The sequence below is a fragment of the Alteromonas lipotrueae genome, from assembly GCF_019249255.1.
GTDB classification, from domain to species: domain Bacteria; phylum Pseudomonadota; class Gammaproteobacteria; order Enterobacterales; family Alteromonadaceae; genus Alteromonas; species Alteromonas lipotrueae.
The window spans coordinates 57,672-112,753 of the sequence record NZ_JAESDJ010000013.1; the positions used below are offsets into that span (position 1 = coordinate 57,672).

The 55,082-nt window shown below is 44.1% G+C and carries 45 protein-coding genes and 1 tRNA gene (1 of these 46 only partly in view); 23 read left to right on the top strand and 23 right to left on the bottom strand.

Going from position 1 to position 55,082, the window contains the following annotated elements; genetic code table 11:
• Positions 1-686, top strand: partial view of an aldo/keto reductase gene (locus KYS23_RS16195; RefSeq protein WP_159531396.1) — the 3' portion only. Its footprint begins 301 nt before the window's first position; 686 of the gene's 987 nt are visible here — the last part of the coding sequence; its start codon lies off the left edge, out of view; its stop codon occupies positions 684-686.
• A 135-nt stretch (positions 687-821) separates the two neighbouring features.
• On the top strand, positions 822-2,456 hold the full coding sequence (gene pckA / locus KYS23_RS16200; protein ID WP_159531394.1) for a phosphoenolpyruvate carboxykinase (ATP): 1,635 nt from the start codon (positions 822-824) through the stop codon (positions 2,454-2,456).
• A 137-nt stretch (positions 2,457-2,593) separates the two neighbouring features.
• Here the strand turns inward: pckA and KYS23_RS16205 are convergent, their stop codons facing one another.
• Entirely contained in the window at positions 2,594-3,118 is a 525-nt protein-coding gene (locus KYS23_RS16205; protein WP_218397916.1) for a DUF3237 domain-containing protein, read from the bottom strand.
• 60 nt (positions 3,119-3,178) lie between these two features.
• A complete protein-coding gene (locus KYS23_RS16210; RefSeq protein WP_159531390.1) occupies positions 3,179-6,088 on the bottom strand; it encodes a TonB-dependent receptor domain-containing protein in 2,910 nt (969 codons plus the stop codon).
• Positions 6,089-6,794: 706 nt separating this feature from the next.
• Here KYS23_RS16210 and KYS23_RS16215 point away from each other — a divergent pair.
• The 6 genes from KYS23_RS16215 to KYS23_RS16240 all read left to right on the top strand — a co-directional run bounded on the left by KYS23_RS16215 (position 6,795) and on the right by KYS23_RS16240 (position 14,948).
• Complete coding sequence (locus KYS23_RS16215) at positions 6,795-8,420, top strand: tannase/feruloyl esterase family alpha/beta hydrolase (RefSeq protein WP_159531388.1); 1,626 nt, start codon at positions 6,795-6,797, stop codon at positions 8,418-8,420.
• 53 nt (positions 8,421-8,473) lie between these two features.
• Positions 8,474-9,508 carry an AraC family transcriptional regulator gene (locus KYS23_RS16220; protein ID WP_159531386.1) on the top strand — a complete coding sequence of 345 codons (1,035 nt, stop codon included), beginning with the start codon at positions 8,474-8,476 and terminating at the stop codon, positions 9,506-9,508.
• A gap of 266 nt (positions 9,509-9,774) precedes the next feature.
• Positions 9,775-11,121: an MFS transporter gene (locus KYS23_RS16225; protein WP_201299260.1), complete on the top strand. Its 1,347-nt coding sequence runs from the start codon at positions 9,775-9,777 to the stop codon at positions 11,119-11,121.
• 42 nt (positions 11,122-11,163) lie between these two features.
• The gene (locus tag KYS23_RS16230) at positions 11,164-12,561 is read left to right on the top strand and encodes an aldehyde dehydrogenase (RefSeq protein WP_159531384.1); all 1,398 of its coding nucleotides are present in this window, start codon (positions 11,164-11,166) and stop codon (positions 12,559-12,561) included.
• A 65-nt stretch (positions 12,562-12,626) separates the two neighbouring features.
• The gene (locus KYS23_RS16235; protein ID WP_159531382.1) at positions 12,627-13,466 is read left to right on the top strand and encodes a p-hydroxycinnamoyl CoA hydratase/lyase; all 840 of its coding nucleotides are present in this window, start codon (positions 12,627-12,629) and stop codon (positions 13,464-13,466) included.
• A gap of 6 nt (positions 13,467-13,472) precedes the next feature.
• Entirely contained in the window at positions 13,473-14,948 is a 1,476-nt protein-coding gene (locus tag KYS23_RS16240; protein WP_218397913.1) for an AMP-binding protein, read from the top strand.
• A 62-nt stretch (positions 14,949-15,010) separates the two neighbouring features.
• On the opposite strand, the gene KYS23_RS16245 is transcribed toward KYS23_RS16240, so the two are convergent.
• Together KYS23_RS16245 and KYS23_RS16250 are read right to left on the bottom strand one after the other, a co-directional pair.
• Positions 15,011-15,559: a GDSL-type esterase/lipase family protein gene (locus tag KYS23_RS16245; RefSeq protein ID WP_218419396.1), complete on the bottom strand. Its 549-nt coding sequence runs from the start codon at positions 15,557-15,559 to the stop codon at positions 15,011-15,013.
• Positions 15,544-16,029: a GNAT family N-acetyltransferase gene (locus KYS23_RS16250; RefSeq protein WP_159531376.1), complete on the bottom strand. Its 486-nt coding sequence runs from the start codon at positions 16,027-16,029 to the stop codon at positions 15,544-15,546. Before KYS23_RS16250 ends, KYS23_RS16245 begins: the two co-directional genes overlap by 16 nt.
• A gap of 174 nt (positions 16,030-16,203) precedes the next feature.
• Between KYS23_RS16250 and KYS23_RS16255 the strand changes: the two genes are divergently transcribed.
• Positions 16,204-18,138, top strand: a complete 1,935-nt coding sequence (locus KYS23_RS16255; RefSeq protein WP_246604452.1) for an extracellular catalytic domain type 1 short-chain-length polyhydroxyalkanoate depolymerase — start codon at positions 16,204-16,206, stop codon at positions 18,136-18,138.
• An 80-nt stretch (positions 18,139-18,218) separates the two neighbouring features.
• On the opposite strand, the gene KYS23_RS16260 is transcribed toward KYS23_RS16255, so the two are convergent.
• From KYS23_RS16260 to KYS23_RS16295, 8 genes are all read right to left on the bottom strand, one after another.
• Positions 18,219-18,980: a hypothetical protein gene (locus KYS23_RS16260; protein WP_218419398.1), complete on the bottom strand. Its 762-nt coding sequence runs from the start codon at positions 18,978-18,980 to the stop codon at positions 18,219-18,221.
• Positions 18,981-19,049: 69 nt separating this feature from the next.
• A complete protein-coding gene (locus KYS23_RS16265) occupies positions 19,050-19,430 on the bottom strand; it encodes a VOC family protein (protein ID WP_159531372.1) in 381 nt (126 codons plus the stop codon).
• A 113-nt stretch (positions 19,431-19,543) separates the two neighbouring features.
• On the bottom strand, positions 19,544-22,699 hold the full coding sequence (locus KYS23_RS16270; RefSeq protein WP_159531370.1) for an efflux RND transporter permease subunit: 3,156 nt from the start codon (positions 22,697-22,699) through the stop codon (positions 19,544-19,546).
• A 10-nt stretch (positions 22,700-22,709) separates the two neighbouring features.
• Positions 22,710-23,864 carry an efflux RND transporter periplasmic adaptor subunit gene (locus KYS23_RS16275; protein ID WP_159531368.1) on the bottom strand — a complete coding sequence of 385 codons (1,155 nt, stop codon included), beginning with the start codon at positions 23,862-23,864 and terminating at the stop codon, positions 22,710-22,712.
• Positions 23,865-24,032: 168 nt separating this feature from the next.
• On the bottom strand, positions 24,033-25,142 hold the full coding sequence (locus tag KYS23_RS16280; RefSeq protein ID WP_218397911.1) for a GGDEF domain-containing protein: 1,110 nt from the start codon (positions 25,140-25,142) through the stop codon (positions 24,033-24,035).
• Positions 25,143-25,152: 10 nt separating this feature from the next.
• Positions 25,153-25,767, bottom strand: a complete 615-nt coding sequence (locus tag KYS23_RS16285; RefSeq protein WP_159531364.1) for a PqiC family protein — start codon at positions 25,765-25,767, stop codon at positions 25,153-25,155.
• A 124-nt stretch (positions 25,768-25,891) separates the two neighbouring features.
• On the bottom strand, positions 25,892-27,526 hold the full coding sequence (gene pqiB / locus KYS23_RS16290) for an intermembrane transport protein PqiB (RefSeq protein ID WP_218397909.1): 1,635 nt from the start codon (positions 27,524-27,526) through the stop codon (positions 25,892-25,894).
• On the bottom strand, positions 27,523-28,518 hold the full coding sequence (locus tag KYS23_RS16295) for a paraquat-inducible protein A (protein WP_232370633.1): 996 nt from the start codon (positions 28,516-28,518) through the stop codon (positions 27,523-27,525). Before KYS23_RS16295 ends, pqiB begins: the two co-directional genes overlap by 4 nt.
• Positions 28,519-28,867: 349 nt before the next feature.
• Between KYS23_RS16295 and KYS23_RS16300 the strand changes: the two genes are divergently transcribed.
• Entirely contained in the window at positions 28,868-29,998 is a 1,131-nt protein-coding gene (locus KYS23_RS16300) for a hypothetical protein (RefSeq protein ID WP_218419399.1), read from the top strand.
• 98 nt (positions 29,999-30,096) lie between these two features.
• Here the strand turns inward: KYS23_RS16300 and asnS are convergent, their stop codons facing one another.
• Positions 30,097-31,494 carry an asparagine--tRNA ligase gene (gene asnS / locus KYS23_RS16305; RefSeq protein WP_013784826.1) on the bottom strand — a complete coding sequence of 466 codons (1,398 nt, stop codon included), beginning with the start codon at positions 31,492-31,494 and terminating at the stop codon, positions 30,097-30,099.
• A 292-nt stretch (positions 31,495-31,786) separates the two neighbouring features.
• Here asnS and KYS23_RS16310 point away from each other — a divergent pair, with 292 nt between their 5' ends.
• Entirely contained in the window at positions 31,787-32,182 is a 396-nt protein-coding gene (locus KYS23_RS16310; RefSeq protein WP_159531357.1) for a hypothetical protein, read from the top strand.
• Here the strand turns inward: KYS23_RS16310 and KYS23_RS16315 are convergent.
• A complete protein-coding gene (locus KYS23_RS16315) occupies positions 32,175-33,143 on the bottom strand; it encodes a calcium/sodium antiporter (RefSeq protein WP_159531355.1) in 969 nt (322 codons plus the stop codon). The genes KYS23_RS16310 and KYS23_RS16315 overlap by 8 nt on opposite strands.
• A gap of 340 nt (positions 33,144-33,483) precedes the next feature.
• On the opposite strand from KYS23_RS16315, the gene KYS23_RS16320 reads away from it, so the two are divergent.
• On the top strand, positions 33,484-34,983 hold the full coding sequence (locus KYS23_RS16320; RefSeq protein WP_218397904.1) for a RimK family protein: 1,500 nt from the start codon (positions 33,484-33,486) through the stop codon (positions 34,981-34,983).
• A gap of 2 nt (positions 34,984-34,985) precedes the next feature.
• Entirely contained in the window at positions 34,986-36,197 is a 1,212-nt protein-coding gene (locus KYS23_RS16325; protein ID WP_159531351.1) for a GNAT family N-acetyltransferase/peptidase C39 family protein, read from the top strand.
• Between the two features lie 167 nt (positions 36,198-36,364).
• Here KYS23_RS16325 and KYS23_RS16330 read toward each other — a convergent pair whose 3' ends face one another.
• From KYS23_RS16330 to bioA, 3 genes are all read right to left on the bottom strand, one after another.
• Positions 36,365-36,646: a hypothetical protein gene (locus tag KYS23_RS16330; protein ID WP_159531349.1), complete on the bottom strand. Its 282-nt coding sequence runs from the start codon at positions 36,644-36,646 to the stop codon at positions 36,365-36,367.
• 272 nt (positions 36,647-36,918) lie between these two features.
• A complete protein-coding gene (locus KYS23_RS16335) occupies positions 36,919-37,440 on the bottom strand; it encodes a DUF2937 family protein (RefSeq protein ID WP_218419401.1) in 522 nt (173 codons plus the stop codon).
• A gap of 82 nt (positions 37,441-37,522) precedes the next feature.
• Positions 37,523-38,800 carry an adenosylmethionine--8-amino-7-oxononanoate transaminase gene (bioA, locus tag KYS23_RS16340; protein ID WP_159531345.1) on the bottom strand — a complete coding sequence of 426 codons (1,278 nt, stop codon included), beginning with the start codon at positions 38,798-38,800 and terminating at the stop codon, positions 37,523-37,525.
• 98 nt (positions 38,801-38,898) lie between these two features.
• Between bioA and bioB the strand changes: the two genes are divergently transcribed.
• The 4 genes from bioB to bioD are packed head-to-tail and all read left to right on the top strand — an operon-like array spanning position 38,899 to position 42,969.
• A complete protein-coding gene (gene bioB / locus KYS23_RS16345; protein WP_013784818.1) occupies positions 38,899-40,017 on the top strand; it encodes a biotin synthase BioB in 1,119 nt (372 codons plus the stop codon).
• Positions 40,017-41,417 carry an aminotransferase class I/II-fold pyridoxal phosphate-dependent enzyme gene (locus KYS23_RS16350; RefSeq protein WP_218419403.1) on the top strand — a complete coding sequence of 467 codons (1,401 nt, stop codon included), beginning with the start codon at positions 40,017-40,019 and terminating at the stop codon, positions 41,415-41,417. The genes bioB and KYS23_RS16350 overlap by 1 nt, the downstream gene beginning before the upstream one ends.
• Positions 41,414-42,301: a methyltransferase domain-containing protein gene (locus KYS23_RS16355; RefSeq protein WP_218397898.1), complete on the top strand. Its 888-nt coding sequence runs from the start codon at positions 41,414-41,416 to the stop codon at positions 42,299-42,301. Before KYS23_RS16350 ends, KYS23_RS16355 begins: the two co-directional genes overlap by 4 nt.
• A complete protein-coding gene (bioD, locus tag KYS23_RS16360) occupies positions 42,298-42,969 on the top strand; it encodes a dethiobiotin synthase (protein ID WP_218397897.1) in 672 nt (223 codons plus the stop codon). Before KYS23_RS16355 ends, bioD begins: the two co-directional genes overlap by 4 nt.
• On the opposite strand, the gene pepE is transcribed toward bioD, so the two are convergent.
• On the bottom strand, positions 42,940-43,662 hold the full coding sequence (pepE, locus tag KYS23_RS16365) for a dipeptidase PepE (protein WP_218397895.1): 723 nt from the start codon (positions 43,660-43,662) through the stop codon (positions 42,940-42,942). The genes bioD and pepE overlap by 30 nt on opposite strands.
• A gap of 94 nt (positions 43,663-43,756) precedes the next feature.
• Here pepE and KYS23_RS16370 point away from each other — a divergent pair, with 94 nt between their 5' ends.
• The 4 genes from KYS23_RS16370 to KYS23_RS16385 all read left to right on the top strand — a co-directional run bounded on the left by KYS23_RS16370 (position 43,757) and on the right by KYS23_RS16385 (position 47,394).
• Positions 43,757-44,224 (top strand): low molecular weight protein-tyrosine-phosphatase, encoded by a 468-nt coding sequence (locus KYS23_RS16370; RefSeq protein ID WP_159531335.1) that lies wholly within the window; start codon positions 43,757-43,759, stop codon positions 44,222-44,224.
• Positions 44,225-44,226: 2 nt separating this feature from the next.
• The gene (locus tag KYS23_RS16375; protein WP_201299259.1) at positions 44,227-45,195 is read left to right on the top strand and encodes a FecCD family ABC transporter permease; all 969 of its coding nucleotides are present in this window, start codon (positions 44,227-44,229) and stop codon (positions 45,193-45,195) included.
• Positions 45,192-45,965, top strand: a complete 774-nt coding sequence (locus KYS23_RS16380; protein ID WP_159531333.1) for an ATP-binding cassette domain-containing protein — start codon at positions 45,192-45,194, stop codon at positions 45,963-45,965. The genes KYS23_RS16375 and KYS23_RS16380 overlap by 4 nt, the downstream gene beginning before the upstream one ends.
• Positions 45,966-46,050: 85 nt before the next feature.
• Positions 46,051-47,394, top strand: coding sequence for a class II 3-deoxy-7-phosphoheptulonate synthase (locus tag KYS23_RS16385; protein ID WP_159531331.1), 1,344 nt, complete (start codon positions 46,051-46,053; stop codon positions 47,392-47,394).
• A gap of 95 nt (positions 47,395-47,489) precedes the next feature.
• Here KYS23_RS16385 and KYS23_RS16390 read toward each other — a convergent pair whose 3' ends face one another.
• The 3 genes from KYS23_RS16390 to KYS23_RS16400 form a co-directional block, all read right to left on the bottom strand.
• Positions 47,490-48,692, bottom strand: a complete 1,203-nt coding sequence (locus KYS23_RS16390; RefSeq protein WP_246604453.1) for an MFS transporter — start codon at positions 48,690-48,692, stop codon at positions 47,490-47,492.
• 218 nt (positions 48,693-48,910) lie between these two features.
• Positions 48,911-49,126, bottom strand: a complete 216-nt coding sequence (locus KYS23_RS16395) for a DUF3820 family protein (RefSeq protein ID WP_013784808.1) — start codon at positions 49,124-49,126, stop codon at positions 48,911-48,913.
• Between the two features lie 174 nt (positions 49,127-49,300).
• Positions 49,301-51,103 (bottom strand): ABCB family ABC transporter ATP-binding protein/permease, encoded by a 1,803-nt coding sequence (locus KYS23_RS16400; RefSeq protein WP_218419405.1) that lies wholly within the window; start codon positions 51,101-51,103, stop codon positions 49,301-49,303.
• Positions 51,104-51,403: 300 nt separating this feature from the next.
• Between KYS23_RS16400 and moaA the strand changes: the two genes are divergently transcribed.
• Both moaA and KYS23_RS16410 read left to right on the top strand, forming a co-directional pair.
• Positions 51,404-52,372: a GTP 3',8-cyclase MoaA gene (gene moaA, locus KYS23_RS16405; protein WP_218397893.1), complete on the top strand. Its 969-nt coding sequence runs from the start codon at positions 51,404-51,406 to the stop codon at positions 52,370-52,372.
• Positions 52,373-52,453: 81 nt separating this feature from the next.
• Positions 52,454-52,981: a GNAT family N-acetyltransferase gene (locus tag KYS23_RS16410; RefSeq protein ID WP_218397891.1), complete on the top strand. Its 528-nt coding sequence runs from the start codon at positions 52,454-52,456 to the stop codon at positions 52,979-52,981.
• On the opposite strand, the gene KYS23_RS16415 is transcribed toward KYS23_RS16410, so the two are convergent.
• Together KYS23_RS16415 and KYS23_RS16420 are read right to left on the bottom strand one after the other, a co-directional pair.
• A complete protein-coding gene (locus KYS23_RS16415; protein WP_218397889.1) occupies positions 52,969-54,594 on the bottom strand; it encodes a response regulator in 1,626 nt (541 codons plus the stop codon). The genes KYS23_RS16410 and KYS23_RS16415 overlap by 13 nt on opposite strands.
• A 411-nt stretch (positions 54,595-55,005) precedes the next feature.
• A tRNA-Val gene (locus KYS23_RS16420) sits at positions 55,006-55,081 on the bottom strand.
• Position 55,082 lies beyond the last annotated feature (1 nt).

Below are 55,082 nucleotides of genomic sequence, written 5' to 3' on the forward strand. Positions count from 1 at the left end.
CCACCCTTGAAAAGACGCTAACCAGCTTACAAACCGACAGTATCGATTTATATTACCTTCATCGCTGGGACAAAAATGTACCAATTGAAGATAGCGTTGGTGAGTTATCACGAATGGTTGAGGAAGGGAAAATCCAAGGGATAGGACTAAGCGAAGTGTCGTCCCACACTTTGCGCAAAGCCCATGCCGTGCATCCCATCGCGGCACTTCAAACAGAATACTCGTTGTGGACGCGAAATGCAGAAATTTCAGTACTTGAAGCTTGTGCTGAACTAGGTACGGCCTTTGTGGCATTTTCGCCGTTAGCCCGTGGCTTTTTGAGCGGAAAAGTGACGGATAGTAGTGGCTTAATTGAAGGGGATATTCGCAAAGGTATGCCGCGTTTTCAAGCCGAACATATGCAAAAAAACCTACCTTTGTTGACCGCGCTAAATGGGATTAGTCAGGTACATCAGTGCTCAATGGCGCAAGTCAGTTTGGCGTGGTTACTACAGCAAGGCCGCCATATTCATTTAATTCCTGGTACTACTAAACTGCCACACCTTCGTGAAAACGTTAAGGCGTCAAATGTAACCTTGAGTGGCAGGGAAATTGAAACCTTGAACAGGGTATTCGACCATCAAAAAATTAGTGGAAAGCGATACCCCGCAGCTACGCAGTTGGAAATCGATACCGAAGAATTTTAACAGTGGTTTCGCTAATCTATTGCCTAGCCTAATCCATATGTTGCAGCGCGCCAATGTCTAATAAATAAAACGGCGCGCGTAAAATAACAATGAAAAACATCAATCTCTACTCTACACCCTTAAGGAAATAACCCTATGCGAGTGCTGCAAGAACCTCATTCCGACATTGGAAAAAGCGATATCAATTTATCGACGTTAGGCATTACCGATAACCCAGAAATAATCTATAACCCAAGCTATGAAACCTTGTTTACTGAGGAAACTAATCCATCTTTAATTGGGTTTGAGAAAGGTCATCAAACTGAGTCCGGCGCTATTTCAGTCGACACTGGGGTTTTTACCGGCCGCTCGCCAAGAGATAAGTACATTGTTAAAGATGACACTACACGAGAGACCATTTGGTGGTCTGATCAAGGTAAGAACGACAACAAAGCCATGACACCAGAAACTTGGTCTCACCTTAAAGGCCTGGTTACCGAGCAACTGTCGGGTAAACGTTTATTTGTTGTTGATGCCTTCTGTGGTGCTAACGACAATACCCGTTTAAGCGTGCGCTTTGTAACCGAAGTAGCGTGGCAAGCTCATTTCGTGAAAAACATGTTTATTCGCCCAAGCGACCAAGAGCTTGAAGACTTTGAGCCCGATTTTGTTGTGATGAATGGCGCTAAGGTGGTGAATAACAAATGGCAAGAACAAGGTTTACATTCTGAAAACTTTGTAGCATTTAACCTTACTGAGAAAATTCAAATTATTGGCGGTACATGGTATGGCGGTGAAATGAAAAAAGGGATGTTCTCAATGATGAACTACTTTTTGCCGCTTAAAGGTATTGCCTCTATGCACTGTAGTGCTAACGTGGGTGAAAAAGGGGATGTCGCCATATTCTTTGGATTGTCAGGCACAGGCAAAACTACGCTGTCTACTGATCCCAAAAGAGAGCTTATAGGCGATGATGAACATGGATGGGATGACAATGGCATCTTTAACTTTGAAGGTGGTTGTTACGCCAAAACGATTAACCTCAGTGAAGAGAACGAACCGGATATATACCAAGCCATAAGGCGAGATGCGTTATTAGAAAACGTGGTTGTAAATGCTGACGGTAAGATAGATTACGACGACAACGCAAAAACTGAAAATACACGGGTGTCATACCCAATAAATCATATCGACAATATAGTTAAACCTATATCTCGCGCAGGGCACGCCAATAAAGTCATTTTTCTTACTGCGGATGCATTTGGTGTACTCCCATCGGTATCTAAGTTAACTCCAGAACAAGCCGAATATTATTTTTTATCGGGCTTTACCGCTAAGTTAGCCGGTACCGAGCGAGGAATAACAGAGCCTGCTCCCACCTTTTCCAGTTGTTTTGGCGCAGCATTTTTAAGTCTGCACCCGACAAAATACGCAAATGTGTTACGTAAACGGATGTTAGCATCAGGGGCTCGCGCCTATTTAGTCAATACGGGCTGGAATGGGAGCGGCAAGCGTATATCAATCAAAGACACCCGTGCCATTATAGACGCAATTTTAGATGATTCGATTGAGCAACATACTACCGAAAATTTACCCATTTTTAATTTAGAAATTCCATGTTCGATAGATGGGGTTAGCCCTGAAGTGCTCGACCCTCGACACACTTATTCAAAGGCCGAGGAATGGCAAACCAAAGCAAAAAGTTTAGCGACGCAATTTGTCGAGAACTTCGAAAAGTTTACCGATGTGGAAAATGGTGCTGCGCTCGTGTCTTCAGGCCCACAATTGTAGATATTGTAGAAGGTTGACTGGCTACGATTTAATAAGCATATTATTGTTTAAATCTTCATGTATAAGAAAGGGCGATGTTGATCATCGCCCTTTTTTATATGTGTAGCGTGTTGAGGTACATTTAGGTTGGTGTGGAATTAGCGTACTTCATAAACGCTAATTACTACTGACCGTGGATTATGTCGCGACTGTATGGTTCCCACAAAAAAAGACGTATTTAGCCAGTCGTATTGACCCTTTGGGGCGTGAAACACAGGGCGCGTAAACGCATAACGACTTCCGGTAAGGTGGTGCACTATCCCCTTGTTGTGAATAATAATAGTTGTGCCATCATGGGTTTTAATCGTATACAGCGCCTCAATGTTTTTCACCTTGTCGGGCCGGTCAACTTGCCAATCAGCCCCCCCCGGCACAACATGGCCGCGGATATCGTTCCCTTGAAAGCTGCCTCCGGTTATGGGCACTATGTAGCGATGGCCGTCATCGGTATTGCCCACATCGACTTTGTCACCCAATAATACGTTTATTTCCAAAACCGGTTCGGCGGCGATCTGCGGTAAAGGGGAGGGTGATTTAATGAGGGGAAGGTCGTTGTCAGTGTGTGGGGAAGAATGAGCTATTAATGAAAATAGTAAGGATAAAAATAATGCAAAGGTTCTCATGCACTTTCTCCGATAAAAAAGGGCGCTGCATGCGCCCTGTACTGTTACTAACACAGCGACCTAAATTTTGAGTGAAGCCTGTAAATACATAGTGCGACCAATTGCGTCAAATACGCCCTGGTTGGTCACACCTACAGAGCCGCCAATGACAGGTGGTTCTTTGTCTGTGAGGTTGTTCACCCCGCCTCTAAGAGACAAGTTTTCTGTTATTTGGTAGCTACCTGATAAATCAATATAGCTATAGCTATCGCTGCCTGCGGTATCAGATTCTGGGTTATTAACCACGCTTACATCATCCATACTTGATGTATAGCGCCATCTTGCTGTCAGAGAAAATACATCATGATTTAGGGTGATGCTGTTCATCACTTTCCAATCAGGGTAGCTTTCTGAATTAGATATTGTGCCTGCAAAATCCTGATATGGACTGTCTTCAAATACAGCGGTTTCGAACTTATTCAAATGGTTTGCAAAACTCATAATTTCAATGGTAGTTGAGTCGCTAATAAAACTGGCTGGCAACGACCAATTAAAAGAAATATCGAGACCACTCGTCTTATAGCCACCTAGATTCAAATAAGGTTGATTTACATACGAAAAGATACCACTGGACTGGCGCTCAAACTGCTGACAGAAAAAGTTTTCAGTGTCATATGAAGGGTTAGAGCCGTCTAAGTTGTAGCATTTGGCCAGCGATTGATCTGCTGGAATAGCAGCAATTGCTTTATCTATTTCAATACTGTAGAAGTCCACCGTTAAGGACATATCTTTCAAATACGCTTCGGTAAATGGTGACTCTATTACTGCACCGAGGGTAATAGAGTCAGCCTCTTCTGGAGACAATGTTCTATCGCCATAGGTAGTAGTTACTAACGCATCTGAAGGCTGACGAAAGCGCCCCAGTAGAGAAGGGTTAAGCCCGGTTGCTATGCACAAATTAGCAATTGCTTCGGCATTCTCCCCTGAAAGGCCGGGGTGACGATAGTCACAGGGATCGCCGCTACCACTGTTCGGCGAGCCAATTCCAGATACTTGTTGTGTTCCTGCATTGAAGAACTCTTCAGCGTTAGGAGCACGTAAAGCACTCTGGTAGCCTGTGCGTAATAACACATTACTGATTGGACGCCAATCTAACTCTGCCTTGTAAGTATTTGCGGTGCCAGCCAAATTGTATTCAGAGAAGCGATAACCTAGTGTTAAGTTAAGTGATTCCGCAAATTCATGTCCACTTAGTAAAGGAACATATACTTCAGCGGATATCTCCTTAATATCAATACTACCTTCCGTATACTGCGAAGCTGAAAGGCTTGCTAAACGGTTCGCGGCAATGTCATCATCAGGTTTAAATTCGTATGAATTTTTTCTATAGTGGGCGCCTAATGCGAAGCGCACTTCACCAGCATCTAACTCCATCAACATCCCTTCAAGCAAACCTTCTACAACGGTCTGTTCTAAAGTGGTGGTGTTAAGTGGTGTTCTGGAAATATAGGCTAAACACTCGTCAGAAACTTGGCTTAAGCCATTAAAAACCTGATACCCACCGCTACAAATACTATCGCCGCCATCTGGCGCATCAACAAGTTCTTGCATTGCGGTGTAACTAACTGAGCCTGAAGTCGTTTGGTCTTTATTAACTGTGCGACCTTGCGATACGTGAATATTCCAGGACATATCACGGCTATCGATATACCCGCTAAGTCCTACCAAACCTTGCCATACCTCAGACTCAGTATTGTAAGTTCTAGGGCCAGCCGCACCAAATCGCACTTGATATTCAACTGGGGCATCTGGCGTGTTGCGTGAAGCTAGCAACGTAGAGAGCGCTTCATTTTGCGCTAAGTAGGGGTTAGTAACAGGAACGAATACGCTCCAAGGTGCAGCAAGAACTGGTTCAGAGCCAATATTTTGGGCTTCACTGTTTGAATATTGAAAATGACCATAAGCCGTAATTTCATTATCTAAGGTATAGTCCGCTTTACCAAAAATGGCTGTGCGCTCTAACGGTACTTGAACATAGTTATTATACCCTGGGTGATAACCAAACGAACTATCGGTCTTAATGAAAGGCGCGTCTGTTGGTCCTCTATAGTTAGTCGCTCTGCCGCCACTAACGGCAAATATTGTATTGTCATCATTAACACCGAAAAAACTTCTATTGCTTACACCTGAAATACCATACGAGGCAAATAACGCATCAACGGCAGCTTGGCTAGGGGCTACATCCGGGAGTGTGCGGCTATAAGGGGTGAAGCCACTAGGGTTCTGTTCTAAGAAGAAGGGCCTTTCTTGAATAGATATCCCTTTGCGATCTACATATTCTGCGCTAATAAAAGCGTTACCACGGGAGTCGGCAAAATCACTGCCATAGGCTAACCCATACAGTGTGCTTAATCCGTCACCATCTTTAGGCTGCGTCAACTTGGCGGTAACTTCAATACCATCGAGATCTCGACGACTTTTAAAGTTCACCACGCCAGACATTGCATCAGAACCATAGGTCGCTGATGCACCTCCGCTGACAATTTCAACACCGCCAATTGCATTTGAAGGTAATGTGTTGATATCGATGGCGCTATTGGCGCTTGAAGACTGCAAGCGTCGACCATCGAGTAGCACTAGATTGCGCTGAGGTCCCAATCCCCTAAGGTTTAACGTAGATTGCCCAACCGTTCCGCCGGAGCTACTATTACTAAAGTTCCCCGTCCCTGGTTGAAACTGAGGAAGTTGGCGAAGGTAGTTATCTATAGTGGCATCACCAGACACAGCAAAATCTTCAGCAGAAGTTGAGATGGTTGGACTGGAGGAGACCAAGTCTTTGCGCTTTATGCGAGTGCCGGTAACCTCTATGGTTTCAACAACTGATTCGTCAGCCGCTGTTTGATCTGATGGGACTTGTGCCTGCACCATGGCAGGCGTTAACAAGATATTTAATAAGACCGCTAGTTTTGTTTTTGTGTGCTTTTTAGTCATTGCATTCCCCTTGTAATGCTTATGTTTCCTAATCGTTTCGTCTACATCTATAAAAAACTAAGAGCACTAACTTCACGGTGTATTCTCGTTTTATAGAATTGATGGCAAATATTTGAATGTTGCTTAAGTGTTTAATTTGTTGTGAAGATGTTAATGGCGTGCGGATTTAATGAAATGGCAAAAAATGACTAAATAATTGCCATTTAGTGACAATTAGTATTTTATGCAAAGTGTAAGGGGCTCTCGTTGACGAAAGTTAATCGGTCAATGCGGTGTATAGCGCTGCGTAGCTCGCCTTTTATACCAGCAACAGCGCTTACAATAGGAAGGTATAAATATTAGTAATTTCCTACTAAGTTACTGTAACTATAGGTAATTACGTAAATCCATACGTCAAATAATGTCACGCAGCGTTTTTAATCGTTTAATAATATTCAATGAGGTACTAATACCTTATAAAAGCACAACAGCATTTAGGTGAGAACGCTTTTTCAATTTATGTGCATAAAATTGGTTTTGGCGTGATATGTCACATTAATTGTCATTCTGTGCCATGTTAAATAATATACAAACAATTAACATATTTATTGCTTGGCCTCAGATACCGCGTGATTTGGTAAAAAAGAGGATGGAGCGGGTGGTCAACCGCCTTCAACAGATAGCTCAAATGCTATATCGACCTATAAATTATGATGAGAAGATTTTTGTGAATATACCTACGCTAGTTGCTTCTGCCTTATTGGGGACCGTGATAGTAAGTGCATGTGCACCAACGCAATCAATCGAACCGCAAGGCATTACAAATGATCCTACTATTCTAACTGGCGCAGAGCGTTGTGCAGCCTTAATCAATACGAAAAATAGTCGGGTTGCGTTAGAGATTACAGAGGCTACGTACGTAAAAAATGTCGATGGCATTCCTCCACAGCAACATAAGCTGCGACAATTACAACGGGAATCGTTTAAACCCTATTGCAAAATAAGTGGTTATTTTGAACAAAGAAAGGGTGTAAATAACGCGCCGTATGCCATTGGTTTCGGTTTATCGCTTCCAGATGATTGGAATGGAAAGTTTTTATTTCAAGGCGGCGGAGGTCTAAATGGCTTTATTCGAGAACCATTGGGTGCACTGGCAGCAGGAGATACACCAGCCGTATTTAGAGGCTATGCGGTAGCCACTACCGACAGTGGACATCAAAGCAAAAACCGATTCGATACTACCTTTTTCGAAGATCAACTTTCACTGTTAAATTTTTACTCGGGTGCGATTGAAAAATCGACGGCGTTGGCCCTACAGATTGTCGAGGATGTTTACCAAGCGCCGCCTGACAATAAATATTTTGTTGGCTGTTCTACAGGAGGACGTGAAGCGCTCACCATGGCGCAACGTCAGCCAGAGCTATTCAATGGTGTGATAGTGGGAGCGCCAGCTAGGCAAACCAATTACTCAGAGGTAGCAGACCTATGGTCGGCCAAGCGCCTGCATCAAGCCAGTAGTATACCCAATTCAACCCCTTTTTCGAAGGCGCAGCAACACGCAATTGTGACAGAGGTATTGGCGCAATGCGATTATAAAGACGGGCTTATAGATGGTTTAATTTTTAATGTGGAAGCGTGCGACTTCAAACCAGAAAAACTTATCTGTAGTAACAATTCAGACGCAAAAGCATGTATTGATGCATCGAGTGCCACCGCATTGAATGAAGCTTTCGCAGGGCCTAAATACGACAGTGGTAGACAAATTTACCCTGGTTTTTATTTTGATACCGGCATTAGCGCTAGTGGGGAAAAGTCGGTACCTGGGTTGTTGCAAGCGAAGGCTGGACCGTTAGGCCGTCAGTATGCAAAAGAAGATTTCAATCTCGAAAAGCAACTTGCATTGGCTGAGAATTTTCCTTTAGCAGGAGGCAATGCATTACTCACTAATTTATCGAGCTTTGCCCACAAAGGCCATAAAGTCATGTTTTTTCATGGTGTGAGTGACCCTTGGTTTTCTGCTAAAGACACATTGCAGTATTACCAACAGATGCGCAAAGATAGTGGCAATTCTGAATTAGCCTCCCAATGGTCACAGTTTTATTTTGTACCAGGCATGGGACATTGCCGAGGCGGCGAAAAGGCACTGGATAACTTCGATATGCTAACTCAATTAGAGCATTGGGTTGAACATAACCAAGCACCTGAATTCATTCTAGCCACTGGCGATTCCATGCCTGATATCAGTCGTCCGCTGTGTCCTTATCCGCAAATTCCTATTTATGATGGGCTCGGTGATACCTCAAAGGCAACGTCGTTTGTCTGTAAAGTATCGAAACCGGCAAGTGCAAAGTAATAGACGGGCAATATAGTGGTTCAATAGCGCGGTTAATAACCTTTGGAAGTGACATGCGAAATAAAAGCGAATATGGAACGGGTTGTAATCACTATATTAGTGCGCTTTATCATTTGTCTAAAAAAATTGGCTTAGATGCAGATGCGCTATTGGCGCAGGCAAACATATCTAAAGACATCATAGACAAACCAGAAATACGCGTAAAAACAGAGAGTTTGTCTATTTTTCAAAAAGCCTGCTGGGATGGCTCTAAAGAAGAAAGTATGGGGCTGCTGCCTCAACGTCTTGAGCTGGGTACCTACTACATGATGGGTAAGCTAACCGTTAATCAGCCTACGTTACAAAAGGCGTTAGAATTAGGCGCACGCTTTTATAATTTGGTCACTCGTTTCGAATTTATTTCAGTAGATGTCGGTGCTGAAGTGACTGTCATGTCATTTAACAATGTTTTTCCAGAAGACGATTTTGGCCACTTGTTTGCTGAAATGTGTTTGCTAGCTTGGCACCGTTATGCATCATGGTTAATCGCTGATGCACTTCCTTTGATTGAAACAAGATTCAATTATCCCAGTCCACAGCACGCAAGAGAATACAGTTATTTATTTCCAGGGATCCACCGGTTCGAATGTGCGTCGCTGAGTTTAGTTTTCCCTAGCCACTATTTGTCACTTGGGGTGAAACAGAACGAGTCTTCATTGAAGTCCTTTATGCATAATTGCCCGCTTGAATTATTCCGCCAGTATAAGGCTGATTATAGCGTGTCGACAGAAGTGAAACGTATTATAAATCGAACGATTACTGCTGGTAATACCTCGATTGACGACGTTGCAGCTAGTTTGTACATGACCACACGTACCATCATGCGTCGCCTGAAAGAAGAAGGCTCTTCATTTCAACAAATCAAAGATCTTGTTCGACGCGACAAAGCCATTACGCTGTTAACGCTTTATTCTTTGCCCATTAAAGAGGTGGCAGAAAAGGTGGGGTATTCAGACCCGGCCGTTTTCACTCGAGCGTTTAAAAGCTGGACGGGTGAATCTCCACGTCAGTATCGAGACAAATATAACCAAAGTACTGCACCATATTAAGTCTCATCTTTACCCTTATTTCTGCTAGGCCTTTTATGACAAGCGGAAAGGTTTGCAATATTAATTGATATAAATTTCACCATGTCATTTTATGCATGTTATTTAGTCGTAATCTGCCATTCAAGATTTGTACACATAACATTAACATCTTTATCATCTAATCCGACTGGATTTACAGATATGTAACACTTACTAAGGCAATCGCTTAGCCAATATCTGAAAAGTCCTTTTTATAAAATATAACGAAACTAAACGGATAACACTTGATGGGTCAAAGTCCAGCGAACATGCTTAATCATTCTCCTATGAGCCAACTGCAAATAGTCGCCGTGATAATTTGTATCGCGCTCAATGCTTTAGACGGTTTTGACGTGTTAGCAATAAGTTTTGCATCTCCAGGCATCGCAGCAGAGTGGGGTATTAACCGGGCAGAACTAGGTGTTGTCCTCGCCATGGAAATGTTTGGTATGGCATTAGGTTCAGTTATTCTAGGTAATGCGGCGGACAGATTCGGCCGCAAGCCTACCATCCAGTTTTGTTTAATACTGATGACGTCGGGTATGTTCTTGGCCGCAATGGTAGATACGGTTAATCACCTTTTAATGGTCCGTTTTCTTACCGGTTTAGGTATTGGGGGAATGCTAGCATCCACCAACGCTATGGTCGCTGAGTTTGCTAATCAAAAATTCAGACATTTGTGCGTCATTATTATGGCTACGGGTTATCCCCTCGGTGCCATTGCTGGCGGGTCAGTGGTGTCAGTGTTACTAGAGACCCATACTTGGCGTTCTATCTTTGTTTTTGGTGGCAGTGTTACGGCGATGTTTTTAGTGATAGTCGCTTGGCTTCTACCTGAGTCAGTTGAATATTTATCGAATAAACAGCCAGCTAATGCGCTGCAGCGTATTAACGCCACGCTGACCAGAATGGGGCATCAAGGGATTGTGCAACTGCCTGAAAAGGTGCTCACGGTTAAAAAATCAAGCTTCAAGATACTCCTCTCAAAAGATTTAAGGGTGCTGACATTATTATTGATGCTGGCCTATTTCGCCCAAATCATGACCTTTTACTTCATTTTAAAGTGGATCCCTAAATTTGTAGTCGATATGGGCTTTGCACCCGCGCAAGCTGGACAGGTGTTAGTTTGGGCCAACGTTGGTGGTGCGATAGGTGCCATATTACTCGGGTTACTAACCCACAAAATTAAGTTACATAAATTGTTAATTGGCGTGCTGCTTATCGCGTTCGTGATGGTGTCAGTGTTTGGTCGCGGTTATGAGTCATTAAGTAGCTTAGCGATGGTGTCAGCAGCAACGGGTTTTTTCACCAATGCAGGTGTAGTGGGGTTATATGCACTTATGGCTCAATCCTTCCCTTCTGATGTGCGTGCCAGTGGCACGGGCGTCGTGATTGGTTTTGGGCGAGGCGGAGCAGCAATAAGCCCTATCGTTGCAGGTTATCTATTTACTGCAGGTGTAAGCCTTCAAGGGGTGTCTATAGCAATGGGGACGGGAGCCCTCGTCGCTGCACTTTCCATATTTTGTATTGGTATTTTTCAACATCGAACTAGCAACAAGAAATCCTTATCAACTAATAAAAAATCAGTGATTTGACTTAAGTCTAGGCCAAATACGATAACAAATTGCGGAGAAAATATGAATTTTCAGCGAATTAACCCATTAACTGGCGAGCCTGCAAGCGAAGCCGTAGCGATGCAAAGTAGTGACATGGCAGCTATTGCACAAAAAGCACAGCAAGGCTTCAAGCTCTGGTCTGTAATGGGACCAAATGCCCGCAGGGCGGTATTGAATGAAGCGGCACTCGCATTAGAATCGCGCCAAGAATCATTTGTAAATGCCATGATGAATGAAACCGGCTCTACCGCAGGGTGGGCTATGTTTAATTTAAATTTGGCAGTGTCGATGTTGCGAGAAGCATCTTCACTTACCACACAAATAAGTGGGGAAGTTATTCCTTCAGATAAACCTGGGTGCCTAGCATTGGCACAACGGGTGCCTGTCGGCGTTATTTTAGGCATTGCGCCATGGAATGCACCAATCATTTTGGGTGTTCGTGCTATTTCTACCGCGCTGGCTTGTGGTAACGCCGTTATCTTAAAAGCATCTGAAATTTGTCCACTTACCCACTCGTTAATTATCGAAGCGCTAGAAGAAGCTGGGTTTCCAGATGGTACGGTAAATATTGTAACGAATTCACCTCAAGACGCAGGTGAAGTTGTCGGTACGCTTATTGATTGCCCAGAGATAAAGCGTATTAACTTTACCGGTTCTACCACTGTAGGTCGCATTATCGCTAAGCGAGCAGCAGAAAACCTCAAGCCCTGTCTACTTGAGCTAGGTGGTAAAGCGCCCATGCTTGTACTGGAGGACGCCGATTTAGAAGAAGCGGTTAAGGCCGCGGCGTTTGGTGCCTTTATGAATCAAGGACAAATTTGTATGTCGACAGAGCGCCTAGTGGTTGTCGATGCCGTTGCGGATGAATTTGCAGCTCAGTTCAAGCAAAAAGTTGAAACTATGCCTACCGGCGATCCTCGTGAAGGTAATACGCCTTTAGGGGCGGTGGTAGATAAGGCAACTGTGCTGAAGGTCAATAGTTTAATACAAGATGCTGTGTCGAAAGGCGCAACAATACTCGTTGGTGGCACCAGCGACACAGTCTTGATGAAAGCCACCGTTATTGATGGCGTAACCAAAGACATGGCGATTTACAGTGAAGAAAGTTTTGGTCCTGTTGTTGCCATTATACGGGCAACCGATGAGCAAGATGCCATCGAAATATCTAACGATTCAATTTACGGCTTAAGCGCTGCAGTATTCACTAAGGATACTGCAAAAGGACTGAAGGTAGCCGGTCAAATTAATTCAGGAATTTGCCATGTTAATGGCGCGACCGTTCACGATGAAGCTCAAATGCCTTTTGGCGGGGTGGGGGCGTCAGGGTACGGACGATTCGGTGGTAAAGCTGGGATTGATCAATTTAGCGAGTTGCGTTGGATCACGGTTGAAACCCAACCGAGCCATTACCCAATTTAATGCTAGCGGACCATTAAGCCCGCTAGCAATTTGATATTAGTTTATTTGCACAAGAGGAATATGTTGTGAGCATTGAAAGAACTGAACAAGAAACGGTTGCATACGTAGTTGAAAATAATATTGCTTGGGTGAAATTTAATCGTCCTGAGAAGCGAAACTGTATGAGTCCAAAGTTGAATCGTCAGATGCAGCGTGTACTGGATGAATTAGAGTTTCGTGATGATGTTGGTGTAGTCGTGCTAACCGGTGAAGGAACGTCGTGGTCTGCGGGTATGGATCTTAAAGAGTACTTTCGTGAAAATGAAGGTAAAGGCTTAGGCGCGACACGTCAGGCACAAAGAGAAGCTTATGGCTGGTGGCGCAGCTTGCGTTGGTATCAAAAACCTACCGTTGCTATGGTAAACGGCTGGTGTTTTGGTGGTGGATATGGTCCGTTGTTCGGCTGCGATCTAGCATTTGCTAGTGAAGATGCAACCTTCGGTTTAAGTGAAATCAACTGGGGCATTTTGCCTGGCGGCGGGGCTAGCAAAGTAGCGGCAGACTTAATGCCTTTACGTAAAGCTATGTATCACGCCATGATGGGTGAAAACATTGACGGAAAAACTGCGGTAGAGTGGGGCTTAGTTAATGAAGCATTGCCCGCTGATGAACTTAAAAGTCGTGTAGAAGCTGTTTGTAATGTATTACTCGCGAAAAACCCTGTTGCACTAAAAGCGACTAAAGATGCCATACGCCGCGTGAAAGAAATGACCTATGATAACGCTGAAGATTACCTAATTCGTGCACAAGAAGCGGCGAACAGTTTTGATAATGACGGGCGAAAAGAAGGAATTAAACAGTTTATCGACGACAAAACTTACAAGCCAGGTTTAGGTGCCTATGACAAAGAAAAGCAAGGCGCATAAGGGAGAATGACACAGATGGACTTTCTGACATTTCAGGCAAATTTTCGACCAGACAGCTTAGCGGTGCAAGACCTTACTTACGATCGTAGTTGGAGCTTCAGCGAATATAATCTGTTGGTCAGTAAGTTTTCTGCGTATTTGCTACAACGTGGCATAAAGCAAGGGGATAGAGTGGCCTGTGTGAGTAAAAACAGAGCCGAGGTGGTAGCCCTACATTTAGCGTGTGCACGGTGTAAGGCTATCTTTGTCCCCTTGAACTGGCGTCTTGCCTTGTTCGAAATTGAAAGCTTGCTTGATGACTGCGAACCTTCATTAGTCTTTGGCGACGAAAAAGCCGCTGAGATTGGTTTAGCATTCGAGCCCATCGACAACCTTATTAGTGATACTGCGGCTATTAGCGGGGAAGATTTAATCGCGTTTGATGACGATGCTGCGAGTTTAATTCTGTATAGCTCGGGAACGACAGGACAGCCTAAAGGTGCCATCCATACTGAAGCTACCTTGATGGAAACCGTACTTAATTCTACGTTACTTTACGAAGTGGACCAACACAGTGTATTTCTGGCTGAATCCCCCATGTTTCATGTTATCGGACTGGTTGCATCTGTCAGGCCGGTACTCTACAACGGTGGCAGGTTAGTTATATCAGACGGTTTTATACCTGAACGAACGTTAGAAAGGCTTTCCGATTCCGAGTTAGGAATTACTCACTACTTTTGTATTCCACAAATGGCCAATGCGCTTCGACAAGAAGCGAGTTTCAACCCGGTTAACTTGAAGCATTTGAAGGCATTACTGACCGGTGGGGCTCCTCACCCAGAAGTGCAAATTCGACGATGGTTAAATGACGGAATTGCCATAGTGGATGGTTATGGAATGAGTGAAACAGGTTCCTTGTTGGGAATGCCGCACCAGCTTAACTTAATTGACCAAAGTGCAGGATGCGTTGGTACGAGCCCCCCACGATTGACTATTCGGTTGCTAGACGAACAAGGTAATATAGTGAAAGCTGGGGAACCTGGAGAAGTGCAAGTAAAAGGAGCTAACTTATTCAAAGGTTACTGGCGAAAGTCGGCTTTGTTTAATAATAGTTTCACTGCTGACGGTTGGTTTAAAACAGGTGACATTGCCCGACAAAATGAGCAAGGTTTCTATCGGGTTGTTGATAGAAAAAAAGACATGTTTATTTCTGGCGGTGAAAATGTGTATCCCGCTGAAGTAGAGGCGGTGGTGTTGAAACACCCTCAGGTATTTGAATGCGCAATGATTGGCGTACCCGACGACAAGTGGGGAGAAGTTGGTTGTTTATTTGTGGTGTGTAATTCTGATGTGAAATGCCTTGATCTTGAAGGGTTGAATCACTACTTAGCGTCGCACCTTGCGAAATACAAAATACCCAAATCTACTGTTGTACTTGACGTGTTGCCACGCAATGGCGCAGGTAAAGTTCTCAAGCACGTGTTATTAGAAAGTGTGGCCTGATTTCAGGCCCTTTTCTATCTGAATTTTCAAGCATGCCCGATAGTATTGGTTCTGAGCCAACGTCACCAGTTCTGGGGACTATTTTTGCTTCTGGAGAGTGCATTATTCAGTACGTTAAGCTCAAAGCCGTAAGCCATCTCTTTGTTTCCTGCCTCTTCGGGATGAATATAATCACCAGAGTCATATTCAGGTGCGATGTGGTTTAACGCGTTGGCGTATCGTAAAATACTGTCAAAATCGATTACGTTATCGAAGGCCTGGCTGGTTTTTATCCATTCATTTAAGGCAAGGCGTAACTGATTTTTCTCATCGCTGTAATAGTGGGTAATTCGCGTGCCCTCAAGTGTCCCTTGAAAAGGGGGAATTGTTGCGTCTATCATGCTGACGCCTTGCATATGTGCCTGCTTAACAAGCTGTGTAAATCCGGCGGTTAGTTGCTCTATATTCGGTAATGACGTCTCAGGCGCAAAAGGCGTACCCGGCCAAGCGATGTCATTTATACCCAATAGTACGATTGAGGAGCTAATGCCGGGTTTTGACAAGGCATCGCGCTGTAATCGACTCAGCGCATTACTGCCCATCAAAGGCGGTCTTGTTATATGCGCAGCCATTTATACATAATGTAGCTATCAACAAGTCCTAATTGACCGTGTTTATATGCCTTAGGTATTGTACCTATAATGGAATAACCGAGCTTTTCCCAAAGCCTAACAGCTACATTATTAGTCGATACCACACTATTATATTGCATAGCATCAAAGCCAAGCTCAATGGCTTTCTTTTGTGAGTGCTCACACATAAGACGAGCAATGCCTTTACCCCTAGCTTCAGGTGATACCATATAACCGCAATTACAAATATGGCTACTCGGACCCATGGCATTTGGCCTAATGTAATAAGTACCAAGAACAGCGTTACTTTCAACAAACACGTACGCGTTCAATGGTATTTCACACCACAAGGAATATGCCTCTTCCAGCGTCATATTGGGATCAAACGCATACGTTTCTTGGGCTTGAATTACCGAATAAAACGTTGGCCAAAATGACTCAAAATCTAATTTTGTGATTTCTCTAATCATGAATTTTCCCCAAAAATAACCACTTCATCGTCTGATTATTATCTAAACCGAATCTACGGTCGACGGTTTTTCGATGACCGACGGCTAGCCTCAGTACGAAAGTTCTACATCTGTTTTGCTAATTAAAGGTTAATAATATGTAAATTAAAGTGTGTGGGTAATAAATGAGAGGGCATGATTATGATATTAGGTAAACGATTTACGTTAATACGCATTATTGGCAATAGTTTGTTGGCTAGTATGGTGTGTTTATTCACTTCACTGGGGGTGAGTGCTGGTAGTTGGCAACAAAACGTTGCTGCAGGCGGATTTAACAATGTGCACATATATACCCCCGATACCCAATCGCCTATTGGTGAAGGACGGGCGTTATTAGTGGTATTACACGGATGCACACAGTCAATAAGCGCTTACCTCAGTGCCAATCTTGAGGAAGCAGCTGAAAGTTACGGTATGGTAATTGCTGTGCCCGATGCAATGAATAAAGCTGGATTTAGCTGTTGGTCCTATTGGCAGGGCGCTAAATCTCGTAGTGCAGGTGATTACGCTAATTTACTGTCGTTGGCTAACACACTAACCGCTGATAGCAGCTATGGCATCGATGCTGATCAAGTGTACATTGCTGGGTTGTCGTCCGGCGCAGCATTTGCTAATACCACGGCTTGTTTAGCGCCAGATGTGTTTGCTGGCATGGGAATCAGTGCCGGGCCGAGTATAGGTACAAGTTCAAGCGGTGCTATTGGTAGTTGTGAATACGCTGATGTTGCCACTCGCTGCCAACAATATGCCGGGAGTTATACCGCATCCTTCGATGATCAAATTGCCTCCATCGCTCATGGTGATGCAGATACCACCGTTGATACTTGTTACAACCGGCAAAATGCTGAAGGGATGGCGGATGTATACGGTGTTTCTGAACTAGCGGGCAATTCTATTATTGGTGCTACAGGTCGCACTGCTGAAGAAGTTCTCTGGCAAGAAGGGCGTGTATCTATGTTGTGGCTAAACGGAGTGGACCATGCATGGTCGGGTGGGGACGGTGCCAGTGGCTCTTATATCAATGGGAGCGGTATTAACTACGCTAGTTACTTGGGGCAGTTCTTCATTGATAATAATAAGCGAGTGGACCGCAATCAAGCGCCCGTACTTAGTGGTGTAACCGCGCAGGAATCGGGTGGGCAGTTAATTGTGCAAGGTAGTGCCGTTGATGAAGAGGGAAGCGTTGATCAAATCAATGTACTTATTAGTGACAATATAGGAAACGCTTATCAATATACAGCGATTACCCAGTCTGATGACCGTTTTTTAATCACCAGTGCTGCACTTGCAGATGCGTTGTATGTGGTTTCTGTGACAGCAGTGGATAATGAAGGGGCGGTGTCTGCAGAAACAACGCTAACGGCGCGAGTAGGCCCGCCACCACCGCCAATTGCTCCGGTTATATCCAATGCAATTGCGAACGTTTCAGGTCAATGCGCGGCGGTGTCTGGTGATGTTTACGATGAAAATGAAGATCTTACTAATGTCATCGTAAGCTATTCAACCGGCGATATTAGCGCCACTATCGAAGGTTTGTCTTTTTCTGCCACAGCCTGTGATCTGCCTGGTGGCCAGCAAAACATCACGATAACGGCCAATGATGCGGCTGGCTTGTCGAGCAATACTCAGCTGAATGTCTTCATTGACGCTGGCGTTACCGCAACACTATCCGAGCACATTTCTGCAGGTCGTTTGGGATACACTGAATACGCCACCTGCTATTTGGAGTACGGAACTGACACGTTCAAACTCACTGAAGCAGTACAAAGCGACGGCAATTGTATTTGGCAAGACAATGATGTGTCGTGCTTCGGGGTTGCACAATCTTGCAGTACTGGAGGGGGTAACAATGGCGGAGGAAACGGTGGTAGCAGTTCCTGTGTCGAGTTTACAACTAGCAACTACTATCATAAAGTTGCGGGTAGGGCTTACAGCACCGGTAATCTCTTTGCGCCTGACTATTTTGCAAATGGGTCTGATGACGCAATGTTAGGTTCTACGTGGGGGACCGTTACACTGTACTCTAACAACGATACCCTCTGGTATGTGGGGGCTTGCCCATCGGTATAATGTATGACTAACGTTTGCGTGGGGCTCAATATCAAGTGTATTAGGGCCCTGCGTATATGCGTTGTAGCCACAACGTTTTGCTAGAGCGCGAAACGTCCAATCAATGTGGCCCACTCGTTCTCCAGTTGACTAAACGTTTTACCAGTAACTGATTGCAAATCCTCTCCAGCATAAATTTTTAGGTATAGACCTAAACCGTAGTTTTCAATTAAAAACTGTGTAAAGGCACCTTCTTGCAGATAAGCAAGCTTTCTGCCTTTGCCTGTTTTTGCTGAATGCCTTACATTTTCTGTTTCTTTTAGAGGAATCAATCCTCCGTAACTTATTGAAGTTTCGGCGACTGCTCTATATAGATCTTGGCCAAAGTTAGGGTATTCGGGGGTCTCACCAAATCTATGTTGTAGGAATACTGCTAAGCCATCATCGAAAAAACGGTCCTCGTATCCATTTTTCTTCTTTTTACGAAAATAACTGACTGCATAGACGTGTGTCAGTTCGTGAATTACAGCCATGCCGCTATTTTCTGATTTGTCTTTAGAAAAAGCGGATAGCACCCTTTTTTCTGGAATATGGATCGTATTCCAATCCTGATAGGGTGTCCGGCGTTTTTTCGAAATGTATACAATTACATCTTCCTGAATAGGAGTACCTTGATATTCTACTGACTGGTTAAGATAAGCTTTTACAACGTTTCTATTTGAGCTGATCGTTGATGCTAGTTGTTCAACGATTGAAATGGAAACATTCTCATCATATTCGATGGTAAAATCTTTAGCCTGAAAAGTTTTTGCAAATGTCGACGTGGAAATCAACAGAGAGATCAACAAGTACTTCTTGAACATAAATTCTTCCTTGGTCACTAAGCTATGTGTTTTTGTCCCAATGAGCCTGCGAGATATTTAATGGGCTTGTTATACGCGTATTTCCACTTTCCACGGTGGGTTCAAGCGGTTTTCGCCAGCCCAATAGAGTTTGATTTTGTTACCTGAAGGGTCTTTCAGAATAGCCTCTTTCCAAAGGTAACTTTGTTCCGTAGGGGGTTGCACAATCTGAATACCTTTTTGTGATAAGTTTTTACAAAGCTCATCTAGGTCTTTGTGTTCAAAATAGATTACCGAGTTATTCTGAAGCTCTTCATTTTCAAGCGATAAAGAAAATGTAGAGTCGCCGTCTGGGCATGAAAACCTAGCGTAGTGAGGTGTTTCGACAATTTGAGTGAAGCCGAGCTTTAAGTAAAAACTAACCGCATCGTTCATATTTTTTACGGGCAAAGTAACCTGATTAAGTTTCATTTAACTTCCTAAAATATAACGTTTAAATAAATGAGTTAGTAATGTGAACGATACCATTATTCTGCACTTTAAAATGTCGCTAAATCGAAGGCTGAAAAATGAGCAAGGAAAGACTACTCATTCTCAAGTTCAATCCCATTGCTCACATTAAGGTTTAAAGACCTTTTCTGTCGAAAAACGTTGTTTTTTATCCATGAAAACGGAATGGTTAAATCGAGTAATATTAAATATAAACACGGTACTAAAATAAGCGTGACCAGTGTGGCGTAAAGTACAGCAAAACCAAGAGCGGCCGCCATGGGCACCACGAACGCAGCTTGTAGGCTACTTTCAAACATAATCGGCAGTACACCGGCGAAGGTAGTGATGGAGGTCAGAGTGATAGCCCGAAAGCGAGCACTTCCGGCTTCGGTTACCGCTTCTTTAATACTGTAGCCCTGGGCGCGGCGTTGGTTCACAAAATCGGTCATTACCAACGAGTCGTTTATTACAACACCAGCAGCAGCGATAAGACCGAAAGTAGACATCATGCTTAAATCGAGGCCCAGTAAGAAATGACCCCATATCGCGCCTGTAAAACTAAAGGGAATGACAGACATGATAATAAGCGGCTGCCCATAGCTTTTAAGGGGCACTGCTAGAAGGATATAAACCATAATCATCGCGGCTAAGAAAAACAAAATTTGCTCGTTTTGCTGGGCTTGCTGTTCTTCTATATCGCCGCCAAGCTCGGTCATCACTGATGGGAATTCTTCTTGAAGTTGTGGCAGTAATTTTTCACGAATTTGTTCTACTACTTCATTAGGCTCCACCGCCTCTTCATCAATGTTGCCCCACACATACACGCTGCGATAACCACCTTCACGGCGAATATAACTAATGCCAGGCTTTTCTTCCAACAACACGATGTCACCTAGCATTACGTCACGGCCTTCGGGCGTTTTGATAACGGTATATTTCAAATCAGCAAAACGCTCACGGGTAAGTTCGGGATAGCGCACCATCACCTTCACTTCTTCACCATTACGAATAACACGCTGGGCTTCGCCGCCATAGAAGCTAGCACCAACTTGAGAAGCAATGTCAGAAAGGGTTAAACCTAAGTCGTACGCCACGGGCAACATGACTAATTGCACTTCTTTGCTGGCAGGATCTATGGTTGAACTAATATCAAATAGTCCATCTTGTTGTTGCAGCATTTCAATAAACTTCAAACCTGCAGCGTTCAATGTGTTGATATCAGGGCCAAATAAAAGATAGCCAAACTCGCCATCATCGCCACCACCATTCACATCATCTATTACCGTGAATGACTTCATACCAGGAATTTCTGGTATGGCTTCTCGCCAGCGTCTTGCTAACTCGAAGGTATCAATAGGGCGCTTGTCTTCGTGCACTAAGGGGGTCAAAATTTGGCCTTGGGTGCGTTCTTCGTTGAAAGCGAGTCTGTCGCGGATCATACCGGTGCCAAACTCTTCAATAACCTGTTCTTCAACGTCTAAGATCGTTTGTTCTATGGTTTTTAACGCGGTGATGGTGGCAGCATCCGACACGTTTTCATTCATTTCAATGCGAACGCTAGGAAAATCATGAGGTACTTTCGGGTTGGGTACCATACGCACATAGTTTGCATTGATTAGCCCAACGCTAATCATCAAAATACCGAAGAAAAGGAAAAATACCGCCCAACGCCACTTTAACGCACGCTCTACCGTTCGTTTATAAGGGCCGTTTACAAAGCCGTAGAATCGAGCGTTAAATTTATCCCGCCAGCTTCCTTTTTTAATCGGTGTAAAGTGTGTATGTGCAATATGTGCTGGTAGTATTAGCTTTGATTCAACCAGGCTGAACGCTAAGCAAAAGATAACCACAATAGCGATATTGTAGAAGAAGGCTCCTTCAGGGCCGCTACTTAGGGTAAACGGAGCAAATACCGCAATGGTTGTTAAAACACCGAATGTGGCTGGCGTAGCAACACGCTTTGCGCCGCGTACTACGTTATCAATACCGCCGCCTTTGCTTTCTATTTCCGTATAGGCACTTTCTCCTATGACAATGGCATCGTCTACCACAATACCCAGCACCATAATGAATGCAAATAGCGAAAGAATATTAATACTAATGCCAAATATCGGCATCAGCATAACGGCACCTAAGAAGCAAACCGGTAAGCCTACCATTACCCACAAGGCTAGCCTGAAACGTAGAAATAGGGTTAGCATCAAGGCGACAAGAATGGACCCTTGAAACAGGTTTTTTAGCATCATGTCCAAGCGAGCATTCAAGTAGTAGGTCATATCTACCAGTATTTCTAAGCTCACTCCATTTGGAAGGGTTTTATTTCTCTGCTCAATGTAAGCTTTCACCGTGTTAGCAACGGGGATGGTATTTTGTGATTTAGTCGCACTTACCGACATGTAAATGGCGTTTTTGCCATTGTATTTAAAGTAGCGTTCGCCTTCGGTAAAGCCATCTTTAATTGTGGCTATGTCACCTAAAGTCACTTTTGCACCTGCAGTACCAATCTTAACTGGAATTTGGGCAAACTCAGTGCCGCTGTAATATTGGTTTTCTACCCGAACAGAAATAATACCTGCGTTGGTACGCAATTGCCCGGCAGAAATATTAGTGGAATAGTTGCTTATCGCACGGCTAACATCGGCAATGCTAAGGCTGTATTTACGCAGCATTTCTGGTTTTATTTCAATGGCAATTTCATCACTGGGCGTAGATATTTCTACTAAGGACACGTTGCCTAATTGAAGCAGCTCATCTTCAATTTCTTTGGCGATAACTTTAAGCTCGGGCAGGGGTAAGTCGCCCACCAATGGCATTTCAATTACGTCTTGTTGAAACTCAATTTGCGAAATATTTACCGGTTCCATTCCCGCAGGAAAGGTAGCAATACCGTCAACTCTTAGTTTCACTTTATCGAGTACATCGGTAAGTTCTTCATCGGTATCGATTTCAAGTGTAACGGTTCCAGAATCACGAAAGGCGCGAGCTACCGTTCTTTTAATCTCGGTAACGTCTTTTAGCGCCTCTTCTACCTTAATAAGAATACTTTCTTCTATTTCTTGGGGAGATGCCCCAGGATATTGTGCCGACACCGTAATGTAGTTTATTTCGATGTTGGGAAACATTTGGCGCTGTATCGTAAAGTAACTGGCTAAGCCCATCAAAATGATAAATATCATTAATAGGTTAGCGGCCACGGCATTATTAGCAAACCACGCGATGATGCCAGTTTCGGAATTCGTTTTATTCATGGTGGCGCTCCTATTTCGCGGTGTCGCTGTTCGCCACAAAATCAGCGCTGTTATCGATGACTTTTACTTCCATGCCATTTTGAGGGTATTCAGGTAAAGACATCACCACTTTGTTCGGGTTGAAATTACCTTGAATAAGAAAATCGCTGCCATCTTCACGAATAACCTGAATTTTTTGCGAGACTAACTTACTTTGTTCATCTATTGTCCAAAGTGTGCGGTTGGTCACTAATTCTTGAGGAATACGGTACACATCTTCTAGTCTTTTGCCCTTAAAGCTAATCGTGGTATAGGTGCCGAATTTAACGATGGGTTTGGCTGCATTTAAGGCGTAAGGGTCTTCAATTCTGGCTACAAAATGCGTCATGCGGGTGGCACTATCGATAACCCCCGTATCGCGGTGGATAGTGGCGGTAACTTGTGTTTTGCTTACATCGTCTAGGGTAAGTATTGCTTTTTTCCCTAGGGTGTCTTCATCTAAAAATACCCGGTCGAAGCCTGCGATTGGGAAGGTGATTTCTGCCTGCTCAATATTATTGATAACCGCAGCGGTAGTCCCTTGGGTAACATAATCGCCGGTACTGATCTCTCTTGAAATAATGAGAGCATCATAAGGGGCAGTTACTTCACAGTTATCTAAGTCGCGCTTGGCAATTTTGAGTTGAGCTTCTGCCGATTTAACCGCTGCTTGTGCACTCATAACCTGTGGCTTTCTAAGGTACAAGTCGGTGATCCTAGCATCAGGCATAGATTTGGCTTCTAGTGCTGCTACATCCGCCTGTGCTTGCTCTTGAATTAATTGTGCTTGTGCACTGGAAAGGTTAGCTTGCGCGAGTAATAGTGCTGCCTCGTAGGCGTCTTTTTCTACCGAGAATAACACTTCACCTCGACGAACCAGTCCGCCACTTACAAATTTGGGGTTCCAAGACTCAACCTCACCAGAGACCTGAGCCGCAAGATTAGTGCTTTCTAGCGGCTGCACTTCTCCATAAGAAGATAATGTGATGACAGAACTCTCGACATCAATTTGCTCGATAGTGACGGTGGGACGAGTGTCTACCGCTTCCGTTATGGCTGAATCTGAGGCAGAGGCCTCAATGCCTTTCATTATAAAGTAACTCACTACCAGGATGGCAACGGGAAGTATGAATTTCATCCATTTCATAATCGGGTCTTATTTGAAAAAATTACCTGAGCGTAGTTTAACGTCAAACTGTGTCAAAGTTATTCATCAATTGTAACTAAACGTGAGTCAATAAATGTAAAGACTTGGGGAGACCAATACTTGCACGTGAAAAGGATTTTCGGGAGGGGATATCACTGGTTGATAAGTCTAGCGACTACTTTTACGCTTAAGCTCTTTTGCAGTACATACTTTATTTCTACCGTCATTTTTTGCTTGGTATAACGCTTGGTCGGCCAAGTTTAACGCAGCAGTAAGTGTCATTGATGGCGTAATCTGGCACACCCCAAAACTTGACGTGACACGGTGAGATTTGTCGTCAACCGGAATGGCTTTAGCACTCAGATTTTCTCTTATTTGTTCAGTCACAATCTTCGCATCTTGCTCATTAGTTTCTGGAAAAATAAACAAAAATTCTTCGCCGCCCCATCGCGATAGGCCATCTTGTGCGCGCAAGCGGCTGTTGAAAACGCCGGCAACCTTTTTTAATACCTCGTCACCCGCATCGTGTCCGAAGGTATCATTTATAGATTTAAAGCGGTCGATATCAGCGAGCGCGATAGAAAACGATTTTTTGTTTCTCTGCATTCTGCTGAGTTCCTGCTCAAGCTGCTGCTGGCCTCCTCTGCGGTTTAGCAGGGTAGTTAGAGGGTCATATCTTGCTTGACGTTCAAACTGTTCGCTCAAATACATGGCCGTATTGTAGCTACGTTGACGGCTATACTCATAAAATGCGGATAGGAAAGAAACCGTGATGAAAGTATAGACAATGCGAGTTTTAAACTCGAAAGAATACTCTGTCGCCAATAAGGCATTATCGGGTGCAAAAAATATGACAATAATAACTGCCGCAAAACCTGTTAGCGCCATTAGCCCCCGGCGAAAACCAGTAAAAAACATGGTGACGGAGGGGACGGTAAATATCCAAAGCGGCCCCGTATTTTCGCTACCGCCAGTCACGACTAGTGTGAGCATAAGTGACATGAGGCAGGCAATTAAAACGGTAGCAGAAATGAAACTGCCTCGCTTTGCCCCTATCATGGCCTGTAACTTGTGAGATATTGCAAACAGTATGGTGGAAGAAAATAACACGCAGGTTAAGAAGGCTTCTTGTGCAAACAGTGCCCGAAACCCAAGTAAAAAAGTCACGGTCATTCCAACCGCAGAAAACATGTTAACGACTCTGATTCGACGATTTAAATCGTCAGACAGCGATGCATCGGTTCCAAGGTCTACAAACTTTTTAAGGGCACTAATCATAAAAATAGGGTTATCCCTTAGTGATTTCGCTAGCTATATTTTCCGCCAAGGCATGAATAGCTTCTCGCATCACTTCGATACTTGCAGGGAATCCATCGACTTCAAGAGGGAGTATGTACTCGAAATCCCGTGCTGACTGCGAATCGTCTATGTGCTTTACAACGTATTGCCCGCTCAGAATAATATCGCCTTGCCATGTAGTGATAAAGTCATCTATCTGTAGGGTTAAATAGTCATTAACCTCTTTAGCATTCACATTATGGGTAACTAACATTACACCTTGGGTACGTAACGATGCTTTTAATGACTTAGTAATACCCTCATCAAGGGGCTCGGCCCAAAGGTGGTCAGTCGCGATATGTAAACTGGTAGAGCTGGTTTGATAAACAAGGCCTCGTTGTTTCAGATAATCGGGGAGGATAATCTTATTTATTAATAAACCATGGGGGGCAGTTTCATACTCAGTTGCAGAAGACGAAGTCGTTGAATGTAGCAAGTAATATTGCAGTGCGCTGCCAGATGAAGCACAGCCTACTAATGAAGCGCCAAGAAAAGCAGCGAAAATTAATCTTGCTCTAATAACTTTGCAAACCAGCGCATTCCTATTATTAATAAAAGTGTTCATTATTATCCTTACAGTACTTAGATAGCGCTTAGCTCAGCCGCTTCTAGGTTGGCATTTACTTGCCCACGCAAACCCAGAAGCCTTATACGTATTTTAGTTCTTAGTTGAATAAGTTTCTATTTCGCTAATTTTTCGCTTTTGGTTCAATACCAGAGCTATTGCTATCAGTAAAAATTAAGCTATTCGGTGACTGATTCAGCTTTAATAACAAAGGCTGAAGATTACGCATAGTATCTTGCATAGTATCTACCGTTTCTTTGATTTCAGACTGGCTCAAGCCCCCTTCGCTGTAGTTTTTTAACAAGCTGTCTAAGCTTATTAATACTTGATTTAAGTTAGTGTTAAGCAGCTCTGTATCTACATTTTCAATAAGCAAATCAAAGTCATCACTCGCCGTTTCAACAGACTGCGCAGCCAGTTTCATATCTTCTACGGCCAATAATACGTTTGATACCATGTCATCCAAAGGCAGTTGATTTATCTTGTCTAAAATCGCATCTGCTTTTTGCGTAATTTGCGTAAACTCGTTAGATACAGTTGGGATCACTTCGTAACCGTTCAGCACTGCTATCTCATCACTGTCGTCAGGTTTTGAAACGTGCTGTAAGTCTACAAAAAGACCACCGGTGAGTACATTACCCATTCGGAGGGTAGCCCTTAAATCTTTACGAAGCCAATTGCGCATGGTTTGTTTGATGGCATTCAATCCTTCTTCTGTGTCCGGCTGTCTGACTTTTCCAGGGTAGATGTTAATAATGACGGGGATGGGATAATCCCGTTCAAGTATGTTGCCTTCCACTGCAGGAAACGAGTTAATAGCCGTTACATTACCGATTTCAATTCCTCGGTATTCAACGGGGGCGCCTACGGTAAGCCCACGAACACTTTCATCAACTAAAAGCACATACTCGGCGGCAAGCTTGTACCGTGCATTGGAGGCAGTAGCAATATCACCGTAAATAGTAAAAAACGCGTTCTCTACCACTCGCTCACCAATTTGAACCCCTTCAGGTACACCAAAGGTAATACCGTTGGCTAACAGGGTTTCTAAACTGCCGGTTTCCATTTTTACGCCGCTTGATTCAAGCTTAAGCTTTACGCCGCTCACATCCCAAAAACGCGTATTTTCGGTAACAAGCTTATGGTAGGGGGCTTCAATAAACGCATCGTAGTACACCACACGTTCTTCAATATTAAAGACCGCATCTTCAAACTCACCGACTTTGAAGCCTTTATAAATGATGGGGTCACCTGGTTTATAAGCAAACTCATCATCGCTTTGCAGAATGACGTGTAATCCAGGTGTGCCAGCAGGTGTTACAGGAGGGCGCTCGAGGGCGATAAAATTAAGCTGTTCTTTACCGCTGTCATTCGCAGCCATGGCGATATAACTACCAGAGAGTAAGGTGTTTAGACCGGACACTTCTGAAAAACTAATTCGCGGGGCCACCACCCAAAATTCACTTTTATCGGTAAGTAGGTGAGATGCATTGGCATCGATGCGCGCAGTTACTAATACACCGTCCAAGTTAGGCTTAAGCGTAATTTTTTTCACTTGCCCCACATCCAAATCCCGCACTTTGATTGGGGTTTTGTTAACTTCAATGCCAGTGGCAGATTGTAACTCTATGGTGATTAGAGGCCCTTGGTTTTTCCATTGTTGATAAACCATCCAGCCACCAACCACGACTACTAATATGGGAATGATCCATATACGAGAGATTGATTTTGTGGACGTAACTTTTGCCTCTTCTGTCATGGTAGTTGTTTCCAATGCTGCCAAATTAACCGTGAATCAAATGTCATCGCGGCTATCATCGTAGTAAAGACCACCGCGCAAAACGCAAGCGCTGCGGGGCCAGGAAAAATAGAAAGTGTATTACCCATTTGAATCAATGCAACCAATACCGCGACAACGAAAACATCAATCATAGACCAGCGTCCAATTGCTTCGGTGATGCGGTAATAGCGAATGCGTAATTGTGTAGAGCCTGTTCGGCCCAGTTGAACACTTAGATTCAACCAACACAGAATGATAATTTTAGCGACTGGTACCACTACGCTGGCCACTAAAATAATAATGGCGATGGGGTAGGAGCCCCCCTCCCACAGCGTGATCACGCCGCCTATAATGGTATTTGGGGTTTCTTGACCAAAAAATTCAGTTCGCATGATAGGTAATACGTTAGCGGGGATATACAAAATAGTTGATGTAAGTAGCAGCGCCCAAGTGCGTTGTATACTGCCACTGGCTTGTTTTTCTTCTAAAGGTTTTGGTGGTGGCAACTTGCCTTCGTGCAGCCACAACGCAAACCCTGTACTGTCAAAGTTCGACATAGAAAGAGCCATAAATGCGGTAAAACCAATAAAAGCGTAAAAAGACATACCAATAGCTACATCGGCGAGTTCGGAGACTTTTATCAAACTAACTAATGTTCCAACTAAGAATATCTCGGCCATACTCCACGGTAGCAAGGCTCTTACCCAATAAAACATTCGCTTAATAAACGGTGTTCTCGCATTGTTTAAATGTGCTAACCCAAGGGTAATAAAACCTAAAAGCACCATGCCGGGTAAAATTAACGTCGCTAATCCGGTAATAATAGCCAACGATAAATAGTCATTTTCCATTAAAACTGAAAGACCACCGGGAAGATCGATACTATGCTTCTGACCACTTGATTTAAAAGTCAAAAAGTTAAAAGGTAGGGATAGGGCCAAAAACACAAACGCACTTATTGAAAACGCCAAAAGCCGCTCGCTTGCATTTCTCTTAAATGTGAGCAAGGTATGATGGCATCGAGGGCATACTGCCCGTTCTCGATGATTCAATTCTGGCAATACAACGCGATGATGGCATTGTTCGCAAACGAGGGTTAACCTATTACCTTCAGCCATAGGGGTAAGAAAACGACTACCTTATTTTAAATGGAAACATCGAACTGTAGATCCAAGCCTTAGAGCCGGAATGTAAACCCAAACTATAAAAACGACGGTTAAACCGTTGAATTGTAATTGTTAACAGAATAGCGTATTCCACGGTTAGCGGGAAGCTTCGCTGAGAAGTACAACTAAAAATAATCACAACATAAGACATTACATGAGCATAATAATTCAATTCCAGCGCCGCTTTGGGGTATTTAAGCGCGTAATCGAGCGTGGCTTACTAAAACGATCTTCAAGGGGAACAACGTTTTGGAAAAGCCTGAATTTGGCGCAGCGTTGTTATGCTGCTGCAACCTTGGTGTATTTTAGTGTACTGTTTTTCGATATTCAGGGTGTTTTCTTTAACATCGTAATTGGCGTATTGGTGACGATTGCCATTCTTCATGAATTCTGGCCAAGGTTCATGGTGGTATGGAATAGCTTACCAGGTAAAGCTTTGATCCTTTTCATTTATGCGGTAATCGCCAATTTTGCGTTGGCTTCGGCAAGTGGATTAGTGAATAGCGTTTCGGGTGTCAGCGCCGCATCACTGCCTTACAGTCATAATTTTGCCATTATCCTCATGCTACCAAGCTGGTTTTTTATCACCACGCTCTTAGCGCTGGTACTTGTTCAATTAGTCATGCCGCTGTACTTAATCGCATTACTGCTGCTAAAGCCTTTTGGTGTTCATGGCTTATGGCATGCGCCAGACTACCGGTTTGTGTTCACCACTGCTTTAGTCCGCTACGTATGGACGATATTGATATTGGTAAAGGTGTTAGAAGTGTCGATGGAATCGGGGGTGGTGAGCTTTTTCTCAGACACGCCCTCTGAAGTCGTGTCGACCAGCTCTGAAGTTGAAGATAAAGGTGTGAATGATGCCCAAATCGGCAACGCAAAAAAAACGGTTAGGTTGGCTGACGCTGCTAATAATTTAAAAGGGCTGATTGAGGCGGAATTTGAAGCTGAGCGTAAATCTACCGCAGTTCTCGAAGCCGATTCAAAAGCATTACCAGATGCTACCTCGCCAGGCTCAACCGAAGATGAAAAAGTGGTTAGCTTTGACCTTGCTGCTCAAAGTGCTAAGTTTCGACTTATGCAGATGCAATTGCTTGCTGAGTTTATCTTCCATTATGAAGCTGATGAGTTCTCTCGCTGCGCTAACCCCGAAGGTACACGAGTTGTGGAATTGAACGACTATGAAATTTTAACTATCAGCCTTTTAGAAAATGATGATATTGGCTATTCCTATACGGTAATACCGTGTCGCTCAGCAGCGATTGGCAATGGCATAACGCCTTAATAAAATAGCGTGAAGTGATGAGTGGTAAGAAACGCTGACTGCAGAAAACAAAAAGCCAGCACAAGGTGCTGGCTTTACATAAACAAGATTTCCGACATTTAGAAGCTTGCGTTACCTGGTGTACGTGGGAATGGAATAACATCACGTACGTTTTGCATACCAGTCACATAAGCAACCAAGCGCTCGAAACCTAGTCCGAAACCAGAATGAGGTACGGTGCCATAACGGCGAAGGTCGCGATACCAAGCGTAGTCTTCTTTCGACAATTCCATTTCTTCCAAACGGGCATCGAAAACATCCAGGCGTTCTTCACGCTGCGAGCCACCAATAATTTCACCAATACCTGGTGCAAGTACGTCCATAGCTGCAACGGTTTTACCGTCGTCGTTAATACGCATATAGAATGCTTTAATATCCTTAGGATAGTTTTGCATAATGATAGGCGCGCCAACATGTTCTTCGGCTAAATAGCGCTCATGCTCAGAAGACAAATCGATTCCCCATTCAACAGGGAATTCGAACGTCTTTTTGCAGTTTTGTAGAATGTCGATAGCGTCTGTGTAGTCCATGCGAACAAAGTCAGAACTCACTAGCTTTTCTAAGCGTTCAACGGCATCTTTTTTAATGCGCTGAGCAAAGAAGTTCATGTCATCTGGCAGCTCTTCAAGTACGGCTTTACATACATACTTCAGCATATCTTCAGCTAGTTGAGCAATATCGCTCAAATCAGCAAAAGCGACTTCCGGCTCAATCATCCAAAACTCAGCCAAGTGGCGAGATGTGTTTGAGTTTTCTGCGCGGAAAGTAGGTCCAAAGGTATAAACCTTAGACATAGCTGTACAGTAAGTTTCAACGTTCAACTGACCCGAAACGGTAAGGTAAGTTTCTTTACCGAAGAAATCTTCTGAGTAATCAACGTTACCTTTGTCGTCTAGTGGTAAGTTCATCATATCTAATGTAGATACGCGGAACATTTCACCAGCGCCTTCTGTGTCACTTGCGGTTAAAATTGGGGTTGACACCCAAAAGTGGCCGCGTTCGTGGAAAAAGCGATGGATGGCCTGTGATAAGCAGTTACGCACACGGGTTACCGCACCAATTACGTTAGTACGAGGGCGCAAGTGAGCGTACTCTCTCAAATACTCGATACTGTGACGCTTAGCTGACATTGGGTAGGTATCAGGGTTTTCTACCCAGCCTAATACCTCAACCTCTGTTGCTTCAATTTCTACCGATTGGCCTTGGCCTTGAGATGCTTTTACCACACCCGTTACCGATAGTGAGCAACTTGCTGTTAAACGCTGTACGTCAGCGTAATTTGACAGAGAACTCAGTGCCACCACTTGAATAGGGTCAAAGCAACTACCATCGTGTAGTGCTATAAAAGATAACCCAGCCTTAGAGTCGCGGCGTGTTCTTACCCAACCTTTAACGGTTACCGATTCGCCAACTGCGTACTTACCTTTAAGTACGTCGACAACGGGCGCATGCGTCATGTTAATTTCTCCGTCTCACTGATTTATGCTGTTTTGTGTCATTGGCCACAAGCAACAGCAATGTGCATTTGCACTAATAATGGTTTTTACGTCAATCTTTTGGATTTTCTGCCGATAATTCAGCATGTTTTAGAATTTTCATCCTGAAAAAGCGAGATAGCACTTAGTCATTTTAAAAACGCGAGAATGGCGTTTACAAGAGGACTAAAAATAAATACCGCTAATAACGCATAATCCAATAGCACGCTAGTATACTCAACCTAAAGCGGGATGCCAGAGAACAGAGTGACAAATGGGAAATAAATATAATCCGTACGGTGTTGAAGAGCGACGTTCAAGACCTAGAACCGAAACGAATTTCTTTCGCGTGATGCTGGCCCTGAATGTAGTAGGGTGGTTAGCCTTAGTCGTAACTCTGGTTCTTTTTCACTTTGCGCGCCCCGATTTTATCAGTGGTGTACAAGAATATTGGGGAATTGAAGGCGACACAGGGTGGTCGGCTGAATATGTAAAAGCCATGCAAATCATGCTGCAAGTGTGTTTATTGGTAAGCTTGGTCAGTATTGTAATGCGCGCCCGCCGAAGCAGGCGACAGGGCGATCAATTCGGTTTTAATTTATTCGTATTGGCCAGCATAGCTGTTATTAGCCTTATTACACTGGCCACTACTATGGGAGCCGCTACATAAAGGCGATGCTAATAAGCCAATAGGTGTAAATGGCGTAAGCTGCCACAAATGCGCCCCCTTCTACTCGATTTAAGCGCCCTTGGCGCTTGTAGCCAATGCAAAATACAAACAGTGCTACGGTGGCTGCTAGCATCACCACTACATCGCGATATAAGAAGTCAGCACTTACCGTCATCGGCTGAATAGTACCTGCAATACCTACTACGGCGAGGGTGTTGAACATGTTAGAGCCAATAACATTACCCAAGGCCAAATCGTGCTCCCCTTTTTTCACTGCAATGAGGGATGAGGCAAGTTCGGGCAAAGACGTACCAATGGCAATAACCGTCAAGCCAATGATGGTATCGCTAACGCCAAAGAAGGTGGCCACTTCAACAGCTCCCCACACTAATATGCGAGAGCTGGCTACTAGCAGCAATAGGCCGGTAATAAGCCATACAATATGGGTTTTAATAGTACCTTCTGTTGCATTGATTTCCTCACTGTATTCATCGGCTAGTTTATCTTTACTGCCTTGCATGCCGTGCCAAATACTCCACGAAATAAGCAACACAAACAGGCCTAGTAATGAGAAAGCATCATCCTTTGATACCGTTTGGTCTAGTACCTGCCAAGAGGCAAAAAAGGTAATGCCCAGTAGTACGGGAATTTCCTTTTTAATAATGTTCGATTTAACCGCAATAGGGCTGATAAGTGCGGTTAATCCTAAAATAAGCAGTATGTTAGCGATGTTTGAGCCGTAGGCATTACCTAGCGCAATACCTGAGTTACCCTGAATGGCCGCGAAGATTGAAACAATGATTTCAGGGGCTGACGTTCCAAAACCAATAATGAGCATACCAATAAGAAGTGGAGATACGCCAAAGTGATTGGCGACGGATGCTGCGCCGCCTACAAATTTCCCTGCACTCCATAGCAAAACCGGTAGCCCGATAAGAATGGCTAAACTGGCTAGTAACATACAATCTCCTATTTGTTTACTGAAATCTGTTCGCAGTATTTTTTATAAAAAAGCTAAGTGAAAACGACAGCTGTCTTGGGCTTTCGCCTCATTTCGGCTGAGCTTGAATCACAGCCAAGCGCCTTCTAACGGGCGATAGCTCTTCACCATCAATAACCCTACTGGATAGATTAGTTTTCGTTGTCTTAACGATGAAAAAAAGCCGTGCTCAATTCACTTTGCAATTTTCACTTTCGGCGTAAACTCAGCGCCATTCTTACTCGAGTGGTGGCGAATATTACTTTCAAATATCGCATCACTCGAATTGTAACTTACTTAATATTATTTAGAAGCGAATTACATGCACAATACGTTGATTGTGGCTGACGATGTTACGCCATTTAGCGAAACAGCGTTATCGGTACTTACTTTTCAAGATTACTTGGCGGAGTTTCCGAAACTTAATGAACCAAAAATACGGGTGATAAACCTGTGTGATACTACCCGCTATTTAAGCCAAGGGTACTATTGTTCATTGCTAGCGCAGGCACGTAACCATTTAGTATTGCCCGGTGTAAACACCATTAACGACCTACGACTAGCAGAAGCACGCAGTGTGGATAGGCTGCCTTTTGCATTGTCGTTACCCGTGGATGAAATTGACATTCCTACTGCACCTTTATTAGTACTTTTTGGTGAAGTTAAAGATCAGCGTTTCAAGCGTGTCGCCCGTCAAGCGTTTGAAAAATATCCGTGTCCGATTTTGCTACTTACCCTGTCGGTATCTGATTCCCGTGCAGATAAAAAGGAGGGTAAAAAAGTAAGTGGTAAACATAATGTGGTTGGCTTTGCTGATATTGCTGCGAAGCCCTTTACCGCGCTAGACAGTAAACAACAGCAGCAGTGTATTGCACAGTTAGAAAACTACACTACGAAACAGTGGCGTGCTTCTAAAGTAAGTAAGCGCACTCGTTGGGACATGGCTATTTTAGTTAACCCTGATGAGTCGACGCCTCCTAGCGATGAAAGAGCCATTCGCCACTTTGTAAAAGCGGCTGAGAAGGTGGGTTTTAGAGCTGATGTGGTTTCACGTTTGTCGCCTGAAGATTTGGGCCACTATGATGCGTTATTTATTCGTGAAACTACGGCGATAGACCATCATACCTACCGTTTAGCCAGAGCGGCTGAGCGAGAAGGGGTAATAGTGATGGATGATACCCAGTCTATATTGCGCTGTTGCAACAAAGTGTTTTTACAAGATGCGTTTACTTATCAAAAAGTACCGGCACCGAAAGCCACCTTTGTGTCGAACTCAGATGATGAAACCTGCGATAAGCTTATTGAAGAATTCGGCTTACCTTTGGTATTGAAGTTGCCAGAAAGCTCGTTTTCAAGGGGGGTACACAAAGCAGAAAACCGCGATGTGTTAAAAGCCCGATTAGTCGAGATGTTAGCAGAATCTGCCTTAGTATTGGTTCAAGAATATATTTTTACCGAGTTTGATTGGCGTATTGGTATGTTGGGCGGTAAGCCGATTTACGCGTGTCAGTATTTTATGGCGCGAAATCATTGGCAAATTTATCACCATCAAGGCGAGCGTTTTTCATCCGGTGGCTTTACTACTATGCCAACCTTTGAAGTACCTAAGCCGGTATTGCAGGCAGCAATTAAAGCAGCAAAGGTTGTGGGTGATGGTTTATACGGTGTAGACATCAAGCATTCAGGCAATCAGGTATACGTGATTGAAGTAAACGATAACCCGAGCATAGATGCTGGGGTGGAAGATAAGTATTTAGGCAAAGCCTTGTATGAGTTAATTATGCAAGAATTTGCGGACAGACTAGAGCGGCGAGGACGATAAGCATGAACAGTGCACTTGCTTCTGAATACAATAAACTTGCGCCTGAATATAAAGGTGGGGATGAAGCTGAAAAGAATGCCGTGAACAATGTTCAATTGAGAAAAGCCACGTTAGATGATGTGAAACGAATACAACACATCGAAAACACGTGTTTTAAAAGCGATAAGCTGAATGTTCGCCGCTTTCGTTTTTACGTTACAGCCAAACATGCTGAATTTTATATTGCCGAGCATCATAGCGCGCAAGGGGTTTCGCTAGCGGGTTATGGATTACTGTTGCTACGCAGAGGAACACAACTTACTCGGTTGTATTCCATCGCGGTGTTGCCCGAAGCCCGTGGCCTCGGAATAGCTGAAAAGTTGATAGCAAGGCTAGGGGAGCAGGCGTTAGCCAGGGGAAAGCGCTTTATGCGCCTAGAAGTGTCTGCGGACAATAAGGGCGCTATTTCACTTTACCAAAGGCTAGGTTTTAAACAGTTCGGTATGTACGTTGATTATTACGACGATCATTCAAACGCCTTGCGTATGCAAAAGGTATTGGTGTCATCGAAAGCCATGTCCCATGCTATATACCCTTGGTATCAGCAAACGACTGAGTTTACCTGTGGGCCATCGGCATTGATGATGGCCATGTGTTCATTGCAAAATGGTTTTGCAATGAACCAGCAAAAAGAATTGGCGATTTGGCGTACGGCGACCACAATATTTATGACGTCAGGCCATGGCGGTTGCCACCCTATTGGATTGGCGCTAGCGGCACAATTGGAAGGGTTTACGGCAGAAGTTTTGATTAACCAGCCTTTGCCATTGTTTGTGGATGGCGTAAGAAGTGAGCATAAAAAGCATATTGTTGGGCAAGTAGAAGCTGACTTTTTGCTTCAAGCGCAAAAAAGTAATATGGCTATTGCTACTGAAGAGTGGCGTGTTGATGCTATAGAACAAGCGCTAGATGCTGGTAAAGCGGTGGTGTGCTTAATAAGCACCTATGCATTTGACAAGAAAAAAGCACCACATTGGGTGGCTATTACCAGTTACGATGAACAATGCTTTTATTTGCACGACCCCGATGCTGACGAAGGCAATAGTCAAAACGAAAGTCAGCGTGTTGAATTTCAACACATTCCAGTGGCAAGAGACGACTTTGTTCGCTTAGCCAGTTACGGTACACGCAAAGTGCGTACGCTAGTGCTACTGTCTACAAAAGCTGCTATCTAAAAAGCTACTTTCTAAAGCATTTCGCGGCTGATGGGAATGACTGATTAGCCAAGATTGCTTCAATAATAAAAGCGCGGTTGTTTTCATAACGCTAGGGACTACAAACTTAAGGCAGAGTGAAAAGCCTTAATTTAGGCACCTTGAGCTAGAATATAGCAGCGCAGTTATTAATGCCTAACCTGCGCAATTGTTACTTCTTCATTAAGCGCGTTTAGGCGGTTAACTAAACCTGATAATTCTTTAACTGAACCAGAATAGGCAAGTTGCTTGCTGGTGTGTTGACCTTTCACCGCAGACTTGAAAATGGCCGTGCTTTCGAAGCAGGCTGTTTTCTTATCAAGTGCGTCCCACTCAGTTTGTAGCTCGCTAGGGATACAATGACGTTTTGCACTGATTTTGTCTTTTATTTGCAACACTTTCCCAATAAGTAATTGTGCGTCAGTAGGCATTATGATTCTTCCTTACTATTTAACTAACTAAAATAATTGCGCTTTTTTGTTATTGGCACGGTTTATTTATGCTAAAACAAAAAACTCCTATTAAGCTTACTGCATGGAGAATGCCAAATTTGCATAGAAATTATTCAAAGTGCATTTAGGATGAATAGGTAGGGGAATAGTGTAGGGAGAATAGACGTGCAAGTGAGGGGCATAGTTGCCTTGCTCTGGCTTTACATTGTTTGCCTCGCTATATAGGGCGTAATAGGCTGCGCCAAAGAGCGTTAACGATAACTGGCGTGCCGTGGCTTTTGCTTCAAGTGCCTGACTTGGCAGTAGCAAAGGTATGGGCCCCACAATAGTAAATTAATCAGTAAAGCAGTGATAAAGCTGAAAATAATTGATGATGGGGTAAGCGGCACGGATGGGCTGAAATTACCCAATACCTTCTGCAGTGTAGGCGCGTTTGAGGGTGTGAGCATATACCAAGCTTTTTCATAATAGTGGCCGTGCTCAAGGTTCTTGATCCCTTGTTCTATATGGTCTAGCTTGGTGAAAAGCGTCGATTTACGTTCTGCATCTGCTCTTACCACGGCTTCACTGTTTTGCCTTAGTGCACTTAACATTGCCCCCACTGATGCATAGCCATGCTGCGTTGCTAATGCCGACATGGCAGACACTTCTTCGCGGGTTGCATCGTAATAGCCGCTCAAGTACTGACGATAGTGATCGGCTAAAATAGGCACCTGCAGTGCGGCAACAAACAGAGTGGCAAAAACGATTTTATCAAAAACGCGTACAAACATATAAATGACTGACCTAGAGTTATTTTTCAGCGATTAAGCAGTGTATAAATTACGGTAGACCAGTCATCGCACCCCTATATTTTCACCTTATACTTCCGCTTAAATAGGTGTAGATAGCATGGGTCAGTTTGCTGAGTTGGTCTGGGCTAATGATGTATGGAGGCATAATGTATACCAGCTTACCAAAAGGCCGTATCCACACACCTTGTTTTACAAAGTGGCGCTGAATATCGGCCACGTTGACAGGATGAACGGTTTCAACCACACCTATTGCGCCTAGCACTCTCACATCGGCTACCGTAGGCAGGTTGGCACATTTTGACAGTTCAGTGTGTAATTGTTTCTCAATGGCGGGGATTTGTTGCTGCCAGTGATTTTCGTTTATCAATGACAAGCTAGCATTAGCTACGGAACAGGCAAGTGGGTTACCCATATAAGTGGGGCCGTGCATGAATACGCCAGGTGAGCCTTGGCAAACACCTAATGCAATATCTTCAGTACATAAGGTGGCCGCTAAGGTCATGTAACCGCCAGTAATAGCTTTTCCTAAACACATAATGTCTGGAGAAATGCCTGCATGTTCACAGGCGAATAGCTTGCCTGTTCGCCCAAATCCAGTAGCGATTTCATCACAGATAAGTAGCACGTCGTAGTTGTCGCAGAGTTGGCGGCAGCGTTTTAAATATTCAGGGTGGTAAATACGCATACCGCCCGCACCTTGGACAACGGGCTCAAGAATAAGCGCTGCCATTTCATGGTGATGGTTTTCGAACAGCTCGGCCAAAGGTAAAATGTCGTCTTCGCTGAACGTCTGGCCGAAACGGGTTTGTGGGGCTGGGGCAAATAGCTGTTTGCTTAAAACACTCTCAAATAAGCTGTGCATTCCGTTTACCGGATCGCATACCGACATGGCCGCAAACGTATCGCCATGATAACCATTGCGTGGTGCTACAATGCGAGACTTTTCTGGGCGACCTTGGCACGCCCAATATTGAATGGCCATTTTGATAGCCACTTCTACCGAGACCGAGCCGGAGTCGGCTAAAAAGACCCGTTCAAGTCCATCAGGTACCATTTCTAGAAGCGTGCGACATAGGTCGACCGCTGGCTGGTGGGTAATGCCGCCAAACATCACATGGGAAAAAGCATCTATTTGGCTGTGGGCCGCTTGGTTTAATACAGGGTGGTTGTAACCGTGAATGGCCGCCCACCAACTCGACATGCCATCTACTAAAACGTCGCCCGTTGAAAGCGTAAGCTCTGCTCCTCTAGCGCCAACCACTTCATAGCAAGGCAAGGGGTTAGTTGCTGACGTATAAGGGTGCCAAATGTGTTTCTTATCAAAATCTATATTGTTCAAAATTCAACCGTTAGTAAAGCTTTTGAAATGGTCAGAGTTGACAACTCGTGTTTGGAGCATAGACTAAGCCAGCATTCTTAATTAGTAAAGGACAGTCAATGACTCTGGCTTCAGCGCCTGACGCGCAAAATAATACAATTCGTCACGATTGGTCACAAGCCGAAGTAGAGGCGCTTTATGCCTTGCCATTTAACGACTTGCTGTTTCAAGCGCAGGTAGTTCACAGACAACACTTCAATCCAAACGAAGTACAAGTAAGCACCTTGTTGTCGATTAAAACCGGTGCATGCCCGGAAGATTGTAAATACTGTCCGCAAAGCGCGCGTTACGATACCGGCTTAGAAAAAGAGCGTTTGCTTGAAATCGAAAAAGTGATTGAACGAGCAAAAGAAGCCAAGCAAGTAGGCTCTACTCGTTTTTGTATGGGTGCTGCGTGGCGTAACCCACGTGACAGAGATATGCCTTATATTGTAAAAATGGTGGAAGAGGTTAAACAACTTGGTCTTGAAACCTGCATGACACTTGGCATGTTAACCCGCGACCAAGCGGTAGCGCTTAAACAGGCTGGTCTAGATTATTACAACCATAACCTTGATACCTCGCCTGAATACTACGGCGATATCATTACCACTCGTACCTATCAAGACAGACTAAACACCCTTGAAAACGTGCGCGCGGCAGGCATGAATGTGTGTTCTGGCGGTATTGTGGGTATGGGCGAAACTGCAGGCGACAGAGCCAGCTTATTGATTCAATTAGCGAACTTGCCGGAACAACCTCAAAGTGTACCCATTAACATGTTGGTTAAAGTAAAAGGTACGCCACTAGCCAGTTTAGAAGATTTAGATTATTTCGAGTTTATCCGCACCATCGCAGTAGCCCGTATCATGATGCCTAAATCTCATGTGCGTTTATCTGCTGGTCGCGAAGCCATGAATGAACAGATGCAAGCGCTGTGTTTTATGGCGGGTGCTAATTCTATTTTCTATGGTTGTAAGTTGCTGACTACGTCTAACCCAGACACCCACGAAGATGTTATTTTGTTTAAAAAGTTGGGTATAAACACCGAGCGAACTCGCGATTTTTCTGATGAAGCACATCAGCAAGTGTTGGAAGAAGAAATTGCACAGCAACAAGAGCAAGGCTCTGATGCTAGCGATTTATTTTACGACGCTAGTGCACCGCGTAAACAGAAACAGCAGCCCGCGGAGGCATAATGGCCTTCGATTGGCTTGAAGCCCGCTTAAGTGAGCGGGCTCAGCAAGGTTACCTGCGTAAGCGGGTATGCCAGCAGTACGAAAAAGACAACATTATCTGTATTGATGGTGAGCACTATTTGAATTTTGCTAGCAATGATTACCTTGGCATGCGCCATCATGAAGGTGTGTTGCAAAGCTGGGTAGAAGGCTTGGCGCAATTTGGCGGTGGCAGCGGCGCGTCGCCGTTGGTAACGGGCCATACCCAAGCACATTTGGCTCTTGAAGCGTACATCGCTGACGGTTTAAATCGAGACGCTGCGTTATTGTTTAATTCGGGTTTCGCGGCTAACCAGGCATTATGCATGGCGCTATTTAGTCGTGATAATCATCAAGGCGCTAATCATCAAAACCCAAGTGCCGCGGCCGGCAGTAAGCATACCGGTGAAATTTTTGCCGATCGGCTTATGCATGCGTCCTTCCTTGAAGGCGCTATGGCAACCAAGGCCAAGTTGCGTCGCTTTAGGCATAACGATCTAGCTCACCTATCCAATTTATTAGCTAATTTACTGAACAAGGCGGATACAACCAATAACAGTGACAAGCTAATAGTCACTGAAGGTGTATTCAGTATGGACGGCGACAGCGCCCCCCTTCGTGATATGGCGGGTGTAGCAAAGCAAAACAAAGCATGGCTAATGGTAGACGATGCACACGGTATGGGCGTATTAGGTGAAAACGGACTGGGAAGCATTGAAGCGCAGGCGTTATCTCAAACCGACGTACCTATAGTGATGGGTACCTTTGGCAAAGCCGTGGGAACCGCCGGTGCGTTTATAGCTGGAAGCCAAGCGCTCATTGATTACCTAGTCAACTTTGCCAAGCATTATGTCTATTCCACTGCCATGCCGCCGGCCCAAGCAGTAGCAACATTATATTCGTTAACGCACATTGCTGCTGATTCGAGTCGAACCGACGCGTTGAATCACAATGTCGCGTATTTTCGCGAACGGTTTAGTGCCCAAATCGGGAGTGCACGTCGTAGCAATGATGACAGCGAAGACGAAAATGGATACACACTCAAAGCGTCATCGAACAAAGCTTCGTCAACCAAAGCTTCGTCAATCAAAGCTTCGACAATAAAAAAACCGTTGAACCAAGATTCGTCAAATACCCATCATGCTCTGGTCTTGGCTAATTCACATAGCGCAATACAACCTATTATTGTAGGCAGCCCTGAGCGCGCTTTAGCATTAAGTGATGCGCTAAAAGCCCGAGGCATATGGATACCTGCTATTCGCTATCCTACCGTACCAAAAGGGGAAGACCGATTGCGCATTACACTAAGCGCTACCCATACCCAGCAAGATATAGACGTACTTGTTGATGCTATTGCCCTAGCGATGGAGTCGACATTATGAGCCCGCAATCCTTGGCTAAACAAGCGCCACAGCCGGTTTCTCAACCGTTTTACCAACAGGGCGCAGTTGCAGTGCATGCTGCTAGTCACTCTGATGGTCTATTAGACCCACAATCAGAAAGCGGTATAAGCGAGGCGGTGGTCGCGAAGCAATTTTCAAAAGCCGCAGATAAGTACGATAACGAAGCGCATATTCAGGCCGAAATTGCGCAGGCAGGGTTAAACAACTTACCTATTTCCTTACATGGTGACGTACTTGATGTTGGCTGTGCAACGGGAACCCATAGTGATGCGCTGCAACAACGTGGCGCAAACGTCACGGGGGTAGATATTGCACCAGGCATGGTACACAACGCACAGGCCCGCTTCCCTGATATTAATTTCAAGCAGGGTTCAGCGCAGTCGCTACCGTTTCAAAATAACTGCTTTAGTACGGTATTTTCCTCTATGGCATTGCAGTGGTGTAACAGCCCGCAAGCAGTGGCTAGCGAACTTTATCGAGTACTTAAGCCATCGGGAATGGCAGAAATTGCCATTATGGTGAGTGGTTCTTTTTCTGAGCTTCATAAAGCGAGAAGTGTTGCCCAATTACCTGCTGCGGTTACGCGTTTGCCTGAAGCTAGGTTGTGGCTTAATTCGTTTCTTGGGGCTGGGCTGCGGGTTAGCCGTCTTATTAATAAAGATTATGTTGATGAGCACCAAGATGTACTTTCTTTACTTCGTTCAATTAAAAACGTTGGGGCGGGAACTACGGGGGCTAAACAGCAATCCCTTTCGCGCAGTGACATTAAGAAATTGTCGTTGGCCTATAAAAATATTAGCGCTGTCGATGGCGTGCTACCCCTTACTTACAAAGTGTGTCATTTCAGAATAGAGAAACCATGAAGCAGTATTTCATTACCGGAACCGATACCGAAGTAGGTAAAACCTACGTTACCTGTCACCTACTAAAAGCCGCTGAAAGTGAGCAAAAAACGAGCTTAGGTTATAAACCTATTTCGGCAGGCTGTGAAAAAGTGGGAAACGACTGGGTAAACGAAGACGCATCTGAAATTCAGCAAGCAAGTAGTATTAAACTGCCTATCAGTACTATCAATCCTATTACGTTTGTTCCGCCGATTGCGCCGCACATCGCAGCTAAAGAAGCGGGCGTAACATTAACCAGTGAAGCTGTGATTGAAGGGCTAGTTCGCCTGCAACAAGAGACTCCAGATCTTTTGTTGATGGAAGGAGCGGGAGGTTGGCGATTACCGTTAACCGATACGCTGTTTCTTTCAGATGTGGTTAGCGACTTAAAAATGGACGTGATTTTAGTGGTGGGTATGAAGCTGGGCTGTTTAAACCATGCATTGCTTACCGCGCAAGCAATTCAAAATGACGGGCTTAATATTGTAGGTTGGGTAGCTAACGATATCACCGGTTGTATGTCTAGATACAATGACAATTTGGCTACGCTTAAAAACGTTATGCCAGCGCCCTTATTGCTGGAAGTGCCTTTTTCAAGCGCGCCAAGTAAAGATGCCTTAACGGCTGCTATTCATAAGCTCTGTTAAATCTTCATTTTGCGCTATTGGGCGTTTTTCATTACCTAAAAAGATAAACCCGCCTTTCTCACCCACCAGTGTTAATTGCTGCTTAGACAAAGAAAGAGCGGTACCTTCACGAATGGCTACCACGGGGGTGGTGGGGTTTAGCACCGTAAATTCAGCCAATCGCTGATCACGTGTTTCACCATTGTGCCCCGGCGGGTGATAATCGCTGTAGTGCGGATTCAACTGAAAAGGGACTACATTGAGCGCATTAAAGCTTTCTGGCTCAACAATTGGCATATCATTAGTTGTACGAATGCTTTGCCCACAAATATTAGAGCCGGCACTCCAGCCAATATATGGCGTGCCTTCAGCAATGGCGTGCTGAAGTGGTTCCAATAAGTTTTGTTGGTATATAGTATGCATCAAATGGAAGGTATTTCCGCCGCCTACTACAATGGCTTGATTATTTGCCTTTGCATTTTTGATTGCCTGTACAGGGTTATCAAAGGTATGAAGCCCTGTCACTTTACATTCTGGCAAGGCTGTTGCGACAGCTGATACATAGTTGTCGTAGCTTTGTGTCACTGCTGCGTAGGGAATAAATAGTAGGTCGCGAATGCCACCTAAGTGTGCAAGAATAAGGCTTCTCGCATGTTCAAGGTACGCTTCGTCGCCCTGACGAGAACTACTTAACATTAATACATGTGCGGTCATTACTGCTCCACAATTTTTTTAAACGGCGTTATTTACGTGAAAGTTAACATAAAGTTTAGCTTAGTGCCGTTATTGGTTTTAAAGGAATTTTTATATGGGTCAGAACACATCGGTGTTATTCGTTTGCTTGGGTAACATTTGCCGTTCACCTACGGCCGAAGCTGTGTTTCTTGCTAAGGCTGCTCGAGCTGGCTTAAAACTAGACATAGACTCTGCAGGAACCCATGGGTATCACATTGGCAAACAACCAGATAAACGCTCGCAAGCGGTTGGCGTGGAGCGTGGTTATAGCTTCAAAGGCTTAAAGTGTAGGCGGGTAGATGAAAAAGACTTCGAAAAGTACGACTACATTCTGGCAATGGATAATAGCAACCTAGACAATCTACGTGAAATGTCCGCGCCGGAACACCACGAAAAAATTCACTTGTTCTTAGACTTCGCTGACAGTGAAGATAAGGAAGTTCCCGACCCTTATTATGGCGGAAAACGGGGCTTTGAATTAGTGTTAGATTTAATTGAAGAGGCCTCTGACGGGCTAATCGCACATATTCAACAGAGCTAGATATGCACACTGTGTTAAAGGGAAGGGCTGCTACCTTCCTACTTTGTGGTGTTACCTTCCTGCTCACCGTTGGCGTGTTAGCCACGGTATGGCTAACCGATTCACCCACGGCATTAAAACAACACATCACACTACAGCTTCAAATTCCGCTTATCATTACCGCCGTTTTAGTCGGTAGTGTATTGGCAGTCAGTGGTGCTACCCTTCAAATAGTATTACGCAATCCGCTGGCAGACCCAGGTATTATCGGTATCACTAGCGGCGCCAGCTTAGTGGCTGCAACCCTGTTATTACTCACCCCTTTGTGGGCACAGCCTTATCTCCATTATATATTGCCTCTAGGCTGCTTCATTGGTGCATTAATAACAACGTTTGTTATCTATCGCCTTGCAAGAAAACTTCTGGGTTCAGCGGTTGCTGTTATTTTATCTGGCATTGCTATCTCTACCTTGAGTGGGGCTGTTATTGCTTGGATGTACATGTTTAGTGATGCCCAATCCTTGCGTAACCTAACATTTTGGCTGATGGGAAGTGTGTATCAAACCACGTGGCCTATTTTGTGGGTAAGTGGCCCACTTATTATAGGGAGTTTGTGGTATCAAATACGTCAATCTGCCAAATTCAATCGTCTGTATGCTGGTGATTTAGCCGCGTTAAGCAGCGGCGTGCATGTGCAACAACTTACCGAACGTAGCCTTATTGCTACCGCCGTAGGGGTAGGAGCGGCGGTGTCTATTGCGGGGGCTATTGCCTTTGTTGGGCTGTTAGTGCCGCACATTCTTCGGCTTATTCTTGGCCATGACAATAGAATACTGTTACCCGCAAGCGCGTTATGTGGCGCCAGTTTATTACTTATTGTGGTGCTCATGTCTGAACTTACTCGTGCGATAACCCTGCCTGTATCTATGATCACTGCCACCTTAGGCGGCCCCTTACTCATTTGGGCATTAATGAAGGGGCAGCTTCGATGAACCCAGTTATTTCATTGCGCGATATTTATGTGAAAAAGCGTTTAACTAATATTACCCTTGATATCAATCAAGGCGATTGCGTACATATTTTAGGCCCGAATGGTGCAGGAAAATCTACCCTGTTATCGATAATGGCTGGCGTATTAGCCGCTGAACATGGCGAGGCTTTGCTGCTAGAACAACCCCTACATCAATGGCCTTTAAGTGTATTGTCGACATTTAGAACCTTATTGGCACAGCAAAGTGAAGCTGTGTTTGCGGTCTCTGTAAAAGAATACCTTTCGTTTTTTTCAAGTGAAACCGTGTTTGAACTTCCCAATTTGCTAGAAGCCACACTGGAAGTAACCGGTTTTTTTCCTACGCCCTTAAATAGACTTTCAGGTGGGGAGCGCCAGCGTGTTGAAATTTGCCGCACATTACTGCAAGTTTGGCCTGCCATTAAGCGGGGCGAAGCGATTTTGCTATTAGATGAACCCTTGCAAGGGGTGGATATTCGACACCAATATGCGCTGATGGCGCTGTTTCAAACCTTATGCAATAAAGGGAATACCTTAGTGCTAAGCAGTCATGACATTTTATTAAGCGCAAACTATAGTAATACAGTACTGCTAATGAAACTCGGTACGAGCGTAAGTTTCGGTTTGCCCGAGTCGGTATTGTCAGTCAAAAACCTAGAACATACCTTTGATTGTCATTTTGCAGTGAATAAGCGCGACGACTTTCTAGATATTCAAGTTTGCGCACCTATTGTATTAGATCAAATGTGGTAAAGTAGCGCGCATACAGATAAGCGCTCACACACAATGAGATTAACGTTTGCCTAAACGTAAAAAACATTTAAATCAGGAGAACCCCTTGAGTAATTGGCAAGTAGACAGTTGGAGGCAAAAACCTATCCTTCAACAACCAGAGTACGATGATGCGGCACAACTTAAACAAGTAGAGCACACGCTAAGTACATATCCTCCGCTGGTTTTTGCCGCTGAAGCCCGTGATCTTCGCCGTCAACTTGGTGAGGTTAGTTTAGGTAAAGGTTTTCTGCTTCAAGGCGGTGACTGCGCCGAATCGTTCGACGAATTTAATGCGCCAAAAATTCGCGATACGTTTAAAGTATTGCTTCAGATGGCTATTGTTTTAACCTTTGCAGGCCGTTGCCCAGTCACCAAAGTGGCTCGTATGGCGGGTCAATATGCTAAGCCTCGTTCATCAAATTTTGAAACCCGCGATGGTGTTACACTGCCAAGCTACCGCGGCGATATTATTAATAGTTTCGAGTTTAACGAAGCCGCTCGCCGCCCAGATCCAAACCGTTTGATTGAGGCGTACCACCGCAGTGCATCGACGCTTAATTTACTTCGCGCTTTTTCTCAAGGTGGTTTGGCCGACCTTCACGAAGTAAACCGTTGGAATATGGCTTTCGTTGAAAACAACCCGCTAAAAGAACGCTACCACGATATGGCTGTGCGTATTCAAGATACATTGTCGTTCATGGACGTGATTGGCATTAATTCGCAATCTAGCCCAACTTTACATGAAACCTCGTTGTTTACGTCGCATGAAGCATTGCTGCTTAACTATGAACAAGCCCTAACACGAATTGATACACTAACTGGCAAGCCTTACGATTGTTCTGCGCATATGATTTGGATTGGTGAGCGTACCCGTCAGCTAGACCATGCTCACATTGAGTTCTTCCGTGGTATTCACAACCCTATTGGTGTGAAAGTTGGGCCTAGCATGGAAGAAGATGAACTTATTCGTTTGATTGATGCACTAAACCCGAATAACGACCCTGGTAGGCTGACGTTAATTACCCGTATGGGGGCTGATAACCTAGCTGATAACTTGCCGCGTTTATTACGTCGCGTTAAAGCAGAAGGTAGACACGTAGTATGGAGTTCAGACCCCATGCACGGAAATACGTTCTCTGCATCAAGCGGTTATAAAACTCGTAATTTTGATGCCATTTTGCGTGAAATTAAACAGTTCTTCCAAGCACATAACGATGAAGGCACGCATGCTGGTGGTATTCACCTTGAAATGACAGGCCAACACGTGACCGAGTGCACTGGCGGTGCGTATGAAATTAGTGATGAAGACTTAGCACAAGCGTACAAAACTCAATGCGATCCTAGACTAAACGCCGATCAAGTACTTGAAATGGCATTCTTAGTTGCAGACCATTTGCGCAACGCATAAGCGTTAGCAAAACAGAGTGAAAAGGGTAAATCGCATGTCGACTTACCCTTTTTTTGTCTGACCTTTAGATTAAATCATCACCTATGTGCACAGCACTAAACGCTAGTATGAGAATGAAGATTCTTTATGCACAAGCGATTCAAATTATTAACGAATAACGCACTACTAACAAATGCTAGGCTATCCACAACCACACCGAACCAAGAAAATGTGTTAAACGCAATGAGGCCAGTATAAGAGCCTAGTGCACCACCGAGATAATACCCCAGCATGTAAATACCATTTATTCGACTTTGCGCTGAAAGGTCGATTGAAAATACGCGAACTTGGTTGGACACTTGGGCACTGAATATCCCCAGATCGATAAGAACTATACCTACAATTAACCCCCATAAGTTTTCACCGAACAAACCTGAAATAGTAAACCCAAGAAAGATAAGCCCCAACGCTATATTTATCATATTGCGAACGCCCACTTTGTTTACCAAGCTCCCCGATACTTTTGCACCCACAATACCTGCCAATGCCACTACACCAAAAAGCCCCGCTTGTTGCGCATTGTAGTTAAAAGGAGACTCATGAACATGTAAAGCTAAGGTAGCCCACAAGGCGTTAAACGCAGCGAACCACAAGCTTCCGGTTAACGCAGACTGACGAAGCGCAGCATGTTGTTTTATTAGCGAAATCATACTTAATACTAACTTGGGATAAGGCATTGTGCTGGCGGGTTTATTCGCAGGTAAGTATAAATGGAGCAAGATGCCAAAACATGTAGCTAGTAGTGCTGACATGAGAAACACCGCGCGCCAATTAAAGAACTCTCCTACAAACCCACTTACGGTTCTAGACAATAATATGCCCACGGTTAGCCCTGTCATGATAGTACCGATAACTTTCCCTTTATTCTCTGGGGTACTTAAGGACGCCGCGAATGGAATGATTTGTTGCGTAATATTGGCCCCAAGACCAATTGTGAAACAGGCGGCAACGAGCATAAATAAGCTAGTTGTTGAAAATGCCACGAGAGAAGCGATAACAAGTAAAAGAGACAGTAAACCAATTATCGTTTTACGGGATACGGTGTCGCCCAAAGGAGATAGAAATAACAAGGCCGCAGCATATCCAATCTGGCCAGCAGACGGAATAGCACCGAGCTGGTGGGTACTTAGCCCCAGATCTTTGCCTATTTGCGGCAATATAGGTTGATTGTAATATAGATTAGCAACGGTAGCCGCTACCGCGCTCGACATGAGCAACAATTTACCTGTTGTGAGAGAGGGGGATGATTTGGTATCCATAATAATATCTACATGTTGTGTGAGCTGTTAATGGAGGTATTTTATGGTGTTTTTATTTATTACAGAAATGATGGATTTGTGTTTAATTAATCCCGGTTTTGCATAAGTTATCTTTTGAGGTGTGTCATTCACAGCGCATAAAAACTCGTAGTAGGATAATAGAGTGGGTTAAGCGCTTACTTGTTATGCACCATTAAAAATAAAATAGTGAACCGAACTTAGTCGTCATTAAGGAGTGGCTCAACAACTGACTCTAATCCATTTAGTTTAATTTCGTACATGAGCGCGAGTTGCTGCCCCAGCTTTCCTTCGGGAAAACCTTGTTTGTTAAACCAAACTAAATAAGGTTCTGGTAGGTGAAACAGGCGCCGTCCTGCATACTTTCCGAATGGCATGGTTTGGTTGATTGCACTTTTTATTGCTTCTGGATCCATATTGCTCAAAATCACTTTAATGTCGTTAGGTTGTTAGTGTGCCTACAAGGTGCCAATATTCTCGTCTGCGATGAACAGGTATACGCGCTTGTGTTCACGCTTTGAATATAAATGTCGAATATACCAGATGAGTACATTGGGTAAGAGCCACAAGCCTCATCACTTTTTTAGTCTTCACTGGCCCATACTTTCATGATTTGAATCTCGCTGCTGAGTAGCCCACAGCCTATTGTATATACCTTGTTGTGCTAAAAGAGTCTCGTGGGTGCCATGTTCGGCAATCATGCCCTTGCTTAACACTAAGATGGTATCGGCATCGACGATAGTAGAAAGTCTATGCGCAATAACCAAGCTAGTGTGGCCTTTTGCGGCGTCTCGTAGCGCACCTAATATCGCTTGCTCTGATTGACTGTCTAACGAAGAGGTCGCTTCGTCGAATATCATAATTGGCGCACCTTTTAACAGCGCACGGGCGATGGCAACTCGCTGTTTTTCACCGCCAGAGAGCTTTAGCCCACGTTCGCCTACTGTTGTGTCTAGTCCGTCTGGCAAGCTTTCAACAAATTGGGTTAAATGCGCAAGCTTAATAGCATGAGTAACTTCTTCGTCGCTAGCATCAGGGTTGCCGTAACGGATATTTTCTACCAAGGATGTATTAAACAACACGGTATCTTGTGGAACAATACCGATATGGCTTCGTAAACTGTGTTGGCTAAGTTCGCGAATATCCTGCCCGTTTATGAAAATGCCACCCTCGGTGGGGTCGTAAAAACGAAACAGCAACTTCATGATGGTGGATTTTCCCGCACCACTTTCGCCAACCACAGCAATCTTAGCGCCTGATGGCACCTCGAAGCTGATTCCTTTTAAAATAGGCCGTGCTTGCTGATAGTGAAATTGAACGTTAGTAAAACGTATGTTGGCCTGTTTTGCTGAGAGGTGGGTAGCATTGGGTTTATCTTCAATTGCAGGTTTTTGGGATAGCAGGGAAAACAAGTTTTGAATGTTCGCTAGCGAGCCACGGATTTCCCGATACACAAAGCCCAAGAAATTGAGGGGCATAAATATTTGCATGGTGAAGGCGTTAATTAGCACGAAATCACCAATGGTCATCTCGCCTTCCATTACGCCATAAGCTGCATTCGCCATCATGGCTGTCATTGCTAGGGCAATAATGCTGGCCTGTCCGCCATTTAAGGCAAACAGTGATAACCGATTTTTACGCCTGGCTTTTTCCCAGCCAGCTAAATCTGTATCGTATCGATTTGCTTCGAAGCGCTCATTGTTGAAATACTTTACGGTTTCAAAGTTAAGTAAGCTGTCTACCGCGCGTGAGTTGGTGGTGGAGTCGGCTTCATTCATTTGCTGCACAAATCGCGTGCGCCAATCGGTGGCTTTCATCGAAAACATGACATAGCTGATGACACTGACCACAATGATCATCGCAAACGACCAGCCAAACTGAATCAATAGCAATACCACGACTAAGCCAATCTCTAAAAGGGTAGGCACAATATTGAACACCATAAACCGCATTAAGAAACTTACGCCGTTTGTGCCACGTTCTATATCTCTGGATAAGCCGCCCGTTCTGCGGTTTAAATGGAAACCTAAATCTAGATTGTGCAGATGATTAAATACCTTTAAACCTAGCCGGCGCATAGCACGTTCGGTAACACGCCCGAACAGAGTATCTCTTACTTCGCCAAGTAAAACATTGGTGAGCCTAAGTGCGCCATACGCAATAATTAAGCTGATAGGCACGGCAATGGCCAATGCTTCCACATCACCATTTAAACTATCTACCGTGTATTTGAGTACATAGGGTAGACCAATGCTGGCAAGTTTGGCAGCGACTAAGCACAGTAGCGCTAATGCTACCCGACCTTTGAACTCAAGAAGATAAGGCCATAACTGTTTGAGCACTTGCCATTTGATAGGCTCATTCTCGTTTAGCGGGAATCGATTTTTTCGCATGGTGTAATTATGTTCTCACTGCATATTTGTGACGTTGTAAAACGATGACGCTAGCGGAAGGCAGGAAGGAAAGCCTCTGTACAAAGGTGAATTATGGTAGATTAACGAACTCTAAACTAAATCGTCTACGGTGAACCGTTATATTTATTTAAGATAAATAAGGCAACGGTACGATAAAACGTTCTAATTTATGCGTTATCGAGCATTTCATTCTTATTTGCAGCCGCGTAAACTGGCTCAAAGACATCATAGTCTATTTAACCACACTATTTGTTTCACGTAGCCCTTAAGGGAGAAAATTTGTTAGAAGATAGCTTTGGACGACAATTCCATTATTTGCGTTTATCAGTAACGGAGGCGTGTAATTTTCGCTGTCAGTATTGTTTGCCTGACGGTTATCAAGGTCCTTCTAGTGAGCATTTTCTTTCCTTAAGCGAAATCAACACGCTATTGAGCGCGTTTTCAGGGTTGGGTACAACAAAAGTCCGGCTTACAGGCGGCGAGCCAACACTTCGCCGCGACTTTCTTGATATTTTAAGCGCAACGGCAAATACACCTGGTATTAAGCGCGTGGCCATGACCACCCATGGTGGCCGTATGGCTGAATATGCTGCCGCTTGGAAGCAGGCGGGTTTACACCAAGTGAATGTCAGTATTGATAGCTTAGATCCCAGGCAGTTTGCCGCAATAACTGGGCAAGATAAATTGAAGCAGGTTTTAGCTGGGCTCGATGCTGCGGTTGAGGCCGGTCTTGATGTAAAAGTAAATTCGGTGCTGTTAAATGACTTTTCTGATGCTAGGTTGAATCGCTTCCTTGATTGGCTGAAAACCATGCCTGTCACATTGCGGTTTATTGAATTGATGGAAACCGGCGATACCACTAAATTTTTCAAAGCGCAGCATCAAGGTGGAACACCACTTAAGCAAACGCTTATAGATGCTGGATGGCAACCCATGGTTAGGCGCAAAGATGCCGGGCCGGCGCAGGAATTTTATCACCCTGATTATGCGGGTAGAATTGGCCTCATAATGCCGTACAGCAAAGATTTTTGTAAAAGCTGTAATCGACTTCGCGTTGCGGCAAATGGTAAATTACATTTGTGCCTATTTAGTGAGCACGGCATTGATATGCGACATCTATTAGCTGACCAAGATGTAGTAGGGCTACAACAGTTCTTAGTCGAGTGTTTAGGTGAAAAGCATGCGACGCATTTTTTACATGAAGGCAACACAGGGGCAACGAAGCATTTAGCCATGTTAGGCGGCTAACAGTTACGTTTGTTGCGCCAAAAAATACGAAAGCACTAGTATAAAGTGGCTCGTAAAAATAACGATAAGAAAGGGAAGTCTATGTTTATTGAAGATAGTGCGCGTCTGTCTTTCCATTATATCACCGATGCTGATGTTGAGTTCCTTTGGGAGCTTGACCAAGACGAAGATGTAATGCGATTTATAAGTGGTGGTAAAAAAACATCTCGTGAAGATATTACCAACACGTTCGTACCACGCTTTCAAGCGTATTCAAACCCTGCTCTAGGTTGGGGGTTATGGCGAGTGCAAGAAAAAGAGAGTGAAGAGGATATCGGTTGGGTTTTAGTTCGACCTTTTGGCTTTTTCACAAAAGAACCTGAGATTGATAATATTGAACTTGGTTGGCGTTTCAAACAAGCTAGCTGGGGGCGGGGATATGCCACTGAGGCTGCGATACAAGTGAAAGACGCCCTGTATCAAATTGGTATCGACAAATTTTGTGCTATGGCAAAACCTGAAAATCTAAATTCCATCAAAGTGATGGAAAAACTAGGCATGAGTTTTAGTCACGAAGTTGAATATAAAGATAATCTCTACCAAGAAAAGGTAGTGGTTTACACTACTTGATCTAACAGCCCTTTAACCGTTTCATAGCGTTGGCTTTGTTCTTCAGATAAAGAAGCACTTTCCAGCGTAAAGCGGCACTTCTTCATTACCGCATTCATACTGGCTTCTGCTTTTCCTTCACGGGAACGCCGCATTGCTGACGCTTGAAGTAGGTTTAACGCAATGGCAGGGTTGCGGGGCATAACCCTGAATGCTTGCTCAAAGGTTTGGTAAGATTTCATTAATTCGCCACGCTTATATTGCACGACGGCCACGTCATTAAGGTTTTTAGGGCTGATTGATATTGCCGTTTTCTCCTCTACTTCTTGATTAATATAACGGCTGAGTAAACTATTTGGCGCATCCAGCTCTTTTTGTCGTAACGTCGCCTTGTCGAGTAATTTGAGGGCGCTTCCTCTTAACCCCAAGTCGTGGAAGGCTTTTGCCGAGTCTAATAACGTTTCGACAGATTGGTCTTCTAGGTTATCAGTATCTAGGGCGTCGAGCAGATCTTTTGCTTTATCATTTTCATCTTTTAGATAGTGAATACGGGCGCTAATAACGTGGAGCTGATGATCGAGATTCACCTTTGGGTAGGCGCTTTTCAATTGGCGTAGATATTCATTGGATTGTTTAATAATTTTGTTTGTTTGTGAGGTTTCTGCCGTCATCGCAAAATCAATACCCGCCCTAGCAACAGACAAGTACATCTCTGGGGTATCGTGTACCGAGTTTTTACCGAAACGAACCACTTTTTTAGCGCTATTAAATTGCCCTTCATAGTCGTGGGTTAGCCTCGCGAGTTGCACCGCAGTAATATGGCGCATGACATTTCGAGGTGAAATGTCACTGGCTACATTTACACATTCTAGTGCTTCATCATAGGCTTCTAGCTTAATTTGCAACTCGGCCAATAAATCGTATGCACTCAGCATACTTTCTGGTTGCAGCGCTAGCTTAATAAGATCTTTTTCTGCATCATCAAACTCATCTAGGTGGATATAGCATTGAACGAGGCCGAGCTTTGCCCACGTAAAATTTTGAATATTGATGATTGATTGGTAAAAAAGCTTCGCGTTTTCAAACTGGCTATTCAATAACAATAAGTCGCCCTTAGTTTTAAGTGCTAATGGGAAGTGCTCAGCATTTTTAGGTTCAACTAAAATAAACTCTAATTCTTTAAGTGCTTGCTCGGGATTCTGGTCATCCATGTAACGATATACATCATGAAACACCTTTTTATGAGTGACGACTTTACTAAGTCGTTTATCTAGTTCGTTGACGGAAAATGGTTTTGCTAAGAATTCATCGGGTTGCAGTTCGATGATGGCATGGACCACATCTATAGCAGTGTCGGCACTGGTAAAAATGAAGCCGGTAGTAAGAGGAATAATTTTTTCAGTTTTCAGTTGCTCGAATAAATTGTAGCCGCCTTGTTCGTGCCTTAAGTCATAAGCGCAAACGATAACATCGTACTGCCGGGTGCGAAGTGAGGTAAGGGCATACGCGGCACGATCTACATAATCAATATGTTGGAAGCCAAGCTGCTCCAAAGCATATTTTATATGACTTTTTGCCAAAGCCTGATCTTCCGCTATTAATAAACGGGTTTGTCTAGCCAACTGTAGGTTCATTACAACCTCGTATATGCGTCAATGCTTACTTGTGTAAACAACCTAATCAGAGTTTAGTTGATTAATTAACCTATCACCATCGTTAAATAGGGTCTTTAAGATTGCGATGCATGGCATGAAAAACAGGTAGAGGGCAGGGGGAAGTAAGTTTTCTTTTGAAAGAGTGGTGGACGTCTGCTGTGGTTCCTAACGAAGTTATCGTAACGAAGTTATCGCAACGAAGTTGTTGAACCAGTGATTTTTGATTGTATAAAGATAAAGAGAGATGGTGGGCGCTGCTGTGGCTCGTAACGAAGTTATTGAACCAGTGATTTTTGATTTTATAAAGATAAAGAGAGTGGTGGACGACTGCTGTGGTTCGCAACGAAGTTGTTGAACCAGTGATATTTTATTGTATGAAGATAAGAAAGATGGTGGACGCTACTGGGCTTGAACCAGTGACCCTCGCCTTGTAAGGGCGATGCTCTCCCAACTGAGCTAAGCGTCCG

Excerpts from the sequence above, each read along its gene's own strand:
- pckA (WP_159531394.1), top strand. The coding sequence starts at position 822 with ATGCGAGTGCTGCAAGAACCTCATTCCGACATTGGAAAAAGCGATATC.
- KYS23_RS16205 (WP_218397916.1), bottom strand. The coding sequence starts at position 3,118 with ATGAGAACCTTTGCATTATTTTTATCCTTACTATTTTCATTAATAGCT.
- KYS23_RS16210 (WP_159531390.1), bottom strand. The coding sequence starts at position 6,088 with ATGACTAAAAAGCACACAAAAACAAAACTAGCGGTCTTATTAAATATC.
- KYS23_RS16220 (WP_159531386.1), top strand. The coding sequence starts at position 8,474 with ATGCGAAATAAAAGCGAATATGGAACGGGTTGTAATCACTATATTAGT.
- KYS23_RS16225 (WP_201299260.1), top strand. The coding sequence starts at position 9,775 with ATGGGTCAAAGTCCAGCGAACATGCTTAATCATTCTCCTATGAGCCAA.
- KYS23_RS16230 (WP_159531384.1), top strand. The coding sequence starts at position 11,164 with ATGAATTTTCAGCGAATTAACCCATTAACTGGCGAGCCTGCAAGCGAA.
- KYS23_RS16240 (WP_218397913.1), top strand. The coding sequence starts at position 13,473 with ATGACACAGATGGACTTTCTGACATTTCAGGCAAATTTTCGACCAGAC.
- KYS23_RS16245 (WP_218419396.1), bottom strand. The coding sequence starts at position 15,559 with ATGGCTGCGCATATAACAAGACCGCCTTTGATGGGCAGTAATGCGCTG.
- KYS23_RS16250 (WP_159531376.1), bottom strand. The coding sequence starts at position 16,029 with ATGATTAGAGAAATCACAAAATTAGATTTTGAGTCATTTTGGCCAACG.
- KYS23_RS16255 (WP_246604452.1), top strand. The coding sequence starts at position 16,204 with ATGATTATGATATTAGGTAAACGATTTACGTTAATACGCATTATTGGC.
- KYS23_RS16260 (WP_218419398.1), bottom strand. The coding sequence starts at position 18,980 with ATGTTCAAGAAGTACTTGTTGATCTCTCTGTTGATTTCCACGTCGACA.
- KYS23_RS16265 (WP_159531372.1), bottom strand. The coding sequence starts at position 19,430 with ATGAAACTTAATCAGGTTACTTTGCCCGTAAAAAATATGAACGATGCG.
- KYS23_RS16270 (WP_159531370.1), bottom strand. The coding sequence starts at position 22,699 with ATGAATAAAACGAATTCCGAAACTGGCATCATCGCGTGGTTTGCTAAT.
- KYS23_RS16275 (WP_159531368.1), bottom strand. The coding sequence starts at position 23,864 with ATGAAATGGATGAAATTCATACTTCCCGTTGCCATCCTGGTAGTGAGT.
- KYS23_RS16280 (WP_218397911.1), bottom strand. The coding sequence starts at position 25,142 with ATGATTAGTGCCCTTAAAAAGTTTGTAGACCTTGGAACCGATGCATCG.
- KYS23_RS16285 (WP_159531364.1), bottom strand. The coding sequence starts at position 25,767 with ATGAACACTTTTATTAATAATAGGAATGCGCTGGTTTGCAAAGTTATT.
- pqiB (WP_218397909.1), bottom strand. The coding sequence starts at position 27,526 with ATGACAGAAGAGGCAAAAGTTACGTCCACAAAATCAATCTCTCGTATA.
- KYS23_RS16300 (WP_218419399.1), top strand. The coding sequence starts at position 28,868 with ATGAGCATAATAATTCAATTCCAGCGCCGCTTTGGGGTATTTAAGCGC.
- asnS (WP_013784826.1), bottom strand. The coding sequence starts at position 31,494 with ATGACGCATGCGCCCGTTGTCGACGTACTTAAAGGTAAGTACGCAGTT.
- KYS23_RS16310 (WP_159531357.1), top strand. The coding sequence starts at position 31,787 with ATGGGAAATAAATATAATCCGTACGGTGTTGAAGAGCGACGTTCAAGA.
- KYS23_RS16315 (WP_159531355.1), bottom strand. The coding sequence starts at position 33,143 with ATGTTACTAGCCAGTTTAGCCATTCTTATCGGGCTACCGGTTTTGCTA.
- KYS23_RS16320 (WP_218397904.1), top strand. The coding sequence starts at position 33,484 with ATGCACAATACGTTGATTGTGGCTGACGATGTTACGCCATTTAGCGAA.
- KYS23_RS16325 (WP_159531351.1), top strand. The coding sequence starts at position 34,986 with ATGAACAGTGCACTTGCTTCTGAATACAATAAACTTGCGCCTGAATAT.
- KYS23_RS16330 (WP_159531349.1), bottom strand. The coding sequence starts at position 36,646 with ATGCCTACTGACGCACAATTACTTATTGGGAAAGTGTTGCAAATAAAA.
- KYS23_RS16335 (WP_218419401.1), bottom strand. The coding sequence starts at position 37,440 with ATGTTTGTACGCGTTTTTGATAAAATCGTTTTTGCCACTCTGTTTGTT.
- bioB (WP_013784818.1), top strand. The coding sequence starts at position 38,899 with ATGACTCTGGCTTCAGCGCCTGACGCGCAAAATAATACAATTCGTCAC.
- KYS23_RS16350 (WP_218419403.1), top strand. The coding sequence starts at position 40,017 with ATGGCCTTCGATTGGCTTGAAGCCCGCTTAAGTGAGCGGGCTCAGCAA.
- KYS23_RS16355 (WP_218397898.1), top strand. The coding sequence starts at position 41,414 with ATGAGCCCGCAATCCTTGGCTAAACAAGCGCCACAGCCGGTTTCTCAA.
- bioD (WP_218397897.1), top strand. The coding sequence starts at position 42,298 with ATGAAGCAGTATTTCATTACCGGAACCGATACCGAAGTAGGTAAAACC.
- pepE (WP_218397895.1), bottom strand. The coding sequence starts at position 43,662 with ATGACCGCACATGTATTAATGTTAAGTAGTTCTCGTCAGGGCGACGAA.
- KYS23_RS16370 (WP_159531335.1), top strand. The coding sequence starts at position 43,757 with ATGGGTCAGAACACATCGGTGTTATTCGTTTGCTTGGGTAACATTTGC.
- KYS23_RS16375 (WP_201299259.1), top strand. The coding sequence starts at position 44,227 with ATGCACACTGTGTTAAAGGGAAGGGCTGCTACCTTCCTACTTTGTGGT.
- KYS23_RS16380 (WP_159531333.1), top strand. The coding sequence starts at position 45,192 with ATGAACCCAGTTATTTCATTGCGCGATATTTATGTGAAAAAGCGTTTA.
- KYS23_RS16390 (WP_246604453.1), bottom strand. The coding sequence starts at position 48,692 with ATGGATACCAAATCATCCCCCTCTCTCACAACAGGTAAATTGTTGCTC.
- KYS23_RS16395 (WP_013784808.1), bottom strand. The coding sequence starts at position 49,126 with ATGGATCCAGAAGCAATAAAAAGTGCAATCAACCAAACCATGCCATTC.
- KYS23_RS16400 (WP_218419405.1), bottom strand. The coding sequence starts at position 51,103 with ATGCGAAAAAATCGATTCCCGCTAAACGAGAATGAGCCTATCAAATGG.
- KYS23_RS16410 (WP_218397891.1), top strand. The coding sequence starts at position 52,454 with ATGTTTATTGAAGATAGTGCGCGTCTGTCTTTCCATTATATCACCGAT.
- KYS23_RS16415 (WP_218397889.1), bottom strand. The coding sequence starts at position 54,594 with ATGAACCTACAGTTGGCTAGACAAACCCGTTTATTAATAGCGGAAGAT.